The 57671-nt window shown below is 36.8% G+C and carries 51 protein-coding genes and 2 pseudogenes (2 of these 53 cut by a window edge); 17 read left to right on the top strand and 36 right to left on the bottom strand.

Translation table 11 applies throughout. From position 1 onward, the window contains the following. A protein-coding gene (gene uvrB, locus HEQ36_RS06975; protein ID WP_041457899.1) for an excinuclease ABC subunit UvrB crosses the window boundary here: on the top strand, nucleotides 1-787 show its final stretch. The gene continues 1211 nt to the left of window position 1, outside the view; the window shows 787 of its 1998 coding nt (coding positions 1212-1998); the start codon falls outside the window, past its left edge; the stop codon is at nucleotides 785-787. A gap of 177 nt (nucleotides 788-964) precedes the next feature. Here the strand turns inward: uvrB and HEQ36_RS06970 are convergent, their stop codons facing one another. The 13 genes from HEQ36_RS06970 to HEQ36_RS06910 form a co-directional block, all read right to left on the bottom strand. Beyond that, nucleotides 965-1576, bottom strand: coding sequence for a hypothetical protein (locus tag HEQ36_RS06970; protein ID WP_053540430.1), 612 nt, complete (start codon nucleotides 1574-1576; stop codon nucleotides 965-967). Nucleotides 1577-1579: 3 nt separating this feature from the next. Beyond that, nucleotides 1580-1927 carry an STAS-like domain-containing protein gene (locus tag HEQ36_RS06965; RefSeq protein ID WP_027404595.1) on the bottom strand — a complete coding sequence of 116 codons (348 nt, stop codon included), beginning with the start codon at nucleotides 1925-1927 and terminating at the stop codon, nucleotides 1580-1582. Nucleotides 1928-1945: 18 nt separating this feature from the next. After that, the gene (locus HEQ36_RS06960; RefSeq protein WP_205748468.1) at nucleotides 1946-2860 is read right to left on the bottom strand and encodes a HAMP domain-containing histidine kinase; all 915 of its coding nucleotides are present in this window, start codon (nucleotides 2858-2860) and stop codon (nucleotides 1946-1948) included. A 273-nt stretch (nucleotides 2861-3133) separates the two neighbouring features. After that, complete coding sequence (gene arfB, locus HEQ36_RS06955; RefSeq protein ID WP_039200708.1) at nucleotides 3134-3547, bottom strand: alternative ribosome rescue aminoacyl-tRNA hydrolase ArfB; 414 nt, start codon at nucleotides 3545-3547, stop codon at nucleotides 3134-3136. A gap of 293 nt (nucleotides 3548-3840) precedes the next feature. Continuing rightward, nucleotides 3841-4092 (bottom strand): hypothetical protein, encoded by a 252-nt coding sequence (locus HEQ36_RS06950; RefSeq protein WP_168635568.1) that lies wholly within the window; start codon nucleotides 4090-4092, stop codon nucleotides 3841-3843. 74 nt (nucleotides 4093-4166) lie between these two features. Next, nucleotides 4167-4436 carry a hypothetical protein gene (locus tag HEQ36_RS06945; RefSeq protein ID WP_027404600.1) on the bottom strand — a complete coding sequence of 90 codons (270 nt, stop codon included), beginning with the start codon at nucleotides 4434-4436 and terminating at the stop codon, nucleotides 4167-4169. 138 nt (nucleotides 4437-4574) lie between these two features. Further along, a complete protein-coding gene (locus HEQ36_RS06940; protein ID WP_053540428.1) occupies nucleotides 4575-6110 on the bottom strand; it encodes an HlyD family efflux transporter periplasmic adaptor subunit in 1536 nt (511 codons plus the stop codon). Nucleotides 6111-6175: 65 nt separating this feature from the next. Beyond that, nucleotides 6176-8896, bottom strand: coding sequence for a peptidase domain-containing ABC transporter (locus HEQ36_RS06935; protein ID WP_053540427.1), 2721 nt, complete (start codon nucleotides 8894-8896; stop codon nucleotides 6176-6178). Between the two features lie 21 nt (nucleotides 8897-8917). Further along, entirely contained in the window at nucleotides 8918-9514 is a 597-nt protein-coding gene (locus tag HEQ36_RS06930; protein WP_027404603.1) for a helix-turn-helix domain-containing protein, read from the bottom strand. 1554 nt (nucleotides 9515-11068) lie between these two features. After that, nucleotides 11069-11455 (bottom strand): HetP family heterocyst commitment protein, encoded by a 387-nt coding sequence (locus HEQ36_RS06925; protein WP_233455432.1) that lies wholly within the window; start codon nucleotides 11453-11455, stop codon nucleotides 11069-11071. Between the two features lie 523 nt (nucleotides 11456-11978). Beyond that, nucleotides 11979-12182, bottom strand: coding sequence for a hypothetical protein (locus HEQ36_RS06920; protein WP_152540518.1), 204 nt, complete (start codon nucleotides 12180-12182; stop codon nucleotides 11979-11981). A gap of 1778 nt (nucleotides 12183-13960) precedes the next feature. Next, nucleotides 13961-16360 carry a GH116 family glycosyl hydrolase gene (locus tag HEQ36_RS06915; RefSeq protein ID WP_168635567.1) on the bottom strand — a complete coding sequence of 800 codons (2400 nt, stop codon included), beginning with the start codon at nucleotides 16358-16360 and terminating at the stop codon, nucleotides 13961-13963. Nucleotides 16361-16714: 354 nt separating this feature from the next. Beyond that, complete coding sequence (locus HEQ36_RS06910) at nucleotides 16715-16948, bottom strand: barstar family protein (protein WP_168635566.1); 234 nt, start codon at nucleotides 16946-16948, stop codon at nucleotides 16715-16717. 198 nt (nucleotides 16949-17146) lie between these two features. On the opposite strand from HEQ36_RS06910, the gene HEQ36_RS06905 reads away from it, so the two are divergent. After that, a complete protein-coding gene (locus tag HEQ36_RS06905; protein ID WP_168635565.1) occupies nucleotides 17147-17521 on the top strand; it encodes a hypothetical protein in 375 nt (124 codons plus the stop codon). Next, the gene (locus tag HEQ36_RS06900) at nucleotides 17518-17940 is read left to right on the top strand and encodes a type II toxin-antitoxin system VapC family toxin (protein WP_053540423.1); all 423 of its coding nucleotides are present in this window, start codon (nucleotides 17518-17520) and stop codon (nucleotides 17938-17940) included. Before HEQ36_RS06905 ends, HEQ36_RS06900 begins: the two co-directional genes overlap by 4 nt. A gap of 110 nt (nucleotides 17941-18050) precedes the next feature. Here HEQ36_RS06900 and HEQ36_RS06895 read toward each other — a convergent pair whose 3' ends face one another. The 4 genes from HEQ36_RS06895 to HEQ36_RS06880 form a co-directional block, all read right to left on the bottom strand. Continuing rightward, nucleotides 18051-18470, bottom strand: a complete 420-nt coding sequence (locus HEQ36_RS06895) for a type II toxin-antitoxin system VapC family toxin (protein WP_015083562.1) — start codon at nucleotides 18468-18470, stop codon at nucleotides 18051-18053. After that, entirely contained in the window at nucleotides 18460-18753 is a 294-nt protein-coding gene (locus HEQ36_RS06890; RefSeq protein WP_053540422.1) for a hypothetical protein, read from the bottom strand. The genes HEQ36_RS06895 and HEQ36_RS06890 overlap by 11 nt, the downstream gene beginning before the upstream one ends. Nucleotides 18754-19063: 310 nt before the next feature. After that, the gene (locus tag HEQ36_RS06885; protein WP_205748467.1) at nucleotides 19064-19252 is read right to left on the bottom strand and encodes a hypothetical protein; all 189 of its coding nucleotides are present in this window, start codon (nucleotides 19250-19252) and stop codon (nucleotides 19064-19066) included. A gap of 204 nt (nucleotides 19253-19456) precedes the next feature. Then, entirely contained in the window at nucleotides 19457-19762 is a 306-nt protein-coding gene (locus tag HEQ36_RS06880; protein WP_081424288.1) for a barstar family protein, read from the bottom strand. Nucleotides 19763-19984: 222 nt separating this feature from the next. On the opposite strand from HEQ36_RS06880, the gene HEQ36_RS06875 reads away from it, so the two are divergent. After that, on the top strand, nucleotides 19985-20413 hold the full coding sequence (locus tag HEQ36_RS06875; protein WP_168635564.1) for a type II toxin-antitoxin system HicB family antitoxin: 429 nt from the start codon (nucleotides 19985-19987) through the stop codon (nucleotides 20411-20413). Further along, nucleotides 20410-20835, top strand: a complete 426-nt coding sequence (locus HEQ36_RS06870) for a PIN domain-containing protein (protein WP_053540419.1) — start codon at nucleotides 20410-20412, stop codon at nucleotides 20833-20835. Before HEQ36_RS06875 ends, HEQ36_RS06870 begins: the two co-directional genes overlap by 4 nt. A gap of 183 nt (nucleotides 20836-21018) precedes the next feature. On the opposite strand, the gene HEQ36_RS06865 is transcribed toward HEQ36_RS06870, so the two are convergent. From HEQ36_RS06865 to HEQ36_RS06800, 14 genes and pseudogenes are all read right to left on the bottom strand, one after another. Continuing rightward, nucleotides 21019-21453: an Imm30 family immunity protein gene (locus HEQ36_RS06865; RefSeq protein WP_053540418.1), complete on the bottom strand. Its 435-nt coding sequence runs from the start codon at nucleotides 21451-21453 to the stop codon at nucleotides 21019-21021. 33 nt (nucleotides 21454-21486) lie between these two features. Beyond that, nucleotides 21487-21840 carry a hypothetical protein gene (locus HEQ36_RS06860; protein WP_053540417.1) on the bottom strand — a complete coding sequence of 118 codons (354 nt, stop codon included), beginning with the start codon at nucleotides 21838-21840 and terminating at the stop codon, nucleotides 21487-21489. A gap of 13 nt (nucleotides 21841-21853) precedes the next feature. After that, the gene (locus HEQ36_RS06855; protein WP_053540416.1) at nucleotides 21854-22219 is read right to left on the bottom strand and encodes a papain fold toxin domain-containing protein; all 366 of its coding nucleotides are present in this window, start codon (nucleotides 22217-22219) and stop codon (nucleotides 21854-21856) included. A gap of 346 nt (nucleotides 22220-22565) precedes the next feature. Next, nucleotides 22566-22763, bottom strand: coding sequence for a hypothetical protein (locus HEQ36_RS06850; RefSeq protein WP_168635563.1), 198 nt, complete (start codon nucleotides 22761-22763; stop codon nucleotides 22566-22568). 1 nt (nucleotide 22764) lies between these two features. Next, entirely contained in the window at nucleotides 22765-23262 is a 498-nt protein-coding gene (locus tag HEQ36_RS06845) for an Imm30 family immunity protein (protein WP_168635562.1), read from the bottom strand. 11 nt (nucleotides 23263-23273) lie between these two features. Continuing rightward, a complete protein-coding gene (locus HEQ36_RS06840) occupies nucleotides 23274-23681 on the bottom strand; it encodes a hypothetical protein (protein WP_233455431.1) in 408 nt (135 codons plus the stop codon). A 499-nt stretch (nucleotides 23682-24180) separates the two neighbouring features. Next, a pseudogene (locus tag HEQ36_RS06835) lies at nucleotides 24181-24966 on the bottom strand (formylglycine-generating enzyme family protein); the annotation flags it as partial. 333 nt (nucleotides 24967-25299) lie between these two features. Continuing rightward, entirely contained in the window at nucleotides 25300-26676 is a 1377-nt protein-coding gene (locus tag HEQ36_RS06830; protein WP_233455430.1) for a helix-hairpin-helix domain-containing protein, read from the bottom strand. A gap of 282 nt (nucleotides 26677-26958) precedes the next feature. Beyond that, nucleotides 26959-27708, bottom strand: a pseudogene (locus tag HEQ36_RS06825) (PP2C family serine/threonine-protein phosphatase). A 199-nt stretch (nucleotides 27709-27907) separates the two neighbouring features. After that, a complete protein-coding gene (locus tag HEQ36_RS06820) occupies nucleotides 27908-28564 on the bottom strand; it encodes a VWA domain-containing protein (protein ID WP_168635561.1) in 657 nt (218 codons plus the stop codon). Between the two features lie 45 nt (nucleotides 28565-28609). After that, nucleotides 28610-28735: a hypothetical protein gene (locus tag HEQ36_RS06815; RefSeq protein ID WP_257720880.1), complete on the bottom strand. Its 126-nt coding sequence runs from the start codon at nucleotides 28733-28735 to the stop codon at nucleotides 28610-28612. A 118-nt stretch (nucleotides 28736-28853) separates the two neighbouring features. After that, nucleotides 28854-30077, bottom strand: a complete 1224-nt coding sequence (locus HEQ36_RS06810; protein WP_168635713.1) for a bifunctional sterol desaturase/short chain dehydrogenase — start codon at nucleotides 30075-30077, stop codon at nucleotides 28854-28856. A 67-nt stretch (nucleotides 30078-30144) separates the two neighbouring features. Beyond that, entirely contained in the window at nucleotides 30145-30570 is a 426-nt protein-coding gene (locus HEQ36_RS06805; protein ID WP_168635560.1) for a hypothetical protein, read from the bottom strand. A gap of 27 nt (nucleotides 30571-30597) precedes the next feature. Then, nucleotides 30598-32400, bottom strand: coding sequence for an ABC transporter ATP-binding protein (locus tag HEQ36_RS06800; RefSeq protein WP_205748466.1), 1803 nt, complete (start codon nucleotides 32398-32400; stop codon nucleotides 30598-30600). 403 nt (nucleotides 32401-32803) lie between these two features. On the opposite strand from HEQ36_RS06800, the gene HEQ36_RS06795 reads away from it, so the two are divergent. The 3 genes from HEQ36_RS06795 to HEQ36_RS06785 all read left to right on the top strand — a co-directional run bounded on the left by HEQ36_RS06795 (nucleotide 32804) and on the right by HEQ36_RS06785 (nucleotide 35854). After that, nucleotides 32804-33220, top strand: a complete 417-nt coding sequence (locus HEQ36_RS06795; protein WP_027404618.1) for a DUF1824 family protein — start codon at nucleotides 32804-32806, stop codon at nucleotides 33218-33220. 70 nt (nucleotides 33221-33290) lie between these two features. After that, nucleotides 33291-35198 carry an ABC-F family ATP-binding cassette domain-containing protein gene (locus HEQ36_RS06790; protein ID WP_168635559.1) on the top strand — a complete coding sequence of 636 codons (1908 nt, stop codon included), beginning with the start codon at nucleotides 33291-33293 and terminating at the stop codon, nucleotides 35196-35198. A gap of 497 nt (nucleotides 35199-35695) precedes the next feature. Next, nucleotides 35696-35854, top strand: coding sequence for a hypothetical protein (locus HEQ36_RS06785; protein ID WP_168635558.1), 159 nt, complete (start codon nucleotides 35696-35698; stop codon nucleotides 35852-35854). A 317-nt stretch (nucleotides 35855-36171) separates the two neighbouring features. Here the strand turns inward: HEQ36_RS06785 and HEQ36_RS06780 are convergent, their stop codons facing one another. From HEQ36_RS06780 to HEQ36_RS06765, 4 genes are all read right to left on the bottom strand, one after another. Next, nucleotides 36172-37818: a lipoxygenase family protein gene (locus HEQ36_RS06780; protein WP_168635557.1), complete on the bottom strand. Its 1647-nt coding sequence runs from the start codon at nucleotides 37816-37818 to the stop codon at nucleotides 36172-36174. A 21-nt stretch (nucleotides 37819-37839) separates the two neighbouring features. Next, the gene (locus HEQ36_RS06775; RefSeq protein ID WP_053540409.1) at nucleotides 37840-39204 is read right to left on the bottom strand and encodes a cytochrome P450; all 1365 of its coding nucleotides are present in this window, start codon (nucleotides 39202-39204) and stop codon (nucleotides 37840-37842) included. 65 nt (nucleotides 39205-39269) lie between these two features. Continuing rightward, the gene (locus tag HEQ36_RS06770; RefSeq protein ID WP_267902166.1) at nucleotides 39270-39647 is read right to left on the bottom strand and encodes a Uma2 family endonuclease; all 378 of its coding nucleotides are present in this window, start codon (nucleotides 39645-39647) and stop codon (nucleotides 39270-39272) included. Next, the gene (locus HEQ36_RS06765; RefSeq protein WP_267902165.1) at nucleotides 39631-39822 is read right to left on the bottom strand and encodes a Uma2 family endonuclease; all 192 of its coding nucleotides are present in this window, start codon (nucleotides 39820-39822) and stop codon (nucleotides 39631-39633) included. The genes HEQ36_RS06770 and HEQ36_RS06765 overlap by 17 nt, the downstream gene beginning before the upstream one ends. Before the next feature lie 163 nt (nucleotides 39823-39985). On the opposite strand from HEQ36_RS06765, the gene HEQ36_RS06760 reads away from it, so the two are divergent. Continuing rightward, nucleotides 39986-40699 (top strand): ATP-dependent Zn protease, encoded by a 714-nt coding sequence (locus HEQ36_RS06760; protein ID WP_053540408.1) that lies wholly within the window; start codon nucleotides 39986-39988, stop codon nucleotides 40697-40699. 61 nt (nucleotides 40700-40760) lie between these two features. Beyond that, entirely contained in the window at nucleotides 40761-43403 is a 2643-nt protein-coding gene (gene alaS, locus HEQ36_RS06755; RefSeq protein ID WP_168635556.1) for an alanine--tRNA ligase, read from the top strand. A 224-nt stretch (nucleotides 43404-43627) separates the two neighbouring features. On the opposite strand, the gene HEQ36_RS06750 is transcribed toward alaS, so the two are convergent. Continuing rightward, entirely contained in the window at nucleotides 43628-44587 is a 960-nt protein-coding gene (locus HEQ36_RS06750; protein ID WP_168635555.1) for a M48 family metallopeptidase, read from the bottom strand. 114 nt (nucleotides 44588-44701) lie between these two features. On the opposite strand from HEQ36_RS06750, the gene HEQ36_RS06745 reads away from it, so the two are divergent. The 7 genes from HEQ36_RS06745 to HEQ36_RS06715 form a co-directional block, all read left to right on the top strand. Then, a complete protein-coding gene (locus tag HEQ36_RS06745) occupies nucleotides 44702-46246 on the top strand; it encodes an ATP-dependent DNA helicase (protein ID WP_168635554.1) in 1545 nt (514 codons plus the stop codon). A gap of 67 nt (nucleotides 46247-46313) precedes the next feature. Continuing rightward, nucleotides 46314-46532 carry a DUF2839 domain-containing protein gene (locus HEQ36_RS06740; protein ID WP_168635553.1) on the top strand — a complete coding sequence of 73 codons (219 nt, stop codon included), beginning with the start codon at nucleotides 46314-46316 and terminating at the stop codon, nucleotides 46530-46532. A 121-nt stretch (nucleotides 46533-46653) separates the two neighbouring features. Then, a complete protein-coding gene (locus tag HEQ36_RS06735) occupies nucleotides 46654-47400 on the top strand; it encodes a creatininase family protein (RefSeq protein WP_168635552.1) in 747 nt (248 codons plus the stop codon). Between the two features lie 114 nt (nucleotides 47401-47514). Continuing rightward, entirely contained in the window at nucleotides 47515-48630 is a 1116-nt protein-coding gene (locus tag HEQ36_RS06730) for a DUF262 domain-containing protein (RefSeq protein WP_168635551.1), read from the top strand. 2 nt (nucleotides 48631-48632) lie between these two features. Next, a complete protein-coding gene (locus HEQ36_RS06725) occupies nucleotides 48633-50015 on the top strand; it encodes a DUF3696 domain-containing protein (RefSeq protein ID WP_168635550.1) in 1383 nt (460 codons plus the stop codon). A gap of 3 nt (nucleotides 50016-50018) precedes the next feature. Then, the gene (locus HEQ36_RS06720) at nucleotides 50019-50876 is read left to right on the top strand and encodes a hypothetical protein (protein WP_205748465.1); all 858 of its coding nucleotides are present in this window, start codon (nucleotides 50019-50021) and stop codon (nucleotides 50874-50876) included. A 460-nt stretch (nucleotides 50877-51336) separates the two neighbouring features. Then, a protein-coding gene (locus HEQ36_RS06715) for a phytase (RefSeq protein ID WP_168635549.1) crosses the window boundary here: on the top strand, nucleotides 51337-57671 show its 5' portion. Its footprint extends 2920 nt past the window's final position; 6335 of the gene's 9255 nt are visible here — the first part of the coding sequence; the start codon lies at nucleotides 51337-51339; the stop codon falls past the right edge of the window.

Below are 57671 nucleotides of genomic sequence, written 5' to 3'. Positions count from 1 at the left end.
GAATATTATTGAACAAGTAATTAGACCGACGGGAGTAATTGACCCAGAAATATTTGTGCGTCCCACGGAAGGACAAATTGATGATTTATTAGGAGAAATAAAAGATCGAGTTGACCGTCAAGAAAGAACGTTAATTACTACATTAACTAAACGCATGGCGGAAGATTTGACTGAATATTTAGCAGAGAGGGGAATTAAAATCAGATATTTACATTCAGAAATTAATTCCATTCAACGGATTGAGATTTTACAAGATTTGCGAAATGGTGTTTTTGATGTGTTAGTCGGTGTAAATTTATTGCGGGAAGGTTTGGATTTACCCGAAGTTTCGTTAGTTGCAATTATGGACGCAGATAAGGAAGGATTTTTGCGGACTGAACGTTCTCTAATTCAAACTATCGGCCGCGCAGCCCGTCACATTAGAGGAAAGGCAATTTTATATGCTGATAAATTAACAGGTAGTATGATTAAAGCCATTGATGAAACTGATAGAAGAAGAGGAATTCAAACGGCTTATAATAAACTGCATGGAATTACACCGCAACCGATTATCAAAAAACAAACTAATTCAATTTTATCATTTTTAGATGCCTCTCGTCGTTTAAATGCAACTGATTTAAAAATGGTTGATGAACATTTAGATGAATTATCGGTGGAAGATATTCCAGAGTTAATTACAATTTTAGAAAAACAGATGAAGGAAGCAGCGAAGAAGATGGAATTTGAGGAAGCTGGAAAATTGCGCGATCGCATTAAGCATCTTCGAGATAAAATGTTAGGACGTTAGAAAGCTGGAAAATTGCGCGTTAGCCTTGCGCTGCGTCAGCAATCGCATTAAGCATTTGCGAGATAAAATGTTAGGACGTTAGAAAGCTGGAAAATTGCGCGTTAGCCTTGCGCTGCGTCAGCGATCGCATTAAACATCTGCGAGATAAAATGTTAGGAAGATAACATAAATGTATAATTAACGCCTTACTAACTTCTTTTGCATAGCAGCATCTTGAATAACATATTTATTGCTAGTAAACACCTGAATACCTGGAACAACACTATAATCCATATCATCAGTAATAATCTTAACTGTTCCTGCTCCTGCTTTGCTAATAGCTTCAAGCATCAGCAAATCATAACCATCAACTGCTTGAGTGGTAAATCGGTTAATAGCAGCATCAGTTGTTGCGTCATCTACTGTTAAATCAATAGGAATTGCAATTTTTTTGATTCGTCGCCAAGTAAACTGAACTTCAGCGACTACATTAGCTCTTTCTGTTGGATAATCATGACGGTATTTCTTAAAGTGTAAATATCCATTAGATTGAACATAAATATCATATTCTGTTTTCTCAATAATATGAGCAAGTTCAGCTAAAGTGAGTCCAGAATAAGTAAGAGTAGCTCCATTTTGGCGTGTTTTGTTGATATAGTTGGGATAATCTGTAATTTGGTAACGTTTAGCCGTAAATGCAGCATTTGTATAAGTTTGCCAAAACCAGATGTTGGTATCTACAAAGAAAATGTCACTTTGCTGTGGGGTATCAGTTTTGATATCTATGATATCAGCTTGAATAATCGCCATACTTCAAAAACTTGCAGCCATATCTGTTATCACCGTATCCACAGCATTACGATATTTTTCATCAGAGTAATAACGTTTAGCTCTAGTCATTACGTGATTAATAACATCCCATCCATCAGCATTGAGAGAAGTAAATTCAAGCAATTGATTCAACTTCTCAGATGGGATATCTTTTAACAATTGACCAAATGCAAAATTCACAAATGGAGATGCAAAAACCTTCACTCCTGCAAAATCTAACTCCACAGTTTCATCAGTTAGTAAACATGGATGAATCTGATCATATAACTTTTGTCCACCATCAGGAGTGATGGCATACTCGCCAACTATATCGTAAACTTTATACATCATGTCCTTATCTCCCTCTCTCTAAAGCTTCAGCTTCTTGAGTTTAGGAACTTCTGAAGCTAAACAGTAGTATTTTTCATCACATCGAAAAGCTATATTGACTAGCGTTCCCGAAAAGTTAGTACAAACGTTTTCGTATTTAACTCCATTATCTCCTATATTGACATAGCTGTCATTACTGAAAATCATCAGAGTTCCATGATTTTTTTGGACAAATTCCTGTAGTATGTGTAAACCTTCACCCTGGCGGATACCTTGCTGCTTGGTGCTATTTCCCGGCTCAAATGCCCACTTTAAAGCCTCAATAGATGTCATTGCTGCATTTTCGGGTAAAGTACGAACACTATTAGGGATACCAATTCCAAAGTCAACCACCGTTAACTGAAGAGTACCTGACTCAGGATAATGTTGACCGCAACTAAATACACCTATTGAAGATTGGCTATGTTCAAAGGCATTAAAATATATTTCTACAACTTTACCTGCGATTGCATCCTGTAATCCAGGACTGATATTAACCCAACCTTTACCTAGCCATTTATATCCTAAGTAGTCAGCTATGGCTATAGGGTCGTGTTGAGTATCACTTCGATAAGGTACGGAGTTACCATCCCAAGGTTTCTGATTGTAGCCAAAATCATAGAGGAACCCATTTTGAGCCAAATTCATCCGAATTTTGTCTATAAGTGTATTCCAGTGAAAAATGACATTTCCACCCCTGTATGCAAATAGGCGAACTATTCCCCCTAAAAAGGTAACACCGATGTGTCCAAGGAATTCGCAATAGTGGAAATCAATTATCAGTTCCAAGCAGTATTCAGGGAGTTGCAATATCTCATACCAGTCTTTCAAAAGCATCTCTACATGACGCGGATAGTCTTTTATTGTATCCACATACAGAACGGGTGGTTGATTTTTGGTAATTACTAATGACAAAACAACTCCAAATAATTATGATTCTCTATAATTTTGACAATTAGAGCCAATAATACTAGATTTCATAACCTCATTGGTTATTTTTGGCTAGAGTAGTATATTTTTATTCTTCGCATTAAACATCTGCGCGATAAAATGTTAGGACGTTAATATATAATATATGGTATTTGTTGTTTAACGAACCACAGAGGCACAGAGGACACGGAGGAGGAGGGGATGTTTTTATTTTATTTAGGATTTCTGTATATTAGCATTACAGTAATAGTGTCGTGATTATTCTGTGATTTTTCCTCTAGTCAATTTAATTTGTCCCCGCTTGTTTTTACTATCAAGACGTTTTCTTTGAGAACTGCGACTTGGTTTTGTCCGTTTGCGTTTTCGAGGTAACACAGATACACTTTTAATCAGTTCTTGAAGTCGTCTGAAAGCTTCCTCTTTGTTCTGTTCTTGACTGCGATATTCCTGCGCTTTAATAACCACAACTCCCTCAAGGGTAATGCGATGATCTTTCAACTTCAAAAGCCGTTCCTTATAGATTTCTGGTAAGGAAGAAGCCCCAATATCAAAGCGCAAATGAATAGCAGTAGCCACCTTATTAACATTTTGACCACCTGCACCCTGGGAACGAATTGCACTAATTTCAATATCGCTATCAGGAATAATTACTGTCTGAGAAATTTCTATCATTTAAGTAGGTTAGCATTGAAAATCGTCGTTATGGCAAGGCAAGAGGCACTCATCCAAGAGGCAAGAGTGAAGAGGGTTTGGGCGATTTTACTTTTCTTTACACAGATTGGTTTTATTGTGTTCACCTACTTATTATATGCAGTAATTCATATCTATAATCCTAGATTATAACATACAGCAGTTTTCATATAACTGTAAACAATTATCAGCAAGAACAACAAAAAAGAGGAAGTTTTTACTTCCTCGGAGATAAGCGGTGGGGTGTAAAGAAAAAATAACCACCTAATAATTGTTCACAATACTAAATAGACAGCACTTCTAGCCAGATCAAGAGTAAAAATCTTATTATCGTAGAAACTCAATGGACCACGATATGCTGTTTCCAAGTTATTTATACCATCATAAACAGTCGTTAAAGCAACATCACGTCCACCCAAGAAAGGTAAAGGTATAATACCAGTACCTAAAATTTGTTGTATTTGCCCTGAATTTAAGTCATCCAAAAATATCTTTTCCTGCAAGTCAGAAATTATGATTGTAGCCATGATCTTATTTCCCTATTAAACAGTGAACAGTTTTGGTAAATGTGACAAAATCGCCCTTGAATATGCGGAAATAATTAACGATTTACCCAAGCATTAACTGTCCGAGCATAATCTATCGTATTAAATTTATTATCATGAAAGCTACCGGCTCCTTCATAAGTTGTTGAGATGGTATTTACACCATCATAAACAGTGGTTACAAAAACATTAGGACTTAGCCCTAGAGGGGGATAAAACCCTCCTAAACCTCTTCCTAATAAAACATACAATTCTGGTGGCATTAAATCATCAATAAAGGTTAATAAATGACTAGGATATAGGTCATTTATCACTATTTTCTTCATTGTCTTACCCTCTCATCTTTAGTAATTTCAACTATTTCATTCTGACATTTTTCTCTTAAAAATAATCAAAAAGTTGCATATTAAAGCCTTTAAAAAAAGACATAACTTATTAAATTATGTCTTTGATACTAATTTTATTTAAAGCTCTAAACCACTCTTTTGCAACTTCTTGAATGGATCTAAGATAAAGTCAATAACATGACGCTGACGAATGATTACTTCCGCACTTGCTGTTTGTCCAGAGGTAATAGGAATCCGTTTGTTACCGACTTGAATATAAGGATTTTCTAAAGCGATATCTAATTCATAAGTTTCTATGCGGTTAGAACTATTTTCTTGAACTCTAGAGTTAGGTGAAATCCAACTAATACGTCCTGACACAATTCCGTATTCTTGGAAAGGATAAGCATCAAATTTAATTTTGACTGGCATTCCTGCCTTGACAAAACCACTATTTTGACTAGGCATACGTGCCTTCAGGATCAAGGGAGCATTTTCGGGAGCAATTTGAGCAATCATTTGTCCTACTTGGACAACAGAACCAGATTTTTTAATAGGTAATTCAAAAATTATTCCATCAATAGGAGAACGGATAGTTCGCTGTTTTAGTTGTAAATTTAAGGCTGTAATCTGTCCTTTTGTCTGCATCATTTCTGATTTAAGGGAAATGATTTGATTTTGAATGTCTTTAAACTGTTCTTGACTTTTTAATAAAATTAATTCTCCGCCTTTTAGAGAACTTTTATAACTACTTTCTTCTTCTTGTAACCGTAGTTTTGCCTGTTCAATATCTGATCTAACTTGATTCATTAGTGACTGATAACGACTGACTTCCTCCTTTAGTTTTAACTTTGCTGTTTGCAGATTAAATTTTGCTTCTTCTTGAGAACGTTGACTTTCTTCAGCAATTTTTTCTAATTCTATTATTTTAGTTTGAGCAATTATTCCTTCCTTTAATAGCAGACGATAACGTTGAACTTCCGAAATATCTCGACGTAAGCGACTTGTAGCTAATCTGTAGTTAGTTTGATTAGATTGTATATTCTGTTTTGCCTGATCAATTTGAGCTAATTTTTCCAAATCTTGGAAATTATAAGCACTTTTTTTAGTCTCAAATGTTTGTTTAGCTTGATTAAGTTGAGCAATTTTTTCTAATGATTGAGATTGGTTTTGCTGACGTTGAATATTAATTGACATTAAGACTTGATTTTTTAATATCTCTAGTTGAGATTGGCGATTAATCAACCCCTCTAATTTAGATTGTGCTTGTTGAATTTCTGTTTGTAAAACATCAGATTCCATTGCTAATAAAACTTGTCCAGCTTTAACAGTTGCTCCTTCTTTAACATTGACATTAACAACACTACCAGTTACCGCACTATCTAATTTTTGTGTTGCTCCTTTGGGTTCTATTCTCCCACTAGCATTACCTGTTTCATCAACTTTAGTTAACATTGCCCAAGGCAAAATAATGGTAGCAAAACTAACTAGTAAATACAACATGGAACGAGTCCATGCTTTTGGTAAAGCATCTAATAATTCCTCTGTGCCATAAAACCAATCCTTGGCTTTATCTAATATCTGGATTTGCTGGTTTGTTATTACAGCAGTAGATTCAGGTTGATGCTGCGGCTTTATAGTAGTAGTTGGTTGGGTGTAAACTGACTGTGGCATAAATAATTAGAGAATTTTGGTTATATATCCCCGACTTCTTCAAGAAGTCGGGGATATGGTGAAAATTAATTTTTTTGTGCTAATTGTTGTTGATTAAGATAGAAATAATGTCCTCTTTTGGCGATTAATTGTTCATGTGTACCGCTTTCTACTAAAACACCACGATCTAAGACTAAAATTAGATCAGCATGACGAACTGTGGAAAGACGGTGAGCAATGATTACACTTGTACGTCCTTGCAAGATTTTTTTAAGGTTGTTCTGAATAATCCGTTCTGATTCAGCATCCAGGTGACTCGTGGCTTCATCTAATATTAAAAGTCGGGGATTTCCTAATAATGCGCGGGCAATTGCTAACCGTTGGCGTTGTCCTCCAGATAACATTCCTCCCCCTTCACCAATTTGAGTTTCATAACCCATTGGCATCCTTTTAATAAACTCATCTGCACCTGCAAGTCTGGCTGCTTCTATAATCTCTTCTAAAGAGGCTTCTGGATGAGCAATTGTGATATTTTCCCGAATTGTTCCTCCAAATAAAAAGGTATCTTGATCAACAACTCCAATTTGCGATCGCAAGGAATGTAAGGAAATACTAGTAACATCTTGATTGTCAATCAGAACTCTTCCATCTGTCGCTAGATATAAACCCAAAATCAACTTAGAAAGTGTTGTTTTTCCAGAACCACTGCGACCAACAACTGCTACAGTTTGTTCTGGCAAGATTTCAAAACTGAGATTTTCTAAAATATTAATCTCACTTTCAGGATGATAGCGAAAGGTAACATTATTAAAACTAATTTTCCCCATTAATCTTGGTAGAAATTGCCGAGGTTTATGTTCTAAATCTTCCTCTGGTTGTGCTTCTAAGACATCATTAATTCGTTCTGTGGCGACAATTACTTCCTGTAACTGATTCCACAAAATAATTAATCTTTGGAAAGGCTGAATAATATTGCCTAATAACATATTAAAGGCAACTAATTGACCAATGGTAAGTTGATTTTGAATAACCAACCAAGCTCCAAACCATAATAATCCTGTACTTGCCAAAGATTGAATAGTAGAACTAACTAATTGCAGTTGATTACCAATTACTTGACCACTAAAGTTCTTTTTGATTAAATTATTTAGCAATTCTTCCCAATGCCAACGCACCGTTTGTTCAATAGCCATTGAGCGAATCGAAGAAATGCCAGTCAAGCTTTGAATTAAATAACTATTTTCCAGTGTTCCTGCTGTAAATACCTCCCGACTAATCCGCCGCAAAAATGGTGTAGCAAAGAATGTTAAAATCACAAATGGCGGCACAATTGCTAATGTCATTAATGCCATTGGTGGACTATACCAAAACATTAATCCCACATAAATAAAGACTGTTAGTAAATCCAATCCAATGGAAAGAGCTTCACCAGTTAAAAAACGTTGAATTTTTTGATTTTCTTGGACACGGGAAACAATATCCCCGACATAACGAGATTCAAAAAATGCCAGCGGTAGACTAAATGTATGTTTAATAAAACCTACCATCAAGGCGATACTAATGCGGTTGGCTGTATGATCTAGTAAATATTGTCTTAAGCCATTAATGGCAACCCGAAACAAGCCGAAAATTAACAATCCAAACCCGACAGTATTTAAAGTTAAAACACTGCCTTGAACAATGACTCTATCTAATAGGAGTTGAGTAAATAAAGGCGTGATTAATCCAAATATCTGAATTAAGACCGAAGCCAGAAATACTTCTAGGAGAACTTGAAAATGAGGTTTAACTAAATCCAATAACTGCCAAAATGGCGTGTTAGCTTCTGGCGTTTTTTTGAGGGAAGCTGTAGGTTGTAATAGTAAAGCGTAACCAGTCCAACCTGTGAGAAATTCCTTGGTAGTCAGCCGACGTTGACCAATGGCAGGATCGGCAATAATTACCTGTTTTTTGGTAATTTCATAGACAACAATGTAATGTTTACCTTGCCAATGAGCGATCGCTGGTAAAGGTTGTTGAGCAAATTTATCCAAACTGGCTTTTACCGGACGGGTAGCAAAACCAAGGCTTTCCGCCGCTGCACTCAAACTCCGCATAGATGCACCACTCCGGCTAATATTAGCCAGATCCCGCAGCCGATTAATACTTAGGTTTTTCCCCCAATAACGACCAATCATAACTAAGCAAGCAGCACCACAATCCGCAGCACTTTGTTGTTCAAAAAATGGGTAGCGTTTAGTAAATTTCCGCCACCAATTGCCAGCAATAACAGTAGGAATAGGAAAATATTGAGAGCGTTTCTTTGTTGATGTTGGTGGGGGAACAATTGGTTGAGAGAAATTAACAACTTTGCCATTTCTTGGCAATTCAACAATCGGCATATCTGGAGACTTAGGAGTGTTAATTAACTCTGCTTTATTCAGCAAGAAATTATAAACACGAGGAAATTCTCCCATAACCTTTTTCACCGTTTTTTCGGGAAGATAGGCAACCTTTAAATTCACAGAAGCTCTAGCAACATAACTGCTAAAATCTTGGTCTGGAAATAAAGTTAACTCCCCAAATGATGATCCTGGCGTGAGAGTATTAATTAAATTGTTGGAGCTATCAAGCAATCTTACCTTACCCGACAGCACAATATAAATTCCCGGATTGGCTGTAGTCGCTTGCCAAAATTGCTTTGCTACAGGTGGCTCAATAATTTCTAAAGCCTGGATACAATCTGTAACTACTTGATCTGATAATCCATCACCCAAGACTTGCTTAATATATGTAGCTAATTGTTCCTGAGAAAACGCTGATAGCACTTCCTAACCTCCAAAACACTATTATTTATTGGTCTGCATGAGATTAAATGACCAATGAAAACTAGGTTCAGGTAGAGAATGCAAATCACTAATTTTAATTGCTAAATCCTGATTTTCAGTAGTTATCAATGGGGAACTTTTGCGTTTAGTAGACAGTCCCATTTGTTTAAGGAGGCGATTAATGTGGCGATCGCTAATTTGAATTCCCAACTCCTTCGCCAAATGTTTACTCAACCATTGAGCCGTCCAATCACCAAAAGCATAGCCATATTCACGGGGACTACAATTAACTAATTCCTTCAATCTTTCAATATATTCATCATTAACAATCTTTGGTCTACCCAATGGTCGCTGATTCCATTTATGCGCCATCCCCGCCTCAGCAATACCGATCCAGTATCTCGCCATCTCCTGAGAACAACCAATCATTTCACAAATATGAGTTTGCGACTTTCCCATATCTGCTAACAACATAATCTCAATTCGTCGCCGATATTCTGGTTGCGAATTATTTTGTAAATTTTTTAGCAACACCTTTCGCTGAAAAGGTGTTAAAAACTTACTTTCATAATTATCGTAAATATTCACAACCTGATCTTGATGAGAATAAGATGACATAATTCTTACCAGTTGCTTTCTACTTTCAAATTCGGGCAAATTCATCTATTACATCTATTCCTAAAATCCAGATGCAAAAACTTTCACAGATATGCAATATTTAATCTGTAGGATGTTTCCTGAATATTCATTTAATTTTCAATATCTATGTAACAGGCATAGCTGTTGTGTCCCCCCAATAAACAGCATTGTCTGGCAAAACACCCATAAACAAACTCCCAAGATTTAGCTTGCTAATGCCAAAAATCTACATAGGGAATGATATTACCCCTAATTGAGATGGGAGTCTATTGATAAACACTGGTATTTCAGTTAATTAATTGATGCAGTTATAACTAACTAACAATTACGTAACTTTTCAAAAATTGTAGCCTCACACTAAATAAACTTAAGCAGGATGTAATCTATCTCTTACACTATCCTAAAAATAGAAAACTCTCATCAGCAAACTTTCTTAAATATGAAATTGTTTGTCTGATAGCATGGCGTTAGTCATTTAGTTTAGATAAAAAAGTGACAAAGCTTTAGTTCTTATCTTTAAATTCTGCTACATCTTCTTCTAAAATTTATATAAAAAATAAAATCTTCATCTAAACTTCATGAAGACTTTATAGAAAATTCATATTAACTTAAAGTTGTTGACACTCTCCGGTCTAAAGACGCGGAGATTCTATAGAGAGTTTCAGTCTATATCCCTCAGTTATCCCACAAAATTGGGTAATTTATTTTTTGGTGTTCCCTTAATAGCCATTACGGGTTGGGGTAAATAAATTTTTCTTCTTCCTTCTTCCTTCTTCCTTCGCGCTCTTTGCGGCCTAATGCCTACGGCACGCTCCGCGAACGTGGCTCATTTCTTCTTTATCCGTCAAAATTTATTTGACAGACTACTAGGATTAAGTTCTAGTGAAATCAGTAGAGGCGCATTGATATCGCCATTAAGATTATTTATTTGGTTTTAAGAATCCCCGTCTCTTTAGAGAGCGGGGAGTGTCAACGTTATATCAATTGCCAGTTGACATAACAGTAAAAATTTGTAAGTAAGAGCATGATTTGACCATAATCTTTCCCTTTCCTTATCTACCTTAATAACTAAAGTTAGCCAAACCTTAGTTACAGAAAATTTGGTAGTAGAAGTTATCTAGCCATATCAATTTTATTAGGGTAATCCACCACCCCAATTGAAAAGCATTCAGACTTCTTAGGAAAAAGAACCACCTTTAGTTATGGTTCATCAGTCTTAATGAAGAATTTATTTAATTAATCAGGAACTGAATGCCAAAACAATCAGACCCTATCTTTCATATGCAGACGCAAACAGTTTTTTGGGAAAACCGCAATTAGTCTGCTATTTCATGTGCAACCGCAAACAGTTTTTGGGAAAAATGCAATTAGTCTGCCATGAATCTTTGTTTAGGTTGCTATTTCTAATCTATAGGATGTTATCAGTGTGTATTTGCCATTCTGGCAGATTTTTACAACGAAGTCAGTAATTGCAGTTACTCACATTGCCGATCAACTGATCTGAGTAACAAGCAATTACGAGATTATCAGCAACTATGCCGACTTTTTTTCTCTACCGTTGGCGCGTGATTCAGCATGATGCTTACCTCCCACTTCCATATAGGCTATATCCTTAATCTTACTTAAACAGTTAGATGCCAGATTACCTTCGGATCTTTTCTCTGTGGTGGAGTTAGCAATTTTTAGAGTTTCATTATTTTGGGAATTGGAGCGACTCATACGAGCATTTTCTTTGAGAATGCGGTTATAAGTCCGATAAGGGATATAGTGCATTGGATTATAGCCCACGAATCGTAACATTAAAACACAAGCCCAAGAATACTTCCCTGCCAAAATCGCTTCGACTACTTGGTCTAACTGTTCGGGATGGATTTTTGGTTCTAAGTTGTTACCACTGCCAGCAATATCTTGATTCATCATCTTAGTTATTTTTGAATTGAGTAAATAAATTAGTCCAGTTTCTGCAAATGCGATGGTCTTCAGCCAAATTGCTGTTGCGGGAATGACCAGAACCTATAAATAATCAATTGGTGGCAGATGTGGAAAATAGTAACAACTTGTTGCAAAAATACGGTAATTGCCAACACGGATACCTGGATAGAACGGATTTTAGAAAACTGCATCTCTAAAACTACCCGTTGAACTGAGCTAAAAAACGCATTTGACCTGATGATTTTTTTCATAACCTGACCTGTGATTGAAAACCTGATTGTTTTTAATCAAGCCTCTGTACTACTGTGCTTACCGTGTATACCCTGATTTTCTAGGCAGTTTTACAGTTTTCAATTAGTAATATCTATAGCTCACTCCAGATAATATGTATTAATTGCGTCTGGGCTTCAGATTTATACTTACTAATGAATCAAAGGTAAAAATTTACCAAATTTTCTGATTTCTACCGAGAGGAATTGAGTTTGACGTAGCTTTTCGTAGATGCCGTTGTTTACTGTTGAAACTTCCAAGTGGAAATTTTTGGCTTCACCCTAGTTACTGCTGTATAACTTCTTACCATTGATTCTGCCGCTTTTGCTGTAAAAGCTGACAATTGCACCAGTGGAATCAGGAAAACCATTAATTTCTCAATTTCAAAAGCCACATTTTTATTTATACTATTTTTTGTCGCTAATGTCATCTGCCAAGGTGGCAAGATTTAAGTTAAATTTACTGAACTTATCTAGATATTTACTTATGTCTTGTGCAAGTTTGGGTTTTGTCCCCACTTGGCAAAAAATGAGGGGTGTTACCCCCCACTTTAATCTCAATGGCAGATGTTATCATTGTCATACAAGACGAAAACACCACTAATATGGTCTACCTAAGCTCTTAGTATATAAATAGTTTGAATGAACAGTCATATCCAAATAAATTAAATTTTTATCGAAGAAATAAATGCTTAAATTTACATTTAATTCAGGCAAAGTGCTTGGATAGCAAGGATTTTATGGATTTATGATTTTTATGAATAGATACAAATATCAATTAATAAATAATTCAAAAATTAGTAAAGTATTTTTTTGTTAATAATCTAATATTGCTAACTAATTAATTTTATCAAGATAGTTATTTTTGGATAAAGAAGACATCCAGCTAGATGTGGATAACAAAAACCGTATCACCATGAACATTTAACTATTATCTTATTTGGTTACTCATAGCTATTTATTTATTAGGCATTATTACCATCAACTGGAATTAGTAATCTGCTAATTATATGTATACAATTTATTGCTATAAGTAAGATTACAGGATGTTCATTCAGCTAATTCGGTAGGAATAACTATCATTATTTATTATCAATGGCTGCCGATTCTTTTGGGTAAAGCCGATACTTCGGTATTGAGTCAGGATTGAGTCCCTATGGCTAAGTAATTCTTAATAAATTAAATCGGCTAAAATTTCCAGATGTGAACTGCTGCTATTCAGGGTTGAGCAGGAATTACCAACTCGGATTTTCTGGATAACTTTCCCAAGAATTTCTGATGTAATTGCTTGACAGATAAAAATGAGGAGGTTATAGTGTAACTCCCAAGCTGTTTAAGCTGTTAAACAACAGGTGTATTTTTTCAAGCGATAGCGTTCGCGGAGCGTCCCGGAGGGAACTAGTGCTGCTGCAAGCAGTTCGCTCTGAATCAAAATCTTTGAATATTTGCGAACTAACTGGGAACTTATCGCCAATACTGCCAGTCATAGATACCAACAACCGCGTTTGAACCTGACCAACCTGACTAAATAGCTTGATAAAGCTCCTGCTGTCCTTGCTTTATTCAACTATCCTGCAACTACTGATATTTTTACACAGTTGGAGTTTACTGATAAATTCTCATCTGTCGTCAACTAGATTGGGGAATTCTTTGGTGTAGGTAATTTCAATTTTTTAATCTACCATAGCCCTAAATCAAGTAGGGAATTGGTGATTGTCTTTACTGTGTCTGGGAAAAAAGTTACTTGAAGTGATTACCGTTTTAACGTGCTATCATTGCCACAGCCTCTACCCAACATTCGTGATACAATCAAATTGTCACTAAAGACATAAAAAGCTACCGGGGGACTCTCGGAAAGTTACGCTTGTCAGATATGATTTCGCCCGCCAGGGCAAACGAAATCAGGGCAAGAACCCAAATATTTAAGGAACCAATCCTGAAACTGGGATAACTGAGGGATATAGACTGAAACTCCCCATAGAATCTCCGCGTCTTTAGACCGGAGAGTGTCAAGTTCTGTGTGGGTTTAGAAGTTATCCTTGTGGCTAAATAAAGGAAAAAAGTGCATCTTAAGACATTTGTTTTCAGATTTAAGTTCCTCAACTCTTAACCATTACTGATTTTTTCGCGCAATTCCGGAAACAACAGGAAAATAAAATTGAATAACAAGAATAACAATATCCCCGACTTCTTAGAGAAGTCGGGGATATAAAGAACTTTGGATTTAAGGAATTAGTAAATAAATTCCCCAAATAGCCATAGCGCGGAGATAGGTACTAGCGCGGAAAGTGCCATTAGCGGTGATTGCTTCCGGGGTGCGAAATTGCAAACCATTGTCGTAAATTTGCCTCACCACAGCCTCAGTTAACCGCATTGCCTCATTTTTCATGTTCATTTGCACCAGGAAAGCTGCTAGACCAAAATTGATTCCCGTCCAAACTTCCAAAGGATGAGTAGAATTGGGATTTTCGGGTAAACCATTGGGAAGAACACCATTAGCAGCGCCAAATTCACCATTTTGAAACTTGAGAAAACAGGAATCATATACTTTTGTTAAGGCAGACAAAGCGCGATCGCTCGGCACAATATCTGGTAAACTCAATAGGCGAGCGTAAAATTGCCCACACAATTGGTCAGCCATAACTACATCAGAACCACTGTCACTATCCAAACGGTAATACTCACCATTCCAAAGCTTCTCCTGATAAATTGGCTTCGATTGACTTAACCAACCTTGATAAATAGACCCTTGCACCTCCACCTCTGCGTCCTCTGCGCCTCTGCGGTTCGTTAAAATCTTAGAAATAGCAATAGCAGCTTCCAAAGCAGATAACCACAAACCACCACAATAAGCGCTGACACCTTGCAAGCGCCAATCATCGAAAGTTTGGTCAGGTGCGCCAGAATTTTCTGGTATACTGTCACCATCGAGATCAAAAGTTTTCACATAATCGAGAGTTTGGACAATAGCATCCCAACAATCTGCTAAAAACTGGATATCATTTGCACCGGTAAACAGAAAATCTCGATATACCTGCAAAACAAAGTCACAACCTAAATCTTTCCACAGGTTGCAATCTTGATAACTAGTATAATTGGTTTTTTCCCAAACGTGTTCATTGGGTGCGCCTAAATCGTGGGGTGTCGCACCGGCAATTTTCCGAACTGCGTTAGGACTTTCCGATTTGATAGTCAGATAATAACCGATAATTCTAGTTCTGTCATCACTTTGGGGAATTGCTCTAGCAAAGGCGCGAATTACCGACTTTTCCAATTCTGGGAATAACATCAATAATCCAAAAGAACCGTATAACCGCACATCAAGACTTTCGTACCAACGGTAATCTAAACATTCTAACACGGCAAATTGACCAATGGGATCAATTTCCGAGGACGCACTCCAGAGAGTTCCGCCGCTGGTCAAGTCGTAGAGTTCGTTAAATAAAGCCATTTTGAACCAGTCAGGTAAATCTGATTTTTCTAAAATGGGGTTTTGCCAATTTTCGATGAGCGATCGCCAATTCTGATATTCTTTAAGAGCAGTAGTGGCAATCTGCCAAGCATTCTCACCATTACAACCAAAAAAGTCTGTATATCTGCGGTAATAGTTCACCCCCGCTGCAAATTCCGTAACGGGGAAATCCCAACTTAATACAAAAGGAACGTCCAAACTTTCCCCAGGTTGCAAAGTAAAACGCACCGCAATTGCTGCACCTAAACGAGTATTTTCATCTGCGGGAGTTTCATCTAGATAATTAGGTAAAGAACCATTTGCAGAGAAACTTTGCCAAACATCTTCACCATTACCCACAGGATTAAATCGGGAATGATGAAATATTTCCACTTGGGGATTTTTAGTAGTCGCAATACACCAAGTTCCATCTCCTTCTTGAACAGTTCGACTATTAGAAACTTGACCTAAAACGCAACCAAAATATTGATGATCTTCTGCTAAACAATTATAATTTCCTTGACTTTCTCCCCAACGTGGTAGATATTCATAAACTGGACTGCCATCATCTCTAACTCTAACTTCGGGAGATTTCAAAGTATTGGTAAACCAACCCACCATATTTTCCCAAGTTAGCATAATGCTAATAGTAATTGGTGTATTTGTAGGGTTGTGCGCTTTCCACAAAAAAACCGCAACCGGATAACTTGCTTCTTGATAATTATCTGCCCAAATTGGCGAAAATTGCTCACAAGTTAATTGAGTTTTTAAGACATTTTCATAAACAAACCAACTGCGGGGATAAAGTGCATGATATGTACCTGACCCCAAACCATCCGCAGAGAGGGGAGAAGGTGGATACCATTGCCAAGATTGCAGTGTATGATCTTCTGGAGGTTGGGTAGATAAAGCGTAAGCTTGTCCAGATTCAAAAATACTAAATTGACAAGCGGGAACGGTTTTGAAAGTATGTTCTCCTCCGTCAATGTGCCACAGGTTAAAGTCTCCCCGTGAAGAACGTCCTATACACCCTGCACCAAAGCCACCAAGAGGCATTCCGTGCCAGGGACCATCATCAATATTACTAGGATAACGGACGGTGTAGGGTTTCTCCCAGCCTAAGCCAATGGGACGTTTCCAGGTACAGGGGGGTATTTGGGGGTGGTTTGTCATGGTTTGAGTTTCACGGGTTGACGCTATGAAGACTAGCGCGATGTGTGATTTTTCTCAAGTCAATCATGAAAATATTTTTATTTCGCTGAAAATTTCCTAATGTTACTAGGAGGTTAGAAAATAAGTAAATTGTCTGATAACATAGCGTGGCGCAAGCCATATCAGGATATCCACCGATTAGAGGATTAACAGGATGTTTTTTAGGAAATATAGGTTTTTGTGAATGATAGAAAATATATTTTTCTCTAAATTATAATTTATAATCATTAAATATTCACAGAAAATCTATAAATAACAATCCTGTACATCGTAAAATCCTGTTTATCCTGATATGGCTTGCGCCACGCTACGCTATCAGACAACCACAACAAACAATCTCCAAATAAGAAGCCAGGGAATTAATTCCCTGTCTAAAAGCTCAAGTCGGTTTAAACCGACTATTGGGAATGATTGAATATTACATTTATCAAAAGCATCCCAGTTAGCGCCGAAGTATGTAGGAAATTCCATTGCTTCAGCAGCTTGTTTTAAAAATGTTTGTTTGCTATTAATTTTTTTACCATCAAGATAAAAAACTTTATGATTCATAAATTTGTGGTGAAGAAATATGTTAGCAAAATTGTCTGAATCAGGATATCCAAGATTAAAGGATTTACAGGATGATAAAATATAAAATGGGCGATCGCTAATAAAATTCTATAAATCTTAAAATCATGTAGATGATAATTTTAACTATTTTCAAGTATTATGTTATAATCAATTCAGAGTTAGAAGAGTAAAAATATCATGATTTTAGCTGTTAAAAATGCTCTTTCCACAATTGCACCCAAGTTAACTTATGATGTGTTGATTGAAAATCAAGCAGATGGTACTGTGAAAGCGACATTATTAAGTTTACCAGAATGTCAAGGTTTTGGTGCGACTAAAGAGGAAGCATTAAATAATCTGATTCAACTTGTTCAAGCCCGAAAACCAGAAATAGTAACTTTAGAAATTGAACCAGCTAAAACAGAACATCCTTGGCTGAAATTTGCGGGAATGTTTGAGGATGATCCACATTTTGATGAAGTGCAGGAATATATAGCAGAATATCGTCGTGAATTAGATGCAGAAATGGAGGAATATTACCAAGAAATTGAAAATCAGGAGCATATAAAATGAGTTTATGGGTACTTGATACAGATCACGTTTCTCTCTTTCAACACAGAAATCCATTGATTGTACAGTGTGTTAATAGTGTCAAATTTGAAGAAATTGCCATAACTATAATTACTGCTGAAGAACAATTGCGTGGTAGGTTTAATGTTATTAGAAATGCCTCATCATCGGATAAATTAGTATTAGCTTATGCAAATTTTCAGAATAATTTAGATTTTTTACAAAGTGTGAATTTACTGGAATTTAGCGAAGCTGCTGGTAATATTTACACTAAATTAGTTAAGCAGAAAATCCGCGTTGGTACTCAAGATTTACGCATTGCTGCAATTACATTATCAGTTAATGGAATTTTAGTAACTCGTAATTGGAAGGATTTTGAAAAAGTGCCTAATTTGCGTTTGGAAGATTGGAGTATTAGTTAAAAATGTCTGAATCAGGATACCCAGGATTAGAGGATTAACAGGATGATAAAAAATAAAAATGTCATCTCCAAGTAGTGAAAAAGTAACTTTATATAGCTTCTGCTACACTATCAGACAATTTCCCAATCTTCAATTTGTAACCCTTTAACTCGTTTAAATTCCCTGACATTGTGAGTAACTAAAATTAGATTATTCACTAAAGCAATAGAAGCAATTTGTATATCATTTGAACTAATAGGAGTTCCAGAATTTGCTAAATCAGCGCGAATTTTGCCATAATTTTCTGCACATTCATCATCAAAAGGTAAAGAAACAAATTGTTCTATGAATATTTTTTGTACAGCTATAGCTTTTTGAGGATTATTACTACGCATAGAACCATAAAATAATTCAGCTTTGACTACAGAACAAACCGCAATTTTTTCAGGTTCTAAATTATCAAGATGATGATTAATGCTGAGAGATTTACCCTTGAGATACATGATACAAACATTCGTATCTAGTAAATAAATTAAAGAATCATTTTTCATTAATAACCTCAATTAAATCATCATCCGTTGCAAAATCAATATCAGCACAAGCACCATATAAATTAAGTAAACCTGCGGAATGGAGAATATTATTTTGGATTAAAAATCTTTTGAGTTCAGTGTCAGAAGGAAAGTTTAGTAAATCTTTTAGTTCATCAAAATCAATTAATCTTTCTCGAAAGGCTTCTAATACAAGATTATTCAGGATTTTTTCTGGTAAATTACCCCATTGATTGATGATTTTCGTTGTTAATTTATCTGGTAAATCAATTGTTACTTGCATAATTGAAAAATCTCTTAATGGTGCTTAATTAATTATTTTAACATAAATTTGTTAAAAGTTTAATGTCTGAATCAGGATATCTAAGATTAAAGGATTAACAGGATGTTATTTGTCTGAATCAGGATATCCAGGATTAGAGGATTAACAGGATGTTTTTTAGAAAATATAGGTTTTTGTGAATGATAGAAAATATATTTTCCTCTAAATCATAATTTATAATCATTAAATATTTACAGAAAATCTATAAATAACAATCCTGTACATCCTTAAATCCTGGTAATCCTGATATGGCTTGCGCCACGCTACGCTATCAGACAACCACCACAAACAATCTCCAAATAGGAAGCCAGGGAATAAATTCCCTGTCTAAAAGCTCAAGTCGGTTTAAACCGACTATTGGGAATGATGGAATATTACATTTATCTTCATCAGGTAAAAAGTCCATCAAATCCTGTACATCCTTAAATCCTGGCAATCCTGATTCTGACAACCACAACAAACAATCTCCAAATAGGAAGCCAGGGAATAAATTCCCTGTCTAAAAGCTAAAGTCGGTTTAAACCGACTATTGGGAATGATGGAATATTATATTTATTTTCATCAGGTAAAAAGTCAATCAAATCCTGTACATCCTTAAATCCTGGTAATCCTGATTCTGACAACCACAACAAACAATCTCCAAATAGTGAAAATGTAACTTTACCTATTTGTTAATAACTAAAAACTTGAGAGGAATATTATTAGCTTCCCAGTATTCTTTGGCTGAATTTAAAATATCCAATGCTATTTGGTACTGTGTCGGTTCAGCTTGAGCAAAGATATCAGCATGATCATATAATATCACATATCTTTGAGCCGGACACCATGTTAAATCGGTGATACATTCATCAAAAGCATCCCAGTTAGCGCCGAAGTATGAAGGAAATTCCATTGCTTCAGCAGCTTGTTTTAAAAATGTTTGTTTGCTATTGATTTTTTTACCATCAAGATAAAAAACTTTATGATTCATAGATTTATGGTGAGGAAATAGGTTAGCAAAATAGTCTGAATCAGGTGGTTATCGAGCGAAGTCAAGATAATGTCCAGGATTAGAGGATTTACAGGATGATAAAATATAAAATGGACGATTGTTAATAAAAATCTATAAATCTTAAAATCATGTAGATGATAATTTTAACTTTGTTCAAGTATTGTGTTATAATTAATTCAGAGTTAGAAGAGTAAAAATATCATGATTTTAGCTGTTAAAAATGCTCTTTCCACAATTGCACCCAAGTTAACTTATGATGTGTTAATTGAAAACCAAGAAGATGGCACTGTGAAAGCGACATTATTAAGTTTACCAGAATGTCAAGGTTTAGGTGCGAATAAAGAGGAAGCATTAAATAATCTTATTCAGCTTTTTCAAGCACGAAAACCAGAAATAGTAACTTTAGAAATTGAACCAGATAAAACAGAACATCCTTGGCTGAAATTTGCAGTAATGCACAAGGATAATCCTCTTTTTGGTGAAATAATAGAAGATATAGAAGCTGAAGGTAATGCTTGGGACGTGCTAGAGGCATTAACAGGAACTATTGAAGCACCAAGTGATTGGTCAAATCAACATAATTACTATTTATATGGTACTCCTAAACATGACAATGAGATCAGAGAATGAATCAGGAAAGACTATTTTTAGATACGGTATTTATTCAGGCTCTATTAAACAAGAATGATCAATACCATACTCAAGCAAAAGCATTATTACCAAGGGTGAAAAATGCCGTTGAAGTATGGGTAACAGAAGCCATTTTAATAGAAGTTGGTAATGCTTTAAGTGCAGTGAACCGTACAGCATCAGTTCAGTTTATTAATCAGTGTTATCAAACAGAAAATATCAAAGTTGTTAGTGTAGATTCATCGCTGCTTATGCGTGCGCTGGAACTTTATCACAGTCGTCAAGATAAAAATTGGGGTTTAACAGATTGTATCTCATTTGTTGTTATGAAAAATCAGGGGTTAATTTATGCAGTAACGGCTGATATTCATTTTGTTCAAGCTGGTTTTGTGGCTTTATTAAGGAAGTCAGAGAATAAGTAAATTGTCTGAATCAGGATATCCACCGATTAGAGGATTTTCAGGATGTTTTTGATAACTTATGGTTTTTGTACGAGAGAGAATATATGTTTATTATTCAATAAATATCATCATTAAATATTCACAGAAAATCTATAAATTGCAATCCTGTACATCCTAAAATCCTGGTTATCCTGATTCTGACAATCACAATAATACGCTTTCTCGAACTTGTAATTTATTTATGATACTTTCTTCCAAAAGATGATAGAGAAAATGGGCAGTTTTTAAATTAGCTGAATGTAATAGATTTTGATAAACTTGACACGCTGATTCATCATTTAAAATCCGATTGTGAATAATTCTTGTCCATTCTTGTGCAGTTATCATTAATTGAGGTACAACATAAATAAATGCTGTAATTTGTTTTTCCATATCAAAAGATTCCAGAAAATGAATTAAGCTAAACATCACTTCTGGCTGTTGACATTGATCATCTAAAATTAGATGATAGGCAGATAAATTATTTTCATCAGGATTTTCAGCTATTTCAGCTAAAGCATTTTCAAAATTTGTAAATTGTTCTTCTGTTTGCATTAAGCGATTTTCTTGCAAGGTTGCCAATAAATTATTTGGATTCATTGTTTTGTACCTTATTCTTAGAAAGAATAACGATTACACAATACTTCCCGAACTGACTTTTATATTTTCTTGCTGTTTAGATACAGAATTTGTTTGTGTAAATTCATTAAATAATTGAAAAAATTCCTCAAAAGCAGTATTTTCATCTTTGGAGAAAAACAAAATAATTTGATCCCACGTTTGATTATAAGCAACATTATATTTTTGTTGTATCCAAGTTTGAAAATTTGAAAATTCTTGTTCTTGTACAGTTTGAGGTATTTGAATTTGACGACGGGCAAAACTGTAACCAGCTATAAATGTGCGAAGGTTAGCGATGGTTGCTTTTCCTAAATACATAGCTGGACGTTTTTGGATATTGCGGATTAAATCGTATAAATCTAACATGATATTCCTCTGGTTAAAATGGCTCTTCAGTAATTTGAAATTCTCCACCTAAATCTTGTATAACGCAATATAAGTTATTTATCCAGTTTACCCTAGAAATTCCTTCAGGGTGAATGTTGTCAAAAATTAGTTCTTGTCCATTAATTTCTATTGCAATAGCATAATGTCTACCGTTAATCGAGATATTTTGTTGTAAAACTTCATGGTAGATATTACAGAATGGGTCTTCTGTACTGCCTGTAAACAAGTTAATTTCTCTACCAGGTATTTTCTGATTAATCAGGAATTGACGCAAAGCTATAGCACAAGGAACACATTCAAAAATATGAAATTGTTCGGCTATATCATTTAGTTGACGGACAATATCATTATTAGTCATGATGTAGGATATTTTTAGCCAGATTAGAAGAAATATGGAAAACTATAATCAGAGTAAAAATACCATGAATTTAGGAAGCCGGGGCATAAATTTCATTATTTGTCAGAATCAGGTGGTTATCGAGCGAAGTCGAGATAATATCCACCGATTAGAGGATTAACAGGATGTTTTTGATAAATTATGGTTTTTGTATGAGAGAGAATATATGTTTATTATTCAATAAATATCATCATTAAATATTCACAGAAAAGCTACAAACTACAATCCTGAACATCCTTAAATCCTGGTTATCCTGATTCTGACAACCACAACAAACAATCTCCAAATAGTGAAAAAGTAACTTTACCTATTTGTTAATAACTAAAAACTTGAGAGGAATATTATTAGCTTCCCAGTATTCTTTGGCTGAATTTAAAATATCCAATGCTATTTGGTACTGTGTCGGTTCAGCTTGAGCAAAGATATCAGCATTATCATATATATTTTCCTTGAATCCATGTACACAAAGACGGAGAAGATGCCCAAACCACAATATTTTTAGCATTTTATTTCTTGACCTCATTTACTTGTAGTCTTGCCAAAGAAGCAGGTTCTCCTACTAAAATACTACGAGGTCCTTCTATATGATAATTTATTTGATTAATAACACTTTCTTCTAACAGATCATAGATAAAAGGATGAGGGTTTTTACGCTTTATTAATTCTAGACCGTGACAATAAACTCCACACGCTGATACATCATTTAAAATCCGGCTGTGAATAATTCTCGTCCATTCTGGTGCAGTTATCATTAATTGAGGGACAACATGAATAAATGCTGTAATTTGTTTTTTCATATCAAAAGATTCAAGAAAATGGATTAAGCTAAACATCACTTCTGGCTGTTGACATTGATCATCTAAAATGAGATGATAGGCAGATAAATTATTTTCATCAGGATTTTCAGCTATTTCAGATAAAGCATTTTCAAAATTTGTAACTTGTTCTTCTGTTTGCATTAAGCGATTTTCTTGCAAGGTTGCCAATAAATTATTTTGATTCATTGTTTTGTCCCTTATTTCTCAAAAATCCATGGCCAAGTAGATTTATTCCGTTTGATTAATGTTTGCAAACTTTCCCTGATTTCTCTATTATACAAACCTTGACGAAGATAAATACAACGTACATCCCAAATTTCTTGTGCTAATGCTTCTCTGGATGCTAGGTTTAAATTAGGGCGTTTACCGTAAGACATTGTTTGCCGGTGACGACCTCCTTTTCCTGGTGATAAATGTTCCATCATAATGGCATATCCTTGATCTGTTGTATAATTAAGTGGAACTTTGGCTTTCATAAAAGCATCCGCAGGTATATGATGAGGTGTGAGGTTATCACCTCTACGTCCCTGTTTGATTAAGTCTCCATAAGTGCCTACAATTCCTTCTCCTGGAAGTAGTTGAGGTTGATTATTAATAACCCACATTCCGCACCCTGGGGTGTCACATAGTATTATCACTTGATTTTCTCTTGATTTCTGGATATAAATTATGCCTTGTCGGCATCATGTATCCGTTAATTCATTGAGATTCTGTATATAATACATCCTCATTTCATCATAAAAAACAGTAAAAACCGATTGTGACAGTTGAGGGTGCGGAAGATAGGTTAATAATCTATTTACTCCTGTTTGGCTATTTCTATTGTTTAGTATTTTGATTATAAAGGAAGTCGGGGAATAAGTAAATTGTCTGAATCAGGATTTACAGGATTAAAGGATTTACAGGATATTTTTTGATAAATTATGGTTTTATTGAATGATAGAGAATATATTTTTATTTTTCAAAAAATCAAATCATTAACTTTTCCTAAGTTATGTAATTTACTCAATAAATAACCTCTGAATTTTTGGAAAACTATTTTTCCGCCTTCAGCAGGGGCATAAGAAAGGGAAAGAGCAAGAAGGCAAAAGTATAAAGAGTTACTCAATTTCTCGCCGCACCCGTACACACAACCCGAAAACCGATATTAAAGAGATAGCCGTCCTCATCGAAGTAGCCGTTGCCGCGATAAGCAGAACGGCAATCCTCAGGACGGTTGAGCCACGAACCACCGCGCAGCACTTTTCTATTGCCGTTTTGACTTGTCCAAGCACTGCCATCTATAGGTGTGTTTGTATAATTTCCATACTGATCATCTTCACACCATTCGCGTACATTCCCATGCATATCATACAGACCAAAGGCGTTAGGGGGAAAATTTCCTACATCTGTGGTTTCTCCCCGATATCCATCTACACCTCTACAATTTACCAAATCAGTGGTGATACTCCTGATATTGTCACCAAAATAAAATGGCGTAGTTGTTCCCGCTCGACAAGCATACTCCCATTCTGCTTCACTAGGTAATCTGTAGTTTTTTCCTGTCTTTTGGCTTAATACTTGACAGAATTTAACAGCATCATCCCAACTTACTGTTTCTACAGGACGCTGGTTGGTGTTGAACCAGAACGAATCACCTTTGAAGTTAGAAGGGTTACTCCCCATTATGGCTTGATATTGTGCTTGTGTCACCTCGTATCTACCCATAAAAAATCCAGGAACAGTTACTTCATGTTGGGGACTCTCATCTGATTCTCTACCTTCCTCGCTTTCCGGTGAACCCATGAGAAATTTTCCCCCTGGTATTTGCACCATTTGTAATTTGACACTATTTCCTAAGTCTTCTTCAAAGTAGTTTGCTTGTTTATTGCTACGCTTGATAATGCTTCCTACTGCCACAATTACACCACCAACAATTGAACCTAAAGCCACAGTTCGCAAAAAACGACGACGGGAAGAATTAGGTAAATTTGTAGACTGTGTAACTTGCGAAACCTGAGATTGAGGTTGCTGAACTGAAGATGAATTATTTGTAGTGCTAGATATTGCTGTTGGTTGAGTTATTACAGATTGACTTTGAGGTTTATAAACTGGTGTTTGTGAAACTTGAGATTGATTCTGCTTAACTGAAGATGAATTAGTTGTATTAGTATGTCCTACAATCAATTTATTCGCCTCAGTTTCACTAATTAAACTGATTTGATTTGGATCTTTTAGTATAATTTATGGAGTAATGTGACCTGTTTTTTGATATAGTTCAAGAGTTCCCGTAATTTTGATATAACTTCCAGCACAATTACTTAATTGATTAACTGTTAAACTTCTATAATTAGATAAATTTTTTAAACCTTCAGAAAGTATAACAATGGTAAAAGAACTGTAACCGTTTACCAGATTTGAAACATCACCAAAGTTAATAAATACTATATTCTGCTTTATAAGATGTCTAGTAATAAAAACTTTACCAACTACAGTTATTATCTTTCCTTTTTGCTTAACCAGTTCTAGGATGTTAGTAGCCGCAAAAATGTTAGTTTGTGATGTTGATTCCACAGCAGCAGCCGGTTTGGCTTTAACAACACCAGGAAAAATATCAACACCAAGATTTGTAGAGCGATCGCACCAATAGCATTTACCATAAGTTCGGCTATAGTAATGATTATCTACCCTGCCACATATAGTTAGCCTATCATTCCCTACTTTTAACGCCTCCAACCACTTCCTAGCCGTAGGGCGGAAATTAGGATTTTTATGCCCATCATTAAAGCATTTCAGAAAACATTGCTGAACCTCTGGATGAACAATCTCCAGGGGAATTGTTCTTGCTACTGCTGCAATTAAATTAGTTGACCCATTAACCCATAAACCCTGACAGATAAGTTCATTGATGTCTGGAATTTCCCCCGCACCAGTCCACTTTCCCTGAAAAGGATTATTACCACCAAATAATAATTGATAGATAATTACTCCTAACCGGAATCTATCATGTACTTCCGTTTGCTCAATCCTATCAAAATCTTTTCCAATCAGTTCCGGTGGTGTATATCCCTCAGAACCAACTAAACAATGATAAACTTTACCATTTTTCGGATTTTTCACCTGAAAAGAATCTGTATCAATAATTGAAGGTAAAGCCCGATTATTAACTAAAATATTTTGTGGTTTAATATCTCCCAAAACATAACCAGCAGCGTGCAGTGCTTCAATAATTGAAACAATATTCAGCGCCGTTGTGTGCAGAAACCGCCAATCAATCTCAAGTTTTAACTGCTTTCGACGCTGGGGATTATAAACATCAATAAGTTCTTTTCCATCCTTAATTTCTGGCATCAAAAAGCCCACAAAATCACCCTGATCATTTTTCAAAACTGACTTAGGCCAAGCAAAAGAAACATGATGAAGATGGGAATTTGGTTCTGTGGGTGGATTTGCTATCATTACCGCTAACTTCTGCACCCGTTCAGGTGTTGGAGAATGGTAAATTTTCGCTAAATAACCATTTTGATTAGTTCGCCAAATTTTGGCTTCACCACTATTAGCAATCTCTTCACCCAACAGAGTAATTGATTTTCCCGTAATGGCACAGGTAAAAACTGTCATATAATTTTAATTAGATGGGTTGAAATAAATATCAAATGGTATTTGAAAAGTTGCAAAGTCAATTTTTGACCCCTCTCCAAACCTCTCCCCTGCAAGGGGAGAGGCTTTAAAACTCCCTGTACAAAAACTCATTTTTTCATGTCCCCTCTCCTCTTAGGAGAGGGTTAGGGAGAGGTTCTTAGAAAATCCCCCTGCAAGGGGAGAAGCTTCAAAACTCCCTGTACAAAAACTCATTTTTTCATGTCTCCTCTTAGGAGAGGGTTAGGGAGAGGTTCTTAGCTACTAAATCTCTTTGAAGAAGAGACACAAAAGCAAAGTTTTATCATCATCAGTGCGAGAATTTAACCTTTCAGAATTGAGAAAATCAATAATATAATTATCATCATTTCCTCCTGGTTTATCTGTTTCTCGCAAATATTCCTCCAAAGGTTTAAAAAATGGTGGATGAGGTTTCCAGTCACTCAAGCGAATTGCCACTTTTTCTAATCCATCAGTAGAAGCACAAATAAACTCTTGTTTTCCTGAAATTACCTGTACTTGCATTTCCTCCAGCGCATTAGCTGAAGTCACAAAAGTTGTTTCGTTGAAAAATTCTCCCTTATCTGGTTCAAACAACAATTGATATTCTGCATCTTGGGAACTCACCACCATAAATCCATCCCCAATTTGCATGACTGCAACCCATTCAGGAGTCGCTATAAAAACTAACAAAGTACAAGCTAAATCATGAACAGAATAATCATTATTATCTGCTTTTTTATTTAACGCAGTAATAACATCCTTGACAAACTTAGTAAAAACTTCCTTAGCTTCCATTTCCGAAAGTGGTTGAGAAAACCCTTGTTTATCAGGAAGTTCATTAATATCAGCAAAGCATTTAATTACAGTTTATACCGCCAATTCAGAACCAAAATGAGAATATTTAGCACTCCCAGCACCATCAGCAACTGCGCCCACAATCACATCATTAAAAATGCGATAATTTCCGCAGTCTTGACAACGTATTTTTTGCTCTTGATGACTCGTTCCCACAGCAGAACGCGCTATAGCTTTCCAACCCACAATAAATAAATCCTGTATATTTTATGAGATTTTATAACCCCTCTCCAAACCTCTCCCCTACAAGGGGAGAGGCTTTAAAACTCCCCGTTTCACCACTTATCTTTTCCTTTCATGTTCCCTCTCCTCATAGGAGAGGGTTAGGGAGAGGTTCTTCTAGCTTATACACCCTCTAAGTAGTAATTTGCCCCCATCCCACCGGCGGTAATGCCACAGCTTCCCCTACTTTGCCACTAGAAACCCGTTTCATGGAAGTGGAAAGCCAAACAAATAAAGAGCGAAAATCTAAGCCGTTCAGCGTCACTGGAGGACGTTCTGGAGGTGCAATTTGTTTAAGTTTATTCATATCTGCACCCTGAACACCAACAGTAAAAAACAACATTCGGCGCTGTGCTTCTTCTTCCCTCACCCTTTGCGCTGCACCCTCCCAAGCATCTGTAGGCGCACCATCTGTAATTAAAAATACCCAAGGACGATAATAGAGTACACCGTTATCCTTATAAGACTGTTTGCGGGTTTCCAATAAATTCAAAGCGTATTCTATGGCTTCACCCATTGGTGTTGCACCTTCTGTTTCTAGCTTAGGCGCTGTAAACTGGTCTATAGTGACAAAATCTTGCGTCAGTTTCACGAGTCCAAAGGTGACAATAGCCACTTCTACACTTAAAGAAGCTTGAGCATCTTTCATCACATCTTCCTTGAAAGCCGCCAAACCTCTATTTAACTCCTGGATAGGTTGTCCTGACATTGAGCCAGAAGTATCAAGCAAGAGAATTACCGGACAACGATTTTCCGGGTTTTCCACGAATTCAGGCAAACCTACTGGCATTTTTGATACTCCTGATTAATCAAGGTGAGATGCAAAATGTATAAACTAGATGTTACTTGTTACTACATAGCCTAACATGGATGTTTGTACGGAATCAATACCCATAATGTCTAAATATTTAGTTTCATATTTATTCTTTCCCAATATCATGGATAACGTTGCTAATAGCATTTTCACAAATCATCAGTCATCTTATTTGATACGAACCACAGAGGCACAGAGGACGCAGAGGTGGAGAGAAAGGAGACTGTTAGATGTTAGATTTTATTTAGCAACGTTATCTTGATAATTATTTGCTTTTTACCCCTTTACTAAAAATCCGATAGTACAACCAGGTACTAAATTCTTTGAGGGGAAATAGGATATAAGTCAAAGGATTTACTGTGACAATAATATTTCTAAAATCCCGTTTTGCAAAAAATACAATCCCCTTTGCAACCTGATTTGCTGACATGACACCATAGGGATTTAATTGACTTTTGAAAGGTCCTAAAATTAATTTGCGAATGACACAAGTTTGATCTAATCTTTTGAGGGTGACAATATCCCCTAATGCTCTTTTGCTTAGTTCATACAAGGGGCTTAAAGCTGGGGAAACTTCTGCTTCTGAAGTATTTACCCAAATTTCTTTGGTGGCTTTGTCTTGGGGTCCTGTGACAGTTGCAGAAAAAACATCTATCAGTTCCAAAGCGGAAAATGTGTTAACTTGATAGGAATTTTGAATGGCGGCTGAAGTACGATCTCCATAAACATTTATGCCATGATTGATAATGAGAATATCAACTTTATTTAAACTTTCTTTTAGTTGAGTTTCATTACCCAATTCCCATTTTACAATTTTGACCCGCTCTTGAATTGCGATTTTTTCAGGATTGGTTGTTAATGCCACAACTTTGGCATTATGCTTTAATAATTCCGCTGCTAATGCTTGTCCTAATGCACCGGAAGCACCTGTTAAGGCTACGGTTTTACCTTTGAGAGAAAGTCCTGTTCCTAGTATTTTATCCACTAGGGGAAAAACACCACTATAGTAAGCATTAACATCATCAAAATGATGTCGCCAATGATAGGTTCTATTTACCCAGAAAACGGAAGGAATTTTGTCTAATGGTCCGGGTAAATGATTGTAGTCTGTGTCTATTGTTCCTTGAAAATATCGCAGAGATGCACCGTATAAAAACGTGACTGCATAAGCAACTCCTAACCATAATCCCCATTGATGTGCTAGTAAGGCAATTATTGTTAATATTGTTACTAATATGCCCGATTCGACGATATCGTGATACAACTGGGAATCTACGTAGGCTTTTTGCGAAGTTAAAGTCAAATCCCGCCGATATACAGCATGATGTTTATTGTGCCATTTCGCTAACCATGTTATCTGATGACACAAAGCATGATAAGCATCTCTGACAATTTCTGCGAGTAGGAGGGAGGAAAATCCCCAGGTTGTGAACTGGATACAGTTGTTTACTAAAACTGCATCAATAGTTAAGCTTTGAGCCAAAATCATCATCTTTCTGGTGATACCTCTTTTTCTTAATTAAACCAAGTTATTACCATCTTTGTCTAAAGTTATATCAATCCCTGATTTGCTCAACTAATCGCTGTTCTAGCAAATCCAATAATCCATCTACATCTTTTCCTATTTCCTGAAAACAAGTTTCTGGTGATGATTTGGGGGCAAATTGAATTAACTTAATTTCTCCTTTACCAATACCAATCATCACTACTTCTGTTTCGGGTTGGTTATTATCAATAATTCCTAAAATTTCTTGGAGACGATTTTCAACTCGCTCATTTAACTTCTCTATTTCGGTTTGGGGACAATAGACAAAATGGGGAGTTGGTTGTAAATCAATCCCAATAGTTCCCTGACGATTACCATTTTCTAACCACAATCCCCAAAAAAGTGCGGCTAGTTCTAACTGATTGTTTTTGACAAATCTATCTAATTGTCCGCGCCATTTGTTCTCTGCTGTTTCAGGTTGAGGAATACTAAACATGATGATTAATTTGTAATTTTATTTTTGCTATTTTAACCCAGATTGTACACGCCATAAACTGGTGTAAATGCCATTTTTCTCTAGTAGTTGTTCATGAGTTCCGGCTTCGACTAATTTGCCATGTTCCATGACATAAATGCAATCAGCATTACGAATGGTGGAAAGACGGTGAGCGATCGCTATTGTGGTCCGATTGACCGTAATTCGTTCTAAAGAACGCTGAATTGCGGCTTCTGTTTCATTGTCTACCGCTGATGTGGCTTCATCTAGGATGAGAATTGGTGGATCTTTTAATACTGCGCGAGCGATCGCAATCCGTTGTCTTTGTCCCCCAGATAACTTTTGCCCCCGTTCTCCCACAATTGTCTCATAACCTTGGGGCAAACTCATAATAAAATCATGAGCTTCGGCTATTTTCGCCGCCATGATAATATCTTCATCGGTAGCGGTAAAAGTCCCATAGGCAATATTTTCTCCCACTGTACCATGAAATAAAAACACATCCTGACTCACCAAACCAATAGCGCGGCGTAGATCTCGCAAATTTAATTGTTGTAAATCAATTCCATCCAAAGTAATTTTTCCATTTTGCACCTCATAAAATCGCAGCAATAGTTTAACCAAAGTGCTTTTTCCTGAACCCGTCGAACCCACAATTGCAATTGTATTTCCTGCGGGAATTTCCAAAGATAAATTGTGAATAATTGGATTTCTATTTTGATAAGCAAAACTCACATTTTGAAATTCCAAAGCCCCCCGAATCATATCTACAGGTAAATCAATATTTCCGGTATGAATTGCCATCGGAGTATCCAACAAATCCATCACTCGATTAGTAGAAGCCATTGCCCTTTGATATAAATCAAAAGTATCACCTAATCTGGTTAATGGCCACAGTAAAAGCTGGACTAAAAACACCAAAGAACTATAAGCACCTACAGCCAATCTGCCTTCTACTGCTGCCATCCCGCCAAATAATAGCAAGATGGTAAAAGCGATTAAAATGAACATCCGAATAATCGGAATATAACCCGCAGATAAAGCGATCGCCTTAGCATTACTTTGACGATAAGCATTACTTTCTGATTCTACCCGCGCGGCTTCATAAGCTTCTGCTGTAAAACTTTTAATAGTGGTAATCCCACTCAAATTATTAGATAATCTCCCATTTAGTAACCCTACTTTTTCCCGAACTTCTGCATAGCGAGGAGCTAGAAATTTCTGAAAAATTATCGAACCAAAGAGAATAAATGGCATAGGCAAAATTGCCATCCCAGCCACACTAGGAGCTAAAATAAAAAACGCAGTCCCCACAATAATAATAGTAGTAGTGACTTGGATAATATCATTTGCGCCCACATCCAAAAACCGCTCTAATTGGTTAACATCATCACTGAGAATAGACATTAAACCACCGGTACTGCGTTCTTCAAAATAAGCTAATTCTAATTCTTGTAAATGCTTATATGCGTCTAGCCTTAAATTATGCTGAATATTCTGTCCCAAATTGCGCCATAGTAACTTATAGGCATATTCAAACAATGACTCCAACACCCAAGTAATTACCGTCAACAAGGATAAAATCAGAAATTGCCCATAAATATCTTTTACACCTAACCGGGCAATGATAGAATCTTGTTGCTTAACAACCACATCCACCGCAATCCCAATTAATACAGGGGGTGCTAAGTCAAAAACTTTATTGAGGATAGAAGCACCAATAGCCAGACGAATTTGTTTAATATACTGATGTCCATATTTAAATAGACGCTGGAGGGGACGAACAGAATGTTCACGCCTTTTTGATAATCGGAGAGATTTAAATGGCATAGCCACATTAATTAATAATTACTTGCAGCTAATACTACCATATAATTGAGTTGATTTATTATCAATATTGAAGCAATAGATACAGTTATCTTCCTTTAGGAACAGAAGAGATAATTTTGAGAAATTGGTAACTTGTAATTTGGCAAACTTCACTTTTGGGAATTATATTAGAAAATATTGTCGCTAAAATTATTGTTCCCAGCAGCAAACAGCAGGGTATAATAACCTTGTCAATCAACCAGATGTGCTAATTTTCAGTGAAGACTACCAATACAGCAAAAATTCCTACTAAAACTCAGGGAATATGCCATATCAATCTTGATTTTGTTTAAAAATGCCACTAATGTGAGCAAATCTCCCTCCCGAAACCAGAACCAGACGTAAAACTAGACAAATCAATATTATGTCTACTCCCAATCATCAGCAACTCTCACTCCCAGAAGCCAAGAAAATACTCAACAAATTTAACTGTCTGGATATTGCCCCCATTCTTAAACCGTCAGAAAAAGTTCCCACTCGTGAGGCATTAATTTTTCTCACCAGTCTTACCGATTATCAAATCTTAGGTATTTGTGCTGATACAGCCGAAGAGGGAATTTTAGCCATGAAAACCTATTCTCGCGCTTTGGGTTATCAAGCACCAACTGATTTACCACATCCAGAAGGACCAGTTTATATCAAATTAAATGGCAAAAATGGCTTGTGTTATCTCGATTCCTATTCTGGGCATCATCGGGGAGTGTTAGTATCTTGCCAGTCCTATCAAGAGGGAGGAGTTAACGAGATGTATGGACATTTACCCCTCGATTTATTTGTCTAGGATTTCATTTACAATCATCTGTAGGGTGGGCATTGCCCGCCCTCTTCTTAATCACTAATTACCGCATAATATGAGCATTGTTACCTTACAATCAGTTAAGAAAGACTTTGGAATTAAAGAACTTTTAAAAGATGCTAATTTTAGTCTGGATACTAATGACAAAGTTGGTTTAATTGGCACTAATGGTTCTGGGAAATCAACTCTATTAAAAATGATTGCTCGGTTAGAATCAATTGATAGTGGGCAAATCTTAGTTAATTCTGGGGCAAAAATTGTTTATTTACCCCAACAACCAGATATGGACGAAAATCACACTGTTTTAGAACAAGTATTTGCTGACAGTGGTGAACAAATGAATCTCGTCAGAGAGTATGAAGAATTATCTGATAAATTGGCACATTATCCCGATGATAGTCAGTTAATGTCTCGTCTTTCTAGTGTAATGCAGCGGATGGATGCGACGGGTGCTTGGGAAGTAGAAACCAACGCCAAAATCATTTTAACAAAATTAGGAATTGCTGATTTTGATGTGAAAGTTGGCACATTATCCGGGGGATATCGCAAGCGGATTGCTTTAGCAGCGGCTTTGATATCAGAACCAGATTTGTTGTTAATGGATGAACCTACCAACCATCTTGATGCTTTATCGGTAGAATGGTTACAAAGTTATTTAAATCGCTATCGCGGCGCACTTTTATTAATTACTCATGATCGTTATTTTTTAGATAAAGTTACTAATAGAATTATCGAAATTGATCGAGGTGATATTTACAATTACACAGGTAATTATTCCTATTATTTAGAAAAGAAAGCTTTAGCTGAAGAATCTGCCGTTAGCACTCAAAGGAAACATCAAGGGATTTTACGGCGGGAATTAGAATGGTTAAAAAAAGGACCAAAAGCTAGAAGTACCAAACAAAAAGCCCGAATTGAACGCGCTCATGCTTTGCGAGATACTGAGTTTAAACAACTTAATGGCAAAGTTGATATTTCTACCGTTGGTAGGCGGATTGGTAAGAAGGTTATTGAACTCAAAGATGTTAGTAAAGGCTACAATGGTAGAACTCTAATTAAAGATTTTACATATCAATTTAGTCCAGAAGATCGGATTGGCATTATTGGTGGTAATGGTGCAGGAAAATCTACTTTAATGGATATTATGACTGCCAAAATTAAACCAGATTCTGGTAGTGTGGAAATTGGGACTACAATTCATATTGGTTATTTTAACCAACATTCAGAAGAATTATTGACGGCGGTAGATGATAATCAACGAGTGATTGATTATATTAAAGAAGAAGGGGAATTTATTGAAATATCCGACGGGACGAAAATCACCGCTTCCCAAATGTTAGAGAGATTTTTGTTTCCGGGAAATCAACAATATGCACCCATTAATAAACTTTCTGGGGGAGAAAAACGCCGTTTATATTTATTGCGGATTCTCATTAGTGCGCCCAATGTGTTGATTTTGGATGAACCGACTAATGATTTAGATGTGCAGACATTAGCAGTATTAGAAGACTATCTAGAAGATTTTAATGGTTGTGTAATAGTAGTTTCTCATGATCGTTACTTTTTAGATCGGACGGTAGATAGAATTTTTGCTTTGGAAGAAGGCGGAGGTTTACGTCAATATCCAGGAAATTATTCCATTTATTTAGATTATAAAAAAGCTGAGGAAGCAGAAAAACAAGAAACACAAAAACCTGTAATTGTCGAAGAAAAGGTTGTCTCTCCTGTTACAGAGACTAAAAAACGCCGCAGATTATCCAATTGGGAAAGACGGGAATTTGCAGAATTAGAAGGAAAAATTGCCAAATTAGAAGCTGATAAAACAGCATTAGAAAAGAAGTTAGCAACTGTAGCTGGAAATTATAGCGAAGTGCAAAAACTTTATGAACAGGTGGAAACTCTCAAGAAAAATATTGATTTGTCCACAGAACGTTGGTTAGAATTAGCGGAAATGGATTCTTAAGTTGCAATTAAATTAATCGTCTTGTTGAAGTCTTCAAATATACGTAGGGTGGGTTAGCAAAAGCGTAACCCACCATCTGATTAGGTAGTTATGTAAAATAAATTGCATATCTCATATAATTTACGCTTATAAGAGCTAATACATATATCTAAATTATTTAATAATTTAGGGATCTATTTATATTTAAGTTAATAGGCAAAAGTGACAAAATTGCAGCAATTATGTCCCTTTTTTTGGCTATTTTTAGTCCGTAGTTGTCTGTTTTTTAGTGATATTTTCAACCTAAAAGGGCAATTTTACGGATATTTCTGCGGAAAATGCTGTTATCATCAAGCTATTGAAAGTGACAAAACTGAAACAATTATGTCACTTTTATTTTGTCTAAGTCTCTAGACAGAGGTTTTTATTTTTCATAGGATGTAGTCAGGAAATGAAAAAGTATAACATTTCCGGTTTTCTAGATTTTTTGACTTTTTAAAACCAAGGAGAATACAAAGATGGCTAATATTCAAATTGCTGATTTAGCACAAGTTGAAAACCAGTTTGATGAATTATCTGATTTGGAACTTGAGGTAGTGGGTGGTTTTATTTATTACACACCATATGGCTATGCTTGGAGGGCTGTTGGTAACTATTGGTGGTTTCGTCGTTACTAAACTTGTCTAGAGCATAAAACCAATCACACTATACCATTAAATGGTGGGTTACGCCGTCGCTAACCCACCCTACATTTTTGTGATTCTTCTCGTTTTTTTCTCGTTCCCAGTCTCCGACTGGGAATGCTACCTAGAGGCTCTGCCTCCATAATTTAGTATCAATGAAGGCAGAGCCTTCCGTAATTCATTCCCATACAGAGTATGGGAACGAGAAACTATCATATCAATTGTTTATAGTGAATGATGAAGAATAAAATACCCCATTTTAATATTATTAAAAATTATTAAAAAAGGGGTTTTGTCTATTCTGCAATTAGTTAAATACTAATACTGTTGAGAATAAGTCTGGGTTGGAGATATTCGTAATTTACTAAACGTCCCTTATTATTCAATTCAATTTTTCTCTGTACCACATTCAATTCTTGCTGGAATTTATTCACAACTTGGTCAGCATTTCGATCTGTAAATTCTTCCTCTTCATAATATCCCAGTCTGTCATAACGATAGTCTGAAAGTATGTACACAGTTGATAATTGGGTATTTGTGGGCTTCGCAGGTGGTAGAAAATCTATGAGGGCTTGACGGTCTTTAATATCACCCTTTTGTTGAATTGCTTGATAAGCAGCTAGGGGCATATTAGGAATAAAACCCATGTATTCATATTGGGAGAAATTAACCGCTGAATGCTGCGGACCACAAATATATATGATAGTAGTAACAATCTCAACTAATTGTTCTAAGGTATCAATGCGATCGCTCATACCCTTAACTCTACCACCATCTTGAGCCACTAATTCCCGCGCCCAAGCTTGCAGTTCTCCGTCTGCTTTCAAGTCTGCTGAACTCTTATAATAAAGCTGCAAATAGTTAAATACAAACTTATTAATCGCATTCCATAACAAAATTCCATCATCCCGATAAGGATAATGTGGCAAGTTTTTCACATCATCTACACCGCGATTTTTGAGTTCCCTAGGTAGAGCAAACTGGTCTAGACTCCAACTTTTATAGGCATCTACCACAATTTGCAATGATTCTTGCAGAGTTCCTGCTAATAATTCATCCACAAAACCGCCCCTACTAACCAGACGCTTGCGAGCTAAATCATTATTAGCCAACATAAACCGGAAATGGGGTCTGAGTAATATTCTCAGAGGATGATTTTCAGCCAGTTGACGCGGGGTGACAACAGCAAAGGGTTCCATTACCAGGTGAGTCCGGCATAAATGGCTGTTCATTTCATGATGATTAGCATCAGCAATTTGCACACAGGACTTAGCATAAAACCAGGTTAAAGGGTCATCAAAAGGAGTTAGCAAGGGGCTGACTTTACCTGCCTTGGGATTGATTTGAATGGCTACAGGTACTAATTGGCCTCGATCTTGAAAGCCCGAACTGCGCCAACAGAAAAAGGCTAGAGGTGCTGGTAGGTACTTTTTTCCTTTGGCATAAGTGCCACCTTGAATGAACGCCAAGGATCTATAATCAGCGACATATAGATTTCCTGTGGCCAATCTTTCGATTAAATTAATAGAATTGCCAAACTTATCCTGTAATTCTTCGATGGTAAAGGCAAAGTTAGCTGGCATTTGCTTAATTTGACGTAAAACCATTGGATTCACCCCACAAAGCCGTTGTTCGGCGAAGGAATCATCGGTTTCATAGGTTTTCATCACATTAGGTTTTTGCAAAACTGGGAAAAAGTCCTCATAATCTTGCAATTCATCTAAAGTATCCCACATAGCATGAGTTTTAACAGCCATCATATTTAGAGGAAGTTCTGCTGCCTCTAATGTCCGTTCAGCAATATACTTAGTAGAAAAATTCTCTGCGGGAGGTACGCTTTTGAGCATCGCCATAGGCGGCAAAAAATCATACATGAATTGATACTCTTTGCGTCCTTTCTCTAGAGAAGATTGGCGTTGTGCCGGGTTCGGGTCATTTTGAGGTAGAAATGGCTGCATAATATTTATTTATGATATGGACTAGGATATTTGGCTTAAATAAGAGCGGCGAGCTTTACCCACGGTAATAATAACATTGGTTAGCATTTCTAATGCTAAGTCTTTCCCCGGACAAATGCGGCCAGCATGACGAGAACCAACGGAATTAAAACCCATGTGAAAAGGGCAAAGATTTTCTCTGTCTGCATTAAATTCATAAGCAGTTTTTCCCCAAAAATCTTCACTTAACATCCCCAAAAGCATAGGAATTAAAATTTTAGTTCCTTTCGGAAAGGTTCGCGCTTTACCCGCCAATGTCACCGTAAATGGTTCTGTCGCTACTCGGTGAGAGGCACTTACAGGCATAAACAGACGGGCGCATTCTAACAGAAAAAGTTGAATACTAGGACGATCATTAAGATCGAGTCTGTCCCAATAATTCTTAACATCAATTTTATCAGTTTGACGACCTTGGTAAGCAGGAAGGGATTGATAACCCAATGCTGTTTTTCCCAAGTGTAGCGGCCCTTGCAACCCGGCAATACTCATTAAAGACACCATCAGTTTTGCAAGTTCTCGCCGTGTCATTTTATGATATTTAGGGTCGTTCTCTTGAAAATTAGCTAAGGCTGGAGAATTTTCGTAAATCGTCGCTACTTGCTCTACCAGTTCAGGAACTTGACGAAATCCCCATATATTTAACTTTTCTAAACTACTGCTGCCAGCAAAATAATATAATGTTCCCCTTTTTGTATAGTGCAAGGTTGTAATAATTCTTATTATTGCTTGATCATCAGGATTAATGCCAAAAATAACATAGTGAAGATACCGGACTAAAAAGCCCATCCAATCCCGTTGATCATTATTGAAAAATTCTTCTAAACTATTATTGGTAATTCTATCTACATAATCAGCAGCTAACTTATTTAATAACCGTTGTGCTACTTGATCATTTTGACGGATTACCATCTCTTCATTAAAGAAGTAATTATCAACACACTTACGGAAAGCATCATGATTTTCCCCTCCGGCGGCTGCGTCTGAGAGAGTAATTAAAAGAACATTGCGACCTCCTTGATCAACTCCTGGACCATGACTAGAACTAAGCATGGAAGTTCCTAGTCTCCAGTCACGGGCTTGTGGTGAGGTTAAGGCGGTTTCTAGGGTTTTAAAGTCTCCTAAGACTACTTCCCCTGCACAACAAAAAGCCTCCCCCAGCACTTGCCTTTTCCTATCTAGGTAAGGTGGATTATTGGCAATTGTTCCCTCTACAAAACTGATTATAGGCAGAAAGGTACGGCTGACTGGGTTTTGAGGGTTCTCTATTGCCCAAGCTTGAAAGTGATTCAGGGCTTTGTCTAATAATGATGGCTGAAGATTGGTTTCTGGTCTGGTAGTTGGCTGCATAAAGGTTATTTTTTTTCCTAAGTATAAATAAATTTATTCGATAATCCAGTTTTGATCAATATTTTTTAATATTTGATATTTATTTGTTCTATTACATCTTCATAAATATCTGCCATTGTCAAAGTTAAGTTAACTGAATCTAAATGTAATTTATCATCTTTTCCTAATACTTCCGTTGACCAATTTCCTTGATCATCTTGACGATAAACCTCCACTTTTATTTGATTTTGGTAAATTAGAACATATTCTTTTAAACTCTCTATGGTTTGATAATTAATGCGTTTTTCACGTTTGTCTATTGTTGCTGTGGAATTAGATAAAACTTCTATAATCAAATTAGGACGAGTTTTAAAGTACCTTTCCTTATCTTCAGGATCACAAGTAACAATAATATCAGGATAGTAGAATATATTAGCATTTCTGATTTTAACTTTTACTTTCATATCTGACACGAAAGCACGACAGGAACTCCCACGCAAATGGGGGACGTAATATGGCGTAAATATTACCCGCTATCAGGTTATGTTCTTCGCTTGCACCTGCCATTGCAAAAACTTGTCCGGCCACATATTCATGGCGAATATCGTTAGATTTTTCAGCTTCTAGGTATTGTTCCAACGGTGAGAATATTTAATGAAGATTGCATGATTTTTAGATGGTTTTACGGAATATGGTACGATTTTATCATAGCAATATTCAAGATGTTCAGATCCCCGACTTCTTAAAGAAGTCGGGGATCTATATTCTATGATATTTAAACAACCTCTTTAAAAAACTTCCCATGAGCCAAACTGCCATAAATCTCGTTGCTATATTCGTCTTTCTCATGACTCTTTCCAGTCTGTTAGGACCATTAATACATCTTTCTCCCACAATACCTGCTTTAGCTACGGTGACTTTTTTAGGAATTGCAACTTTAGATAATTTCAGTTTTCAAGGCAAGGGAGGAACGATAGTATTAGACTTAGTGGCGCGATTTTCTCCAGAATATAAAGAACGTATTTTACATCATGAAGCCGGTCATTTTCTCGTGGCTCACTTGTTAGAAATTCCGGTGACTGGTTACACTCTTAGCGCTTGGGAAGCTTGGAAAAAAGGACAACCGGGACAAGGGGGAATAACTTTAGAAGATGGGGAGTTAACAGCGCAAATAGAAAAGGGTCAAATTACTGCCCAAATGTTAGACCGTTATTGTACTATTTGGATGGCGGGAATTGCGGCGGAAACTTTGTTTTTTAACTCATCTGAAGGTGGTAATGATGATAAAAGTAAGTTAATTGAAGTTTTGCGAGTTATTGGTTTTTCGGAAGCAGGTTATCAGCAAAAACAGCGTTTTCATTTGCTTCAGTCCAAAACTTTGATTCAGGAAAATTGGGAGAGTTATCAAGCTTTGGTAGCAGCAATGAGAGAACGGGTTTCTGTTGTGGAGTGTTTGGAAATAATTATCTCACGCAGAGGCGCAGAGGCGCAGAGAGAATGTGGAGAGGTTTCATGAAATGTCTCTAGACTTGTAGAATATAGGTCTTTCACCTGTAAAATTATTTTTGTAATTACTCATGTCTTCAAATCCCCAGTATCTTAGCGGTAACGATATTCGTCAATTATTCCTCGATTTCTACACCCAACGGGGACACCAACCGCTTCCGAGTGCTTCTCTTGTTCCTGAAGATCCGACTGTGCTACTGACGATCGCAGGTATGTTACCATTTAAGCCGATATTCCTGGGACAACGGACACCGGAATTTAAACGCGCTACGACTTCGCAAAAGTGTATTCGTACCAATGATATCGAAAATGTAGGACGGACTCACCGCCATCATACATTTTTTGAGATGTTGGGGAATTTTAGCTTTGGTGATTATTTTAAACCACAGGCGATCGCTTGGGGTTGGGAATTATCTACTCAAGTCTTTGGTTTCTCTCCTCAAAATCTGGTTGTCAGTGTGTTTGAAGATGATGATGAAGCTTTTACCATCTGGCGCGATACCATTGGTGTAACGGAAAAACGCATCAAGCGCATGGGTGCAGATGATAATTTCTGGGTATCTGGTGCTACTGGTCCCTGTGGACCATGTTCGGAAATTTATTATGATTTTCACCCAGAACGCGGTGAAGATAATATTGATTTAGAAGATGATACCCGATTTATTGAGTTTTATAACTTGGTATTTATGCAATATAATCGGGATGCGTCAGGAAATTTAACCCCGTTACAAAATCAGAATATTGACACGGGAATGGGTTTGGAAAGAATGGCGCAAATCCTGCAAAAGAAGCCGAATAATTATGAAACAGATTTGATTTTCCCGATTATTGAAACAGCGGCAAAAATTGCCAAAATTGATTATCATCAAAGTGATGAAAATACGAAAGTTTCTTTAAAGGTAATTGGTGATCATGTCCGTTCTGTGGTTCACATGATTGCTGATGAAATTCGCGCTTCTAATGTGGGGAGAGGTTATGTTTTACGGCGTTTAATTCGTCGCGTCGTTAGACATGGGAGATTAATCGGAATTTCTGGAGAATTTATTAACCAAGTTGCAGAAACCGCAATTTCTCTTTCGGAATCAATTTACCCAAATTTGCGACAAAGAGCAACTGCTATTAAAGCCGAATTGCAAAGAGAAGAAAGTAACTTCTTGAAAACTCTTGATAGAGGAGAGAAGCTATTAGCTGAAATTATCCAAGATGTAAAACAAAAAGGATTAACTTCTATTAGTGGTGAAAGTGCTTTTACTCTCTATGATACCTACGGTTTCCCATTAGAATTAACCCAAGAAGTTGCTGAAGAAAATAACATTACTGTTGATGTTGATGGTTTCAATGCAGAAATGCAAAAACAAGTAGAACGTGCAAAAGCAGCACATGAAACCATTGATTTAACTGTTCAAGGTTCTTTGGATAAACTTGCAGAACATATTCACTCTACACAATTCATTGGCTATACCCAATTAACAACAACTGCAAAAATCGAAGTTTTATTAGTTGCTGGTGTTTCGGAAGAAGCAGCAGAATCAGGAACAGAAGTGCAAATTGTTTTAGATAAAACTCCTTTTTACGCGGAATCAGGGGGACAAATTGGCGATAAAGGATATATTAGCGGTGATGGTGTTTTAGTCAGAATTGAAGACGTGAAAAAAGAATCTGATTTCTTTATTCATTTCGGACGCATTGAACGGGGAACAATTAGAATTGGTGACAATATTACTGCACAAATAGATACCGCTTGTCGTCGTCGTTCCCAAACTAATCATACAGCAACTCATTTATTGCAAGCTGCTTTAAAGAAAGTTGTTGATGAAGGAATTTCTCAAGCTGGTTCTTTGGTTTCTTTTGATAGATTGCGCTTTGATTTTAACTGTCCTCGTGCTTTAACTGCTGAGGAAGTTATCCAAATTGAAGAATTAGTAAATAGTTGGATTTGCGAAGCTCATTCTGCTAGAATAGAAGAGATGCCTATCGCCGAAGCTAAAGCTAAAGGTGCAGTAGCAATGTTTGGGGAAAAGTACGGTGATCAAGTGCGGGTGATTGATTTCCCTGGCGTTTCTATGGAATTATGTGGGGGAACTCATGTTAATAATACTGCGGAAATTGGCGTTTTCAAAATCATTGCTGAAGCTGGTGTTGCGTCTGGGGTGAGAAGAATAGAAGCGGTATCTGGGGCGGCGGTATTGGATTATTTGAATGTGCGTGATATAGTGACGAAAGACTTGTGCGATCGCTTTAAAGTCAAACCGGAAGAAATACCCGACAGAATCACAACTTTACAAACCGAACTTCGCAACAACGAAAAAGAAATTCAAAGCCTGAAATCACAAATAGCAATAGTTAAATCTGACAGCTTATTACAAACTGCGGAAATCATCGGAGAACATAAAATTATTGTTTCTCAACTGGAAGATATTGACGCAGAATCATTAAAAGACGCTGCGGAAAGATTGCTGCAAAAAATCGGTAACGGTGCGGTAGTTTTAGGTTCTATTCCCGAAGCCGGAAAAGTGAGTATCGTTGCAGCATTTAGTTCTGAAGTGAATAAAAAAGGTGTCCAAGCGGGGAAATTTGTTGGTAACATAGCTAAAATCTGTGGAGGTGGAGGTGGTGGAAAACCCAACCTCGCGCAAGCTGGGGGACGTGACGCAAGTAAGTTACCGGAGGCTTTAGAAACTGCGAAAAACGATTTGTTAGCAGCGTTAAAATAGGATTCAGATCCCCGACTTCTCAAAGAAGTCGGGGATCTAGATTTATATTGTCACTGCAACTTTACCAACTTCTGTAGAAGGTTTGGGTATAGGTTTTCCATCTTCCTTCAATCCCTTTTTCCTGGGGGGTGTGAACAGTTACCCAAGGTAAGTAATAAATTAGATTTTTCAAACATCCTCTAAGATAACGGTACGTTACGCTGTCGCTAACACACCCTACGAATCTAATCAGATTTTCTCATTTTGTTAATTTCTGCTTGTAATTTTTCAATTTCTTTTCTGAGTTTTTCTGCTTCATGATCTGGTGTTTCTGGTGTAACATCTACTGAACCGTCAGCAGAACGTTGATAATTGCCTTTTTTGATTTGTTGATATTCTTCTGATACTGCCCAACTGCGTAAGTAGTGCAAGCGTTCTACGGGGAAAGGGTGACTCAGCATCATTCCTTGTCCGCCATTGTATAAGAGAAATTTATATACTTGATTCAGCCCATCATCATCTAGCGCTTGATATTTTTCTGACTGCTGAATAAATTCTTGTAAACTACATTCATGGGCATATTTATGACTACCTCCAGAGAGTTTCATCATAGATGACATGACTGGGTTTAAATCGTCCATAACTAATAAAGCCGCTCTATCTGCGGATAGTTCAGCTTTGCGTCGCCACTCAAAAAAGGCATAAATCAAGCCTTGACTGACAATATTACCTAAACCGAAGGTTAATTCACCAATGACGGAAGCGGCATTCATCGCCCACATCGCCATTTGAATTAAAATAGTATGACCACATTTAATATGTCCCAGTTCATGAGCTAAGACCGTCCGTAGTTCGGCTTCATTAAGTAAATCTAGTAACCCAGTGTTAACAACAATATAAGGGTGTTCTTGTCCTAAAGCATAACTATTAACTTGGGCGTTTTGAGCGATAAACAAGCCTGGTTCGCCGCTAATGTCCAAATCTCGGACACATTCCCGGAATATCTGGTAAATAGTAGAATATTGGCGGGGTCCGACTTGAATGGAGTTACCCATTAAGTAGACAAGTTGGGGTCGTTCATAAACAAATTCTACAAATTTACGGGCGATTAAATCAAAGCCGGGTAAACTGCGTAAAGCTTGTTCTGCTTGACTATCTAATGGATGTCTGAAGGCTTCGCTGGAAATTCCTGGATAAGTTGGCATAATTTAGGAGAATGGGTAAATAAATGGTCATTGGTCATTGGTCATTGGTAAAGATAAAATAACGAACAACGAACGACTGACAACGAAAAAAACTTGTTATGGAATTAAAAGCGCGTGATTGAGGCTGAAGTTCATTTATCATTACATAACTTCTTGCGATCGCAAGCAGGTTTCCCTTCCTGGCATCATCATTTGACAATGGCTAGGTTGGTAGCACGTGCTTTGCGATTAGGACGTAGTGCTTTAATTCAGGTAGGGGCAGTTTGTGGACATCAAGGACGATATCGCACCAGTTTTATCGCTTCTGCTTTAATGTGGCACGGTTCTGTAATTATTGTCGCTTCGGAAACTGTCCAGCAACGGTTGTTAAAGGTAGAAATTCCCCGACTCCAGCAATGGCTACCAGCGAATAAACCCATTAGAACCGCTGACTTTTGGCCAAGTCCCGATTTTCAGGGTTTACTGTTGACTTCTCCTGAAGCTTGGTTAAAGGGACAATTTGCTGATAACAATCCATTTCCGGCGAATATTCCCACAATTATTGATGGCGTTGACGATTTAGAAGATTGGGTGCGTTCTGGGCTGACTCAAAGCATTGAAACCCATGATTGGGATCAATTAATGCTGGCTTATCCATATCAAGCGGATTTAATTCGGGAAGTTAGAGTAGAATTAACATATAAATTATTTCAGCACCCCGAAAATCCCTATCACTGTTATCTGATTTCCCAGCCAGAAATTGATATTTTACAAGATTTATATTTAGCTTTAGATAAAAATCATCTTCCCGATGCTTGGCGAAAATTTTGGCAACAATTCCCCAATTTGGAAGATTCTTCTGCTCCTACCTTATTTTGGGCGACAATTTCCCGTCGTCAAGGATTATTTTCCCTACATTATGCTCCCCTGGAATTGGGTAAAATCCTCGCCCCAATTTGGCAACGTCAACCTGTAGTATTAATTGGTAGTTCCTTAGAACCAGAAACAGAAGCACCTCTTTTCCGTCAACGCTTGGGTTTAGAAGATGTTACTTGCTTGAAATTTGCTGCCGATAGTCAAGGGGAAGCAATTCAACTTTATGTTCCCTATAAGTTACCTTTACCAAATACACCGGAATTTCAACCAGCTTTAATTCATCAAGTTCGCACCTTGGTATGTTTGAGTGCAACCGCACCAGGAATGACGGTAATATTAATTGGAGATGTACCACTAAAAGCCAGAGTGGGAGCAATTTTGGCTTCGGAATTTGGTTCACGGGTACAGGTGGAAAAAACTTGTTTAGATGAAAATGGGATTTTGATTACTGGTTGGGAATTTTGGCGGGAAAATCAAAGTGTTTTACCATCACCCAGATTGTTAATTATTGCAACTTTACCTTTACCATCCTTGGAAAATCCTTTGGTAGCTGGTAGAGTGGCTCATTATAAGCGATCGCACCAAGACTGGTTTCGGTTATACTTACTGCCCACAGCCATGAATGAATTACAAAGAGCGATCGCACCCGTCCGCGAAAATCAAGGTATAGTAGCATTACTCGACAGTCGTGTCGTTAACCGCAGCTATGGTGTACAAATCCTTTCCTCTCTTAGTCCCCTAGCCCGTTTGAACTATCTCGATCCTAGTCTGTTTTCTACCAATAATGAAGATGATTCCGCTTAATTAACTTCCCTGCCAAATTTCTATTAGAATTTAAAATAAACTCAAAAACAAACTAAATTATCGAATTATGGGTGAAGCAAAACGCCGTAAAAACTCACTCGGAGAAGACTACGGACAAGACACTACAAAAATCTTACCTTGGGTTCCCATCACAAAAACCCAAGCCTCACAATTTGTAGCTATCACCACTCGTGGTGCATGGATTGGTATTGGATGTATGGTATTTGCTTGGGTAATCATCCGCTTTATCGGTCCCGCTTTCGGTTGGTGGGAAATTGTTGGGTAATTTACAAATTAAGATCCCCGACTTCTTTTTGATTTGTTAATCATATTATGAATTTAGCTCAGAAGTCGGGGATCTGGGTATTATGATAATTAGTTGTAAAGTTCTTAATTCTTAATAAAAAATGCTCTTACATTTAAGCACTTGGCCGGAAGTTGAAACCTATCTACAACAATCTCAAGGAATTATTTTACCCATTGGTTCAACAGAACAACATGGACCAACAGGATTAATTGGGACTGATGCGATTTGTGCAGAATCCATATCCAAAGGTGTTGGTGAAGCAACTCAAGCAATGGTAGCGCCAACAATTAATGTCGGTATGGCATTACATCATACTGCTTTTCCCGGCACAATTAGTTTACGTCCCAGCACATTAATTTTAGTAATAAAAGATTATTTAACTTGTTTAGTCAAAGCTGGTTTTACCAAATTCTATTTTATTAATGGACATGGGGGAAATATCGCTACCCTCAAAGCAGCTTTTTCGGAAACTTACGCTCATTTAGAAGATTTACAAATTCCCAATTCCGCAAAAGTGCAATGTCAAATTGGTAATTGGTTTATGGGTGGTTCCGTTTACAAACTTGCCAAAGAATTATATGGTAATCAAGAAGGTTCTCACGCTACCCCCAGCGAAGTAGCTGTTACCCAATATATTTATCCAGAAGCAATTAAAAAAGCACATCTTTCTCCAGAAGTTGCTAGTGGACATAAAATCTATAGTTCCGTTGATTTTCGTTCTCGTTATCCAGATGGTCGCATGGGTTCAAATCCAGATTTAGCAACCCCAGAACACGGTAAGCAGTTTTATGATTTGTCTGTGGAAGAATTGAGCAAAGGGTATTTAGAATTTATGAAAGAGGAATAAATGAAAGTCCCTATGTAATACATTTATCAGAAGGAGCTATAACCAATTCTATTCTTCTCAAAGATGTCATAATTAAACTGTTAAACACTTTAGATAAGAAAAGGAGTAAAAGATATGGATGAAGAATTGCAAGATAGCGATGTCATTGAGAAAGATGAAGATACTGCTGAAGAAGAAAGAGATGATAACGGAGGTTTATATCCTTATCATCCAAATACAGCAGACATTGACATTCGAGAAGAACCGCAAACAATTTTTGAGTTAATGAGAAAATATGATAATGGTAAACTGATTATTGATCCTGATTTTCAACGTAATCTAGTTTGGAAACCAGAACAAAAAAGTAAATTTATTGAATCAGTTATCCTTAACTTTCCCTTACCTCCTTGGTATGTTAATCAAACCGTAGAAGGTAAATATATTATTGTAGATGGTTTACAACGAACATCAACTTTACATGAGTTTGTTAATGATGAATTTAAACTAAAAGGTTTAGAAGCTTTAACGGATTTGAATGGATATAATTTTTCAGGACTCAAAAAACTCCCCGGTGACTATCAAACCAGAATAGAAGATAAAAAACTTAATATATACTTGATCAGACCTTCTGTACCAGCTAAAGTTGTTTATGATATTTTTAATAGAATCAATACTGGTGGTACAAAACTTGAACGTCAAGAAGTTAGAAATTGTATATTTTCGGGAAAATCTACTCAACTACTCAAAGAATTATCAGAAACAGATTATTTCCAAAAAGCTATTGATTATGGAATATCTGCTACAAGAATGAAAGATAGAGAAGTTATTTTGCGCTATCTAGCGTTTAGAATTTTTGATTATGAAAACGAATATCAGAATGATTTAAGTGATTTTGTTGAAAATGCAATGAAAAAGATTAATTTGATGTCAGATCAAGAATTAAATGCTTTAAAAAAAGATTTTAATGACGTAATGAATTTGACTTTTGAGTTTTTTGGAAATAAGAATTTCCGTTTACCAGTAGGAAAAAGTAGAGGAAAAATAAATATTGCTATTTTTGAATCTGTTTCTTATTTCTTTTCTGTAAATAACGATCAATTTCTGGAAGATAATAAAAAATCTATTCAAGATAATTTTGATAAATTGCTAGAAAACAAAGAATATATTAATGCAGTTAAATATGGTACAAATAGTAGAAAGAAAGTTATTATCAGATTTAATCTCGCACAAGAAATTTTAGGGAATGTATAGGTATGCTAACTCAAATTAAATTAGAAAATTTTAAATGCTTTAAAGAAAGAACTTCTTTTTCATTAGGACAATTAACACTGCTTACAGGAATCAATGGCTGTGGTAAGTCAACTTTGCTTCAGTCTTTGCTTTTAATGAGACAATCTATTGATCATAATGAAAATACTGATCAAATTTTGCTAAATGGTAATAGTGTAAGTTTAAATAGTTTTAATGATGTTAGAAATATAAACAATTCTAGAAATGAAGACATTATTTTGCAATATTGTTACAATAAATTAGTTGAAATTTATGATACAAGTAATCCTAATAAGTATACTAAATTCAACATAAGTGGAGATGCTAAATACTTTTTGAGTGAAAATTCAGAAGATGACATGGTAGGGAAAATTAAGAAAATTCAATTTTACGATGAATTAGAATTAAATTTTTTGCAAGATGAGCATATTAATAAAAGTGATTTATATAAAATAATTTCTATTTATGAACCTCAATTAAGTAATTTTTTAAGCAAATTTATAGTTCATTATAATATTAATATTATAGATAAAAATAATAATACAAATTCATATAATGGAGGTACTCTTATAAATAATTTAATACCTGAACAACATTATCTTATGGTTGATAATATTGATAATATATATCAGGAAATAGCATCAGAGTGGTTACATAAATCTTTAAACTTTAGTCATATTCACTATATCTCCGCAGACCGTCTGGGTCCTCAAGAATATTATTTAAAATCTACCATCAACAAATTTCCTAATGTGGGTGCAAAAGGTGAATTTACAGTTAACTTACTCTATAAAAAAAGAGATGATTTAGTTAATGAAAAACTATGCTTAGGTGAAGATGCAAAAACACTAGCTACCCAAACCGAAGAATGGCTGAACGAAATATTTAATGGCGCAAAAGTTGAAGTTCCCAGTTCTGAAAGTAATATCCTCGAACTTTTATTTAATACTAGCACATCAAAAGACCGTTTTAGACCAGCTAATGTGGGATTTGGATATAGTTACATTTTACCAATTGTTGTTTCAGGTTTGATTGCTAAAGAAGGAGAAATATTAATAGTCGAAAATCCTGAAGCACATTTACATCCCAAAGCACAATCACGACTAGCTAAATTTTTAGCTAAAGTGAGTAGTTGTGGTGTACAAGTTTTTATTGAATCCCATAGTGATCATATTTTAAATGCCTTGCGAATCGCTGTTCTTGATGATATTATTACTCATGAAGACTTAAGTATCTTATATTTTCAACAAAATCCAGAACAGCCAGTTGTGCAAATTCCTGTCCAACCTAATGGGGGAATTGAAGAATGGCCAGAAGGATTTTTTGACCAAATGGATAAAGATTTTGCACGACTTTTCGGGATGTAAAAAATGGAAATATTTATTAATGAGGTGTCTCTAGAGGGTCAGTATCTTAACGAAGCAGAATTTCGAGATGCAGTGAAAACATTCACTGCTATCTTTGTGTTAATTAATGAAAAGATTCAAGACAAGAAGCTTTACAAAGAAGAAAGTGCTATATTTATCAATTATGAAGCGATTAGAGGTTCTAACTTTCATACCAGTCTTAATCTACTTAAAGATAAATCTTTAAAAATAGCTTTTCAAAACATAGTTTTTAATAAATCAAATCCCCAAGAATGGCGTAAAGGAAAAGTACATTTTTCAGAAGATTTATTTGATTGTTTAATTAGTGATAATAATTACAAAAATGTTAATGATACTTCATTAGCTGAAGTTACAGAACGAAAATTACAAAATCCTAAAAGTGAATATTTATTAATTAATTTTGCAAATTCTAGTTTTAGAATAGCGCACCCCAATATCAAAAATAATTGTCTAATTACTATTATTAAAAATAATGATGAAATCAATCTGATATGTTTAGATGGCATAGATAGTAAATTAGCGCTGGAATGTTGGTTGGAACATAAGCTAAATTTAAGTCAATTAGAATATTCTTTTGATAGCACAAAATCACCAACGGATAAACAGACAATTTTACGAGATACCACAAGATTTAAAAAAACAGCCAATAAATGTCAAGCAAGAGTTATTTACCTTGAATCAAATACAGAACGCTATTGGTATGTAGATAATTTACATTATGGTCAAGCTTCTCATTTAGAAGTTTTTGATAAAACAGGTAAAAATCATCTTGGAGAAGCAGACTTAGACGGGAATATTAATTATTCTAAAAGCGATTCAGATAAAACTATAGATGTTTGAATGTTAGCAGTTGCGAAAACAGAAACTAAAATCCTCTACATCCTTTAATCGGTGCAAATCCTGATTCAGACAATTAATTTGAAAATTATAATCTTGATAAATAAAAACTCTATATATATGGACGCACACTTTCCCACGCTTACCATTAGCATACCCAAAACTCGGAACACTGTCAAGCCCCTTAGCTGAAATCACCAAAACTCGTTGAATTATTGATAAAATTCTCAATAATAATGAGAATAGACCCATTGTAATTGAGAAAGGCCTTTTTTACTCAAGACTAAAATATCCCCGACTTCTCTAAGAAGTCGGGGATATAAACCGTAAGCTTAATCAGCACTTAAATAAATCTGAACTATAGACAATAGTATCTTAACTTTTGACTGATATTCTCAATTCCATTATCTGCAATTTCCTGTCACCAGATTATCTTTGTGTAAGCTAAATCTGCATAAAAAATATGGTACTTACTACAGTCCGCTTTTCCCAATTTAATGCGTCCCTCAATCGCAACGCTGACGGTCAGTTAGTAACTGATTTATCTACCCCTAACAACGCTCAAGCAAAAACCGTTGCGGAAATTATTCAACGCAACAACCCTGATGTATTATTAATCAATGAATTTGACTATTCGACCGAAGCAGTAAATCTTTTCCAACAAAATTATCTGCAAATCAGTCAAAATGGTGCGACACCAATTAATTATCCCTACTTTTATATTGCTCCTTCTAATACTGGAATTGCTTCCGGTTTTGACTTAAATAATAATGGTGCAACAGTTACAACCCCAGGCGCAACAGGATACGGTGATGATGCTTTTGGGTTTGGGAATTTCCCTGGACAGTTTGGAATGTTGTTACTTTCTAAATATCCTATTGATACAGCTAACGTCCGCACCTTCCAGAATTTCTTGTGGAAGGATATGCCGGGAAACTTATTAACAAATGACCCAAGTTTAGATAATCCTGCAACTTCAGTAAATGAGAACTTAAACGGTTTTTATTCACCTGAAGAAATTAACGTTCTCCGCTTATCTTCTAAAAGTCATTGGGATGTACCAATTACAGTAAATGGGGAAACAGTTCATGTTCTGGTTAGTCACCCCACACCACCCACTTTTGACGCAACTGAAGACCGCAACGGTAAGCGCAATAGTGATGAAATCCGCTTTTGGGCAGATTATATTACCCCAGGCAAAGGTGATTATATCTATGATGATAGCGGTAAAAAGGGTAATCTTGCTGCTGGTTCAAGCTTTGTCATCATGGGTGATCAAAATGCTGACCCCTTAGATGGTGACAGTTATAACAATGCAATTCGCCAACTGTTACTAAATCCCAGTATCAATACAAATGTTATCCCCACCAGTTTAGGCGCTCCTCAACAGGCAACTTCACAAGGTCAGGCAAATAACAATCACAAGGGTAATTTTGCTTTCGACACCGCAGACTTTGCTGATACTGCACCGGGAAATCTGAGAACAGACTATGTACTTCCTTCCTCTGACTTACAAATTAGTAAATCAGAAGTGTATTGGCCTAGCAATACTGATGCAAATTTCCCATTAGTAGGAACTTTTAACTCTAGTCTTCCTGGTGGTTTCCCTAGTTCTGACCATCGGTTAGTGTATGCAGATGTGCAAGTTGGTGTAACAGAAGCAGGAAAAACGGCTGTTAGTGCTGGATTTAAAGGACAAACTATTTTCAATACCGGTTTTGTTCCCTCTGGCGCTGCCGGAACAGTAAATGGTCAACAAGTTGCGTTGGGTGGATTGTCCGGTGTAACTTACGATGCGGTAAATAATCGCTATTATGCCATTTCCGATGATCGCTCATCCAATGCCCGTTTTTATACCTTCACTCTTGACCCTGTTACTAATGCGGTAACTTTTACCAACGTTGTCCAACTCAAGGATATTAATGGTAATCCTTTTGCAACTAATAGCTTAGATCCAGAAGGTATTGCTTTAACCAGCAATGGGACAGTTTTAATCTCCTCAGAAGGAGAAGTTAGACCAGATTTAGGTGCAAGTCGCGTCACCAATCCTTTCATTAAAGAGTTTAATCTGACTACAGGACAGGAAATTCGTTCTTTAGCAGTACCCAAGAAATTCCTCCCAGTTGTCCAAGATACTAACAACAACAATGTTGTTGATACTGGTGATACTCAAACTTCAGGGGTGCGTAACAACTTAGCCTTTGAAAGTTTAAGCATTACACCTGACCAGAAAACCCTATTCACAGCTACAGAAAGCGCCCTATTTCAAGATGGTGCAATTTCTACAACTACCACAGGCGCTCGTTCTCGGATTATTCAATACAATTTGGTGACAGGACAACCAGAAAAAGAATATCTGTATGTTACCGATCCTATTGCTAAAGCCCCTACAGGTGGAACTGCGGCTGATAACGGTTTGGTAGATTTATTAGCAATTGATAATCGTGGCACATTATTAGCCCTAGAGCGCTCCTTTGCTGTCGGACAAGGAAACACGATCAAAATCTATGAAATCACCCTCCAAGGGGCAACAGACATTAATACAGTTGATTCCTTGAGTAGTCTCAATGCTAATCAACTAGCCGCAATTCAACCTACTCAAAAACGTCTGTTATTAAATCTTGATACCCTGAATTTGCCCAATAGTGACGGCAATCATCCCACAGGTACAGATAATATTGAAGGTCTGGCATTTGGTCCAAAATTGGCAGATGGTACACAATCCATTGTTTTGGTGAGTGATAACAACTTCAGCGGCACCCAATTTACGCAAATCCTCACCTTGAGTGCAGATGTAGTTCCCACTGCTACCCCAATTGTAGAAACCCGTCCCGCGCTTTTAGATGATGGTAGTTTACCATTTAGTCAAAGAGCCGATGCGGATGATCCAGCAATTTATGTTAATGCTACAGATTCTAGCAAGAGTCTGGTTTTAACCAGTGTCAAAAATGGCGGTTTGCGAATTTATGATTTAGCTGGAAACTTGTTGCAAACCATTAATCCTAGTAATCCAGATATTCGTTACAACAACGTTGATTTGCAATATGGATTTACATTAGGTGGTCAAAAAGTTGATATTGCTGTGGCAAGCGATAGAAATAATGATAAACTAGCGATCTTCAAAATTAACCCCAACAGTGCTAATGGTAATTATTTAGAAAATATTACCGATAGCAATGCTGCCACAATTTTCCAAAGTGTACCTTTCGCTACTCCTTATTCTGCATCTACTCGCAGTGCTTATGGATTAGCAATCTATCGCAGTCCCGTCACCAACGATTATTACGTCTTCACCAGTCGTCGCCAAACTGGAGATATAGCTCAACTCAAATTAGTAGACAAAGGCAACGGTAAAATCGGTTATGAGGTAGTTCGTAGCTTCACCATTCCCTCACCAACCACAGCAGGTGCTTCAGCCCAAACAGAAGGCATGGTAGCAGACCAAGAAACAGGATTTCTGTACATTGGTCAAGAAGATGTGGGGATTTGGAAATTCGACGCTGAACCCAATGGTGGTTCAACAGGTAAATTAATTGAGAAAGTCAAAGCTGAAGGAGGCAAAAACCTCACCAATGATGTTGAAGGCTTGACAATTTATTACGGTAAAAACGGTACAGGCTACCTGTTAGCATCCAGTCAGGGAGATAACACCTTTGCAACATATACCCGTGAAGGCAACAACGACTTTTTAGGCAGATTTGCAGTTGGTAACAATGGCGGAATTGACAGCGTTCAAGAATCCGACGGTGCAGATGTTATTAATCTGCCCTTGGGTCCCAATTTCCCTAATGGTGTATTTATCACCCAAGACGGTGCAAATGACCCCGCCACCATTGTTAATGGGGAGAACATCAGCAGCAACTTTAAATTAGTACCTTGGGAAAATATTGCTAATGCTTTACCCAACCCCCTGAAAATAGACACCACAAGTTACGACCCTCGTAACCCCGTCCCCCAACCACGACTAACTAATTACGAATTTACCAACCTCCCCAAATTAGGAACAACTACCAAAGGTCAAGATATCTTCTTAGGTGGTTTCTCAGGGTTGTATTTCCAAGGTATTGCATCTAATGGTAATCTCCAGTTTGTGACTCACACCGACAGAGGACCAAATGGCGACCCCACAGGTGCTAATCGTCCCTTCTATTTACCAGATTTTCAACCAGAAATAGTCAGTTTTGAGCTTAACAAACAAATAGGTGCGATCGCCATCACCAAGAGAACAGGACTATTTGAGAAAGATGGGACAACCCCATTAACTGGACTTCCCAACCTGCAAGCAGGGGCAAATGGTACAGCATACACCGATGAAGTTGCGGTTAATTTGGATGGTCAAGTCATAGCTAACAAGGCATTGGGGGCTGATTTAGAGGGGATAGTTATTGCCCCAAACGGTTATTATTGGCTGGTAGATGAATACCGTCCCGCAATTTATAACTTTGATGTTAACGGTAAACTACTTAACCGTTTTATTCCCCAAGGAACAGCCACAGCACCTGAACCAGACGCAGCCGCAGGAACTTTTGGCACAGAGGTATTACCCGCAGTTTATGGTCAACGTCGCAATAATCGCGGTTTTGAAGCTGTGGCATTGGAAGGTAGTAAACTTTACGCCTTTATTCAAAGTGCCATTGACAACCCAGACAACGCTGGTGATACAACTTCCAGAAATTCCCGTAATTTGAGAATTTTGGAATTTGACATTATTTCCAAACAAGTAACTGGGGAATATCTCTATTTGCTGGATAACATCACTGCTGCTGGTAACGCCAAAACTGATAAATTAGGTGATGCGGTTTCCTTGGGTAATGGTAAATTTGCCGTTGTGGAACGGGATGATTTAGGAACAAATGTCTCCAACAAATTGATTTATCAAATTAATTTAACGGGTGCTACCAACATCAATAATCCTGCTAATTTCACCTTACCTGCTGGTAAAACTATTGAACAACTGACACCAGCCGAATTAACCACTGCTAAAATTACCCCAGTTAGCAAAAGTTTAATTGCCAATGCTGCCCAACTTGGTTATACAGGTGTGGAAAAATTAGAAGGTTTAGCATTAGTTTCACCCAACACCCTAGCATTAATTAATGATAACGACTTCAACGTTACTGGTAATTCACCTTTGGAGAAATTGGGAATTTTAGAACTACCCTATAACATCGCTAGTGTTGATTTAGAATTAAGTCAAACTGTTGATGCCACTCAGCCAGTCATAGGGGGACAAGTAACCTTCAATTTGACCCTTTTTAATCACAGCCCACTTGTGGCTAACGGCATTAAAGTCACAGATTTGTTACCACAACCATTTACCTTCATCTCTGCAACACCGGAACAGGGAACTTACAACAGTCAAACCGGTGTGTGGGAAGTGGGAGAAATTGCTGGTAATGTTACCCGCACCCTGAAACTCACAGCTAAAGTGACTCAAAGTGGGGCATTGACCAATAAAGCCGAAATTACCGCCCAAAATCAACCTGACTTTGATTCTGGTGCTGGTAATAACAACGCCCAAGAAGATGATCAAAGTTCAACTACCCTAAATATTGCTTCTAATATGGTGACACTCAAAGGTTTTGCTTCTTTACCTGCTGATACCTTCGCTGCTGGACCTGCTGCGGGTGCAGCCGTAACCAATCCTACAAATGGTCGCACTACACCATTCCCTGGTCAACCCGTGCAAGGTTTTAGTGGTGTCCAATTTGCCCCCAATAGTGGTGGTTCTGTATTTTGGTTCTTAGCAGATAACGGTTTTGGGGCAAAAAATAACAGTGCTGATTTCCTCCTGCGACTTTACCAAGTTGACCCCAATTTTGCGGGTACAGAAAACGCTAATGGTTCTGTAGCAATCCAAAACTTTATTCAATTGTCTGACCCCAATAAATTAATCCCCTTTGATATTGTCAATAAAAACACAGCCAAACGGGAACTGACCGGGGCTGACTTTGATGTAGAGTCCTTTGTGATTGATGCTAAAGGTGATATTTGGGTCGGTGATGAATTTGGAACTTACCTACTACATTTCAATAGCAATGGTGTATTACTAGATGCCCCCTTCCCTACTCCTAACCCCGTTAAACTAAATACCCTCAACGGTCAAGCACCAATTGTGATCGGACATCGTGGCGCTAGTGGTGAACTGCCAGAACATACCATAGAAGCCTACCGCTTGGCGATTTTACGCGGTGCAGACTTCATTGAACCAGATTTAGTATCCACTAAGGATGGGGTCTTAATTGCCCGTCATGAACCAAATCTCATCAATACTACTGATGTAGCTAGTCGTGCTGAATTTGCTAGTCGGAAAAAGACGGTGTTGGTAGATGGTGTGGCTGAAGAAGGTTTCTTTGCTTCAGATTTTACCTTGGCTGAAATTAAAACTCTGCGGGCTGTAATGCCTCAAGGTTTCCGAGATCAGGTATACAACGGTCTTCTCCAAGTTCCTACCCTGGGCGAAATTATTGATTTGGTGAAAGAGGTTGAGGTACAAACTGGTAAGAAAATCGGTATTTATCCTGAAACCAAACACCCCACCTATCACGACAATTTGGGTTTGTCTCTGGAAGAAAAACTGATTGACACCCTCAAAGCGAAAGGATTTACTGATCCCAAACGGGTTTTCATTCAGTCCTTTGAAGTCAGCAATCTCAAGGATTTAAACAATACCATCATGCCGGCTGCTGGTGTGAATCTTCCCTTAGTGCAATTGCTTGATGCCTACGATGTCGCTAATGATGGAACATTGTTGTATCAAGATGTTAACGCTCGTCCTTACGATTTCACTGTTAAAGG

Origin of the sequence: Anabaena sp. 54 (assembly GCF_017355725.1) — a bacterium.
GTDB classification, from domain to species: domain Bacteria; phylum Cyanobacteriota; class Cyanobacteriia; order Cyanobacteriales; family Nostocaceae; genus Dolichospermum; species Dolichospermum heterosporum.
This window is presented reverse-complemented; position numbering and strand designations above follow the sequence as displayed.

Coding starts and splice junctions, on each gene's coding strand:
- HEQ36_RS06775 (WP_053540409.1), bottom strand. CDS start 39,204: ATGCAGCCAACTACCAGACCAGAAACCAATCTTCAGCCATCATTATTA.
- HEQ36_RS06900 (WP_053540423.1), top strand. CDS start 17,518: ATGAGTTTATGGGTACTTGATACAGATCACGTTTCTCTCTTTCAACAC.
- HEQ36_RS06970 (WP_053540430.1), bottom strand. CDS start 1,576: ATGGCGATTATTCAAGCTGATATCATAGATATCAAAACTGATACCCCA.
- HEQ36_RS06795 (WP_027404618.1), top strand. CDS start 32,804: ATGTCTACTCCCAATCATCAGCAACTCTCACTCCCAGAAGCCAAGAAA.
- HEQ36_RS06790 (WP_168635559.1), top strand. CDS start 33,291: ATGAGCATTGTTACCTTACAATCAGTTAAGAAAGACTTTGGAATTAAA.
- HEQ36_RS06950 (WP_168635568.1), bottom strand. CDS start 4,092: ATGGCTACAATCATAATTTCTGACTTGCAGGAAAAGATATTTTTGGAT.
- arfB (WP_039200708.1), bottom strand. CDS start 3,547: ATGATAGAAATTTCTCAGACAGTAATTATTCCTGATAGCGATATTGAA.
- HEQ36_RS06905 (WP_168635565.1), top strand. CDS start 17,147: ATGATTTTAGCTGTTAAAAATGCTCTTTCCACAATTGCACCCAAGTTA.
- HEQ36_RS06915 (WP_168635567.1), bottom strand. CDS start 16,360: ATGACAAACCACCCCCAAATACCCCCCTGTACCTGGAAACGTCCCATT.
- HEQ36_RS06880 (WP_081424288.1), bottom strand. CDS start 19,762: ATGAATCATAAAGTTTTTTATCTTGATGGTAAAAAAATCAATAGCAAA.
- HEQ36_RS06940 (WP_053540428.1), bottom strand. CDS start 6,110: ATGCCACAGTCAGTTTACACCCAACCAACTACTACTATAAAGCCGCAG.
- HEQ36_RS06965 (WP_027404595.1), bottom strand. CDS start 1,927: ATGATGTATAAAGTTTACGATATAGTTGGCGAGTATGCCATCACTCCT.
- HEQ36_RS06735 (WP_168635552.1), top strand. CDS start 46,654: ATGCTCTTACATTTAAGCACTTGGCCGGAAGTTGAAACCTATCTACAA.
- HEQ36_RS06725 (WP_168635550.1), top strand. CDS start 48,633: ATGCTAACTCAAATTAAATTAGAAAATTTTAAATGCTTTAAAGAAAGA.
- HEQ36_RS06925 (WP_233455432.1), bottom strand. CDS start 11,455: ATGATGAATCAAGATATTGCTGGCAGTGGTAACAACTTAGAACCAAAA.
- HEQ36_RS06730 (WP_168635551.1), top strand. CDS start 47,515: ATGGATGAAGAATTGCAAGATAGCGATGTCATTGAGAAAGATGAAGAT.
- HEQ36_RS06845 (WP_168635562.1), bottom strand. CDS start 23,262: ATGAATCAAAATAATTTATTGGCAACCTTGCAAGAAAATCGCTTAATG.
- alaS (WP_168635556.1), top strand. CDS start 40,761: ATGTCTTCAAATCCCCAGTATCTTAGCGGTAACGATATTCGTCAATTA.
- HEQ36_RS06760 (WP_053540408.1), top strand. CDS start 39,986: ATGAGCCAAACTGCCATAAATCTCGTTGCTATATTCGTCTTTCTCATG.
- HEQ36_RS06875 (WP_168635564.1), top strand. CDS start 19,985: ATGATTTTAGCTGTTAAAAATGCTCTTTCCACAATTGCACCCAAGTTA.
- HEQ36_RS06890 (WP_053540422.1), bottom strand. CDS start 18,753: ATGCAAGTAACAATTGATTTACCAGATAAATTAACAACGAAAATCATC.
- HEQ36_RS06945 (WP_027404600.1), bottom strand. CDS start 4,436: ATGAAGAAAATAGTGATAAATGACCTATATCCTAGTCATTTATTAACC.
- HEQ36_RS06810 (WP_168635713.1), bottom strand. CDS start 30,077: ATGATTTTGGCTCAAAGCTTAACTATTGATGCAGTTTTAGTAAACAAC.
- HEQ36_RS06785 (WP_168635558.1), top strand. CDS start 35,696: ATGGCTAATATTCAAATTGCTGATTTAGCACAAGTTGAAAACCAGTTT.
- HEQ36_RS06780 (WP_168635557.1), bottom strand. CDS start 37,818: ATGCAGCCATTTCTACCTCAAAATGACCCGAACCCGGCACAACGCCAA.
- HEQ36_RS06815 (WP_257720880.1), bottom strand. CDS start 28,735: ATGCTATTAGCAACGTTATCCATGATATTGGGAAAGAATAAATATGAA.
- HEQ36_RS06800 (WP_205748466.1), bottom strand. CDS start 32,400: ATGCCATTTAAATCTCTCCGATTATCAAAAAGGCGTGAACATTCTGTT.
- HEQ36_RS06865 (WP_053540418.1), bottom strand. CDS start 21,453: ATGAATCCAAATAATTTATTGGCAACCTTGCAAGAAAATCGCTTAATG.
- HEQ36_RS06870 (WP_053540419.1), top strand. CDS start 20,410: ATGAATCAGGAAAGACTATTTTTAGATACGGTATTTATTCAGGCTCTA.
- HEQ36_RS06860 (WP_053540417.1), bottom strand. CDS start 21,840: ATGTTAGATTTATACGATTTAATCCGCAATATCCAAAAACGTCCAGCT.
- HEQ36_RS06850 (WP_168635563.1), bottom strand. CDS start 22,763: ATGCTAAAAATATTGTGGTTTGGGCATCTTCTCCGTCTTTGTGTACAT.
- HEQ36_RS06830 (WP_233455430.1), bottom strand. CDS start 26,676: ATGACAGTTTTTACCTGTGCCATTACGGGAAAATCAATTACTCTGTTG.
- HEQ36_RS06855 (WP_053540416.1), bottom strand. CDS start 22,219: ATGACTAATAATGATATTGTCCGTCAACTAAATGATATAGCCGAACAA.
- HEQ36_RS06895 (WP_015083562.1), bottom strand. CDS start 18,470: ATGAAAAATGATTCTTTAATTTATTTACTAGATACGAATGTTTGTATC.
- HEQ36_RS06770 (WP_267902166.1), bottom strand. CDS start 39,647: ATGAAAGTAAAAGTTAAAATCAGAAATGCTAATATATTCTACTATCCT.
- HEQ36_RS06840 (WP_233455431.1), bottom strand. CDS start 23,681: ATGTGGGTTATTAATAATCAACCTCAACTACTTCCAGGAGAAGGAATT.
- HEQ36_RS06910 (WP_168635566.1), bottom strand. CDS start 16,948: ATGAATCATAAAGTTTTTTATCTTGATGGTAAAAAAATTAATAGCAAA.
- HEQ36_RS06720 (WP_205748465.1), top strand. CDS start 50,019: ATGGAAATATTTATTAATGAGGTGTCTCTAGAGGGTCAGTATCTTAAC.
- HEQ36_RS06805 (WP_168635560.1), bottom strand. CDS start 30,570: ATGTTTAGTATTCCTCAACCTGAAACAGCAGAGAACAAATGGCGCGGA.
- HEQ36_RS06930 (WP_027404603.1), bottom strand. CDS start 9,514: ATGTCATCTTATTCTCATCAAGATCAGGTTGTGAATATTTACGATAAT.
- HEQ36_RS06750 (WP_168635555.1), bottom strand. CDS start 44,587: ATGCCAACTTATCCAGGAATTTCCAGCGAAGCCTTCAGACATCCATTA.
- HEQ36_RS06740 (WP_168635553.1), top strand. CDS start 46,314: ATGGGTGAAGCAAAACGCCGTAAAAACTCACTCGGAGAAGACTACGGA.
- HEQ36_RS06820 (WP_168635561.1), bottom strand. CDS start 28,564: ATGCCAGTAGGTTTGCCTGAATTCGTGGAAAACCCGGAAAATCGTTGT.